The sequence below is a fragment of the Gordonia sp. CNJ-863 genome, assembly GCF_001942325.1.
Lineage (GTDB): Bacteria > Actinomycetota > Actinomycetes > Mycobacteriales > Mycobacteriaceae > Gordonia > Gordonia alkanivorans.
The window spans coordinates 115344-173014 of sequence record NZ_MKKG01000094.1; the positions used below are offsets into that span (position 1 = coordinate 115344).

Annotated in this window: 26 protein-coding genes and 1 pseudogene (2 of these 27 cut by a window edge); 20 read left to right on the forward strand and 7 right to left on the reverse strand. The window is 69.5% G+C overall.

Annotated features, from left to right (window positions below):
* The 3 genes and pseudogenes from BJF87_RS25185 to BJF87_RS25210 form a co-directional block, all read left to right on the forward strand.
* A pseudogene (locus tag BJF87_RS25185) lies at positions 1-6381 on the forward strand (amino acid adenylation domain-containing protein) (it extends 1670 nt beyond the left edge of the window).
* Positions 6378-18332 carry a non-ribosomal peptide synthetase gene (locus tag BJF87_RS25580; RefSeq protein WP_084813265.1) on the forward strand — a complete coding sequence of 3985 codons (11955 nt, stop codon included), beginning with the start codon at positions 6378-6380 and terminating at the stop codon, positions 18330-18332. Before BJF87_RS25185 ends, BJF87_RS25580 begins: the two are co-directional and overlap by 4 nt.
* Entirely contained in the window at positions 18263-29176 is a 10914-nt protein-coding gene (locus BJF87_RS25210; RefSeq protein ID WP_262339138.1) for a non-ribosomal peptide synthetase, read from the forward strand. Before BJF87_RS25580 ends, BJF87_RS25210 begins: the two co-directional genes overlap by 70 nt.
* On the opposite strand, the gene BJF87_RS25215 is transcribed toward BJF87_RS25210, so the two are convergent.
* From BJF87_RS25215 to BJF87_RS25230, 4 genes are all read right to left on the reverse strand, one after another.
* On the reverse strand, positions 29148-31523 hold the full coding sequence (locus BJF87_RS25215; protein ID WP_035752186.1) for an AAA family ATPase: 2376 nt from the start codon (positions 31521-31523) through the stop codon (positions 29148-29150). The genes BJF87_RS25210 and BJF87_RS25215 overlap by 29 nt on opposite strands.
* Positions 31520-32176: a hypothetical protein gene (locus tag BJF87_RS25220; protein WP_035752188.1), complete on the reverse strand. Its 657-nt coding sequence runs from the start codon at positions 32174-32176 to the stop codon at positions 31520-31522. The genes BJF87_RS25215 and BJF87_RS25220 overlap by 4 nt, the downstream gene beginning before the upstream one ends.
* A gap of 91 nt (positions 32177-32267) precedes the next feature.
* Positions 32268-33386, reverse strand: a complete 1119-nt coding sequence (locus tag BJF87_RS25225) for a DoxX family protein (RefSeq protein ID WP_035752189.1) — start codon at positions 33384-33386, stop codon at positions 32268-32270.
* Positions 33387-33671: 285 nt separating this feature from the next.
* Complete coding sequence (locus BJF87_RS25230; protein WP_035752191.1) at positions 33672-34352, reverse strand: MBL fold metallo-hydrolase; 681 nt, start codon at positions 34350-34352, stop codon at positions 33672-33674.
* 265 nt (positions 34353-34617) lie between these two features.
* Between BJF87_RS25230 and uvrA the strand changes: the two genes are divergently transcribed.
* Positions 34618-37500 carry an excinuclease ABC subunit UvrA gene (gene uvrA / locus BJF87_RS25235; RefSeq protein ID WP_035752194.1) on the forward strand — a complete coding sequence of 961 codons (2883 nt, stop codon included), beginning with the start codon at positions 34618-34620 and terminating at the stop codon, positions 37498-37500.
* A gap of 868 nt (positions 37501-38368) precedes the next feature.
* Positions 38369-39010, forward strand: a complete 642-nt coding sequence (locus tag BJF87_RS25245) for a TetR/AcrR family transcriptional regulator (RefSeq protein WP_075864095.1) — start codon at positions 38369-38371, stop codon at positions 39008-39010.
* Positions 39011-39103: 93 nt separating this feature from the next.
* Here the strand turns inward: BJF87_RS25245 and BJF87_RS25250 are convergent, their stop codons facing one another.
* Positions 39104-39418 carry a hypothetical protein gene (locus tag BJF87_RS25250; RefSeq protein WP_035752203.1) on the reverse strand — a complete coding sequence of 105 codons (315 nt, stop codon included), beginning with the start codon at positions 39416-39418 and terminating at the stop codon, positions 39104-39106.
* A 33-nt stretch (positions 39419-39451) separates the two neighbouring features.
* Positions 39452-39877: a DUF1844 domain-containing protein gene (locus tag BJF87_RS25255; protein ID WP_035752206.1), complete on the reverse strand. Its 426-nt coding sequence runs from the start codon at positions 39875-39877 to the stop codon at positions 39452-39454.
* Between the two features lie 262 nt (positions 39878-40139).
* Here BJF87_RS25255 and infC point away from each other — a divergent pair, with 262 nt between their 5' ends.
* The 5 genes from infC to BJF87_RS25280 all read left to right on the forward strand — a co-directional run bounded on the left by infC (position 40140) and on the right by BJF87_RS25280 (position 44928).
* Entirely contained in the window at positions 40140-40793 is a 654-nt protein-coding gene (gene infC / locus BJF87_RS25260) for a translation initiation factor IF-3 (RefSeq protein ID WP_075864103.1), read from the forward strand.
* 120 nt (positions 40794-40913) lie between these two features.
* Entirely contained in the window at positions 40914-41108 is a 195-nt protein-coding gene (rpmI, locus tag BJF87_RS25265; protein WP_006360758.1) for a 50S ribosomal protein L35, read from the forward strand.
* 43 nt (positions 41109-41151) lie between these two features.
* Positions 41152-41532, forward strand: a complete 381-nt coding sequence (gene rplT / locus BJF87_RS25270) for a 50S ribosomal protein L20 (RefSeq protein WP_005178731.1) — start codon at positions 41152-41154, stop codon at positions 41530-41532.
* A gap of 47 nt (positions 41533-41579) precedes the next feature.
* The gene (locus tag BJF87_RS25275; protein WP_006360757.1) at positions 41580-42389 is read left to right on the forward strand and encodes an RNA methyltransferase; all 810 of its coding nucleotides are present in this window, start codon (positions 41580-41582) and stop codon (positions 42387-42389) included.
* Between the two features lie 46 nt (positions 42390-42435).
* The gene (locus BJF87_RS25280) at positions 42436-44928 is read left to right on the forward strand and encodes a Tex family protein (protein ID WP_035752210.1); all 2493 of its coding nucleotides are present in this window, start codon (positions 42436-42438) and stop codon (positions 44926-44928) included.
* 48 nt (positions 44929-44976) lie between these two features.
* Here BJF87_RS25280 and BJF87_RS25285 read toward each other — a convergent pair whose 3' ends face one another.
* A complete protein-coding gene (locus tag BJF87_RS25285) occupies positions 44977-45843 on the reverse strand; it encodes an alpha/beta fold hydrolase (RefSeq protein WP_035752211.1) in 867 nt (288 codons plus the stop codon).
* Positions 45844-45991: 148 nt separating this feature from the next.
* Between BJF87_RS25285 and BJF87_RS25290 the strand changes: the two genes are divergently transcribed.
* The 10 genes from BJF87_RS25290 to BJF87_RS25335 form a co-directional block, all read left to right on the forward strand.
* Complete coding sequence (locus tag BJF87_RS25290; RefSeq protein WP_035752213.1) at positions 45992-47431, forward strand: acyltransferase; 1440 nt, start codon at positions 45992-45994, stop codon at positions 47429-47431.
* A 95-nt stretch (positions 47432-47526) separates the two neighbouring features.
* On the forward strand, positions 47527-48579 hold the full coding sequence (pheS, locus tag BJF87_RS25295; RefSeq protein WP_035752522.1) for a phenylalanine--tRNA ligase subunit alpha: 1053 nt from the start codon (positions 47527-47529) through the stop codon (positions 48577-48579).
* Between the two features lie 56 nt (positions 48580-48635).
* Entirely contained in the window at positions 48636-51107 is a 2472-nt protein-coding gene (pheT, locus tag BJF87_RS25300) for a phenylalanine--tRNA ligase subunit beta (RefSeq protein ID WP_075864096.1), read from the forward strand.
* A gap of 72 nt (positions 51108-51179) precedes the next feature.
* Positions 51180-52238 carry an N-acetyl-gamma-glutamyl-phosphate reductase gene (argC, locus tag BJF87_RS25305; RefSeq protein WP_075864097.1) on the forward strand — a complete coding sequence of 353 codons (1059 nt, stop codon included), beginning with the start codon at positions 51180-51182 and terminating at the stop codon, positions 52236-52238.
* Entirely contained in the window at positions 52235-53509 is a 1275-nt protein-coding gene (gene argJ / locus BJF87_RS25310) for a bifunctional glutamate N-acetyltransferase/amino-acid acetyltransferase ArgJ (protein ID WP_035752221.1), read from the forward strand. The genes argC and argJ overlap by 4 nt, the downstream gene beginning before the upstream one ends.
* Positions 53506-54432: an acetylglutamate kinase gene (gene argB, locus BJF87_RS25315; protein WP_006360749.1), complete on the forward strand. Its 927-nt coding sequence runs from the start codon at positions 53506-53508 to the stop codon at positions 54430-54432. Before argJ ends, argB begins: the two co-directional genes overlap by 4 nt.
* Complete coding sequence (locus BJF87_RS25320; RefSeq protein WP_075864098.1) at positions 54429-55622, forward strand: acetylornithine transaminase; 1194 nt, start codon at positions 54429-54431, stop codon at positions 55620-55622. The genes argB and BJF87_RS25320 overlap by 4 nt, the downstream gene beginning before the upstream one ends.
* A complete protein-coding gene (gene argF / locus BJF87_RS25325) occupies positions 55619-56542 on the forward strand; it encodes an ornithine carbamoyltransferase (RefSeq protein WP_075864099.1) in 924 nt (307 codons plus the stop codon). Before BJF87_RS25320 ends, argF begins: the two co-directional genes overlap by 4 nt.
* A gap of 27 nt (positions 56543-56569) precedes the next feature.
* Positions 56570-57076, forward strand: coding sequence for an arginine repressor (locus BJF87_RS25330; protein WP_006360746.1), 507 nt, complete (start codon positions 56570-56572; stop codon positions 57074-57076).
* 161 nt (positions 57077-57237) lie between these two features.
* A protein-coding gene (locus BJF87_RS25335) for an argininosuccinate synthase (RefSeq protein WP_006360745.1) crosses the window boundary here: on the forward strand, positions 57238-57671 show its start. The gene runs 766 nt beyond the window's last position; only the first 434 of its 1200 coding nucleotides appear in the window; its start codon is at positions 57238-57240; its stop codon lies beyond the right edge, outside the window.

Genomic DNA, 57671 nt, shown 5'->3' on the forward strand with positions numbered 1-57671 from the left:
GATCGACGCGATCAACGCCGGGGCGGGTCCCCGGGCCGAGGCGCCACCCCTCCACACGCGTCCGTTGCCGCATCAGCCCGCGTACGTGATCTTCACGTCCGGCTCGACCGGTGTACCCAAGGGTGTCGAGGTCGACCACGCGGCGATCGAGCACCGCCTCGCGTGGATGCAGCGAGATCACCCGATCGGCGCCGACGACGCGGTGCTCTACAAGACCCCCGCGACCTTCGACGTGTCGGTGTGGGAGCTGCTGTGGCCCTTGCAGACAGGTGCGCGGATGGTCATCGCCGCACCGGATGGCCACCGGGACCCCGCCTACCTGCGGAACCTCATCGACGAGGCCGAGGTCACCGTCCTGCACTTCGTCCCGTCCATGCTCGACGCCTATCTCGACGTAGTGGGTCAGACCGAGGACGAGTCGGGTGCGCCGAAGTCGCTGCCCGACCGGGTGCGCTGGGTCTTCACCTCCGGAGAGGCACTGTCGGCGCAGCTGGCCCGTCGCCTGCGCCAGACCTCGTCGGCCGGTGTGGTCAATCTCTACGGCCCCACCGAGGCGGCGATCGACGTCACGTCCCATCGGGTGACCGCCGACGACCCCGTCGTGCCCATCGGCCGACCCGTGGCCGGCACCGTCGTGCGGGTTCTGGATCGCCGCCTGCGGCCGGTCCCGGTCGGCGTGGCCGGCGAGCTGTGCCTCGTCGGCCCACAGCTGGCCAACGGCTATCTCGGCGCGACGGTGCAGACCGCCGCCCGCTTCGTGGCCGATCCGCTGGGTGAGCCCGGTGTCCGGATGTATCGGACCGGTGACCTGGTGCGGTGGACGCGGGACGGGGAACTCGAGTACCTGGGTCGCAGCGACCATCAGGTGAAGATCCGCGGGCAGCGAGTGGAACTCGGCGAGGTCGAGTCGGTGATCGCCTCGATGCCCGGCGTCGACGCCGTGGTCGTCGTGGCGCGGCGAGACCTCGGTCCGGCGCCCGTACTCGTGGCATACGTCCGCGGAACATCGGGTGTTCCCGATGCGGACGCCGTGCGCGCCTTCTGTCGCCGGCGGCTGCCCGGCCACATGGTGCCGCTCGCCGTGGTGTTCCTCGACACCTTCCCGACGAACCGCTCCGGAAAGCTCGACCAGTCGGCGCTGCCCGACCCGGATCTCTCGGCCAGGACCGCGGAGTTCCGTGAGGCGCGGACACCGGCGGAGAAGGCGATCGTCTCGCTGGTTGCCCAGGCACTGGGCCGGGAACGGGTCAGCCTGTCGGACAATCTCTTCGCCCTGGGCGCCGACTCCCTCCTCGCGGCCCGCATGGTCTCCCGAGCCCGGATCGGACACGGCCTGACGATCGCCCTCACCGACGTCTTCGACAGCGACGACCTCGCCGATCTGGCGTCCCGCGCCGTCGTCGCAGACTCCGTGCCGGCACCGCCGGAGCGTCGACGCCTGCCGCGTCCGGCGCGGATTCCGTTGTCCCAGGCGCAGACCCGGCTGTGGTTCATCAATCGCATGTCGCCGGCCGAGTCGACCTACAACATGTCCGGCGCGCTCCGACTCACCCACGCGGTGGATCCCGGGGTGCTGCATCGTGCGGCGCTCGACGTCCTCGACCGGCACGAAATCCTGCGTACCGTGTTCCCGGCGGTCGACGGTGAACCGGAACAGCGCATCCTCGACACCGCGACCGCCGGCGCCGTGCTCGACTCCGAGCCGATCGATGTCGGCGAGCGCGGTCTCGATGCGGCGATCGCCGCGGTCGCCGAGGTGGGATTCGACCTCGCCGAGGAGATCCCGTTCCGCTTCCGCCTGCTCACCGGGGACCCACGCGGCGATGTCGTGGTACTCGTCGTGCATCACATCGCCGCCGACGGGCATTCGTTGCGACCACTGCTCCGCGATCTGATGACGGCCTACGAGAGCAGACGGGCCGGGGAACTCCCGGAGTTCGCCCCGCTGCCGATGCAGTACGCCGATGTCGCCGTCGAACGCGCCGAGATCCTGGGAACCCCGGAACGCCCGTCACCCGTGCTGGTCGAGGGCCTCGAGTTCTGGCGCGCCGAACTGCAGGGCGCGCCCGACCTGCTCCAACTGCCCACCGACCGCCCGCGCCCCCGGGTGATGTCCAGTGCAGGAGACCATCTCGACGTCACGCTGGACGCCGATCTGTCCGCCGGACTCCGCAGCCTGGCCGCCACCCTCGCCGTCACCCCGTTCGCCGTCTTCCAGTCCGCCCTGGCCCTCACCCTCGGCAGGCTCGCCGCGGTGGACGACGTCAGCATCGGCACCGCGGTCGCCGGACGCGACGATCCGGCCGTCGCCGAACTGGTCGGCATGTTCGTCAACACCGTCGTCCTGCGCACCGCGTTGCGTCCGGACGACACCGTGCGGGATCTGGTGACCGCGGCACATCGTCGTTGCGCGCGGGCGATGAGTCACGCCGACGTGCCCTTCGAACGGGTCGTCGACGCCATCGCACCGCAACGGTCGCCGTCCCATTCGCCGCTGTTCCAGGTCGCGTTGAGCGTACAGACCGACCAGTTGACCGAACTGTCGCACTGGACCGGCTCGGCGGAACTGCTCGATGCGCGCGTGCCGGCGGCGAAGTACGACGTCACCGTCTCGGTGACCGAGCGTGCGGACGACTACGCGGTCGAATTCGCCTATGCCACCGACCTGTTCGACGAGACCACGGTCCGTGGCCTGGCAACCCGGCTGCGTCGGGTCCTCACCCAGATGGTGTCCGCGCCCGACCGCGCACTCGCTTCGATCGACCTGCTCGAACCCGACGCGCTGCGCGCGCTCGCCGCACCGCTTCGCGGTGCCCAGCCGGAGACGACCCTCGCCGAGCTCATCGCACGGGGATTCGCCTCCACCGATCCTTCCGCCGTCGCCCTGACGGGCGATGTCGGGGCCGGTACCGGACGACTGACCTGGGCGGAGGTGGCGACCGCGACCCATCAGCTGGCCCGCCTGCTCGCCGACCGCGGAATCGGTCCGGGAGGCGTTGTTGCCGTGAGCATTCCGCGATCCCCTCGGATGGTGCTCACCATGCTCGGGGTGGCGATGAGTGGCGCCGCCTTCGTCATCATCGACGCGCGGTTGCCGGTACGACGCCGAGCGGCGATGCTCGCCGACAGCGGCGCCGCGCTGGTGATCACCCTCGACTCGGTGGTGGTCGCCGACCGTGCCGCCGACCCGGATGCCGCACCGCAGCAGCGTGACCTGGGTGTCGAGGAGTGGCTGCTCGACGACCTCGAGGTCGAGCTGAACATCGCGGGCCGCCGCGACCATCCGGTCACCGACGCGGACCGGACCCGACGCGCCCACGTCGACGATCTCGCATACCTGCTCTTCACCTCCGGTTCCACCGGGCGGCCGAAGGCTGCGGCGGTCACCCACGCAGGGCTCGCGGAGATGGTAGCCGAGCAGCAAGCCCGACTCGGTGTGACCCGGGCGTCTCGCGTACTACAGCTCGCCGCACCGGGTTTCGATGTCGCGGTCTGGGAGATCATCCTCGCGATCTGTGCGGGTGCGGAACTGGTGATCAGCCCGTCCGATGTCTTCGCCGGTCCCGAACTCGCCGACGTCATCACCCGGCACCGGGTCACGCACGCCTGCGCCACACCGACGGCGCTCGCCACTGTCGACCCGGCGGACATCCCCGGCGTCGAGACGATGATGGTGGCGGGGGAGGACTGCCCGCCGGAACTCGTCGCGCGGTGGTACGCCGACGGCCGGCCCCTGCTCAACCTGTACGGCCCCACCGAGACCACGATCTGGGTGACCCTGTCCAAGCCGTTGTGCGCGACGGCGCCGGTGACCATCGGCCGGCCGATCTCCGGCGTCGGGGCGCGGGTTCTCGACGCGGTACTGCGTCCGGTGCCGCCCGGCGTCGTCGGCGAGCTCTATCTCGCGGGGCGTTCGCTCGGGCGCGGGTACCACGGACGTCCGGGATTGACCGCGGGCCGGTTCGTCGCCGACCCGTTCGGGAGCGGCACCCGGATGTATCGCACCGGCGATCTCGTCTCGTGGACAGCCGACGGTGAGCTGATCTACCACGGCCGCAACGACTTCCAGATCAAGATTCGCGGCATGCGGGTCGAGCCGGGGGAGGTCGACGCCGTTCTCGTCACCCATCCCGACGTCGAGCACTCGGTGAGTGTGGGTATGGCGACGCCGGCGGGCGACACGGTCCTGGTCTCCTATGTGACGGGCGTGCCGGGGCGTGGACCCGCCCCCGAGCAGATCGTCGATCACGCGGTCGCCCATCTGCCTGCGCATCTCGTCCCGCACACCGTCCAGGTGCTCGACGAGTTCCCGGTGACCCGCACCGGTAAGGTCGACCGGCGCGCGCTGCCTGCCGTCGAGATCTCTCCCGCCCGCGAATACGTCGCCCCCCGAAGCCGTCTCGAGGCGGCCGTGGCACAGGTCTTCGCCGACGTGCTCGGACTCCAGACGGTCAGCGTGCACGACGGCTTCTTCGAACTGGGTGGCAGTTCGCTGTCGGCGACCAAGGTGACCTACCGGGTGGAACAGCACATCGACCGGAGGGTGCCGTTGGCCCTGCTGTTCGAGAATCCGACGGTGGCGAGTTTCGTCGCCGCGCTGAGTACGGTCGAGTCCACCGGTGCGGGACGTGTTCTGACACCCCGCGAGCGGCCGCACATGGTCGACCTGACCGGTGTCCAGCGAGGCCTGTGGTCGCTCAACCAGATCGACCCGTCGTCGTCGGCGTACAACGTGGGACTCACCCTCGAACTCGACGGTCCTCTGGACATCCGGCCCTGACCGGGGCACTCGGCGACGTCATCGCCCGCCACGAGTCGCTCCGGACGCGCTACCCCCTGCACGAGGGGCGTCCGGTGCAGGTCATCATCCCGGCCGTCGACGCCCTGCGCGGCTTCCGGGTGGCCCTCGTCGACACCACCCCGGACCGCGTCGAGGAGGAGATCGCCGCCGTTGTCGAACCGGGCTTCGACCTGACCGGTCCCAACGCGGTCCGCGCCGCGATCCTGCGACTCGCCTCCGACCACCACCTCCTCGTGTTCGTGGTGCACCACATCAACGCCGACGGCGGTTCGTTGCGACCGTTGGCGCGCGACCTCACGACGGCCTACCGTGCCCGGATCGGTGGGCAGGCCGGCCCGTGGACGGCGGTGGTGAGCCCGACCCGGGTCCAGTACGCCGACTACGCGATCTGGCACGCCGAGCGACTGTCGGCCGAGGCATCCGGCGGGATCACCGAGGAGCAGGCTCAACTCGAGTACTGGGAACAACGCCTGGGGACGGTTCGCGAACCCGCCGTGATCCCGACGGACCGGCCACGACCCGTCGAACCCCGGCACCGCGGCGGCGTCGTCGACGTGACCGTCCCGCCCGAGACCGCGACGGTCCTCAAACACCTCGCACGAGTGAACAACACCACGCAGTTCGTCGTGATGCACGCGGCGCTCGCCGTGCTGATCGGTCGGCTTTCCGGCAGCGAGGACATCGTCATCGGTACGCCTTTTGCCGGTCGCGACGATCCCGCACTCGCCGACATGGTCGGCATGCTCGCGACCACGGTGCCGTTGCGCACCCGTCTGCGTCTCGACGAACCCTTCGACGAGCTGCTGCGTCGCGTCCGGACCGAGGACGTCACCGACCTCGCCCACGCCGACGTCGCCTTCGACCAGATCGTCGACCACCTCAACCGCGCCGAGAAGGGGCCGGCCCGCCGCGGCCGGCACAACCCGCTGTTCTCGGTCATGCTCTCGTACCAGAACCTCGACATCCCCGCGATGAGCCTCGACGGTCTGTCCGTTCGTCTGCGACCGTCGTCGTCTCTGGCGGCCAAGGTCGACCTCGAGATCATGGTGTACCCCGACGACCTCGACGGGGTGGACCGGGGTGGTGCGCTCGGTGGCCAGATCGCCTACGACACCGACCTCTTCGACCGTGCCGGAGCCGAACGGATCGCGGAGCGGTACCAGAACCTGCTCATCGACATCGCCGCCCGGCCGGGGACGCCGGTGGGCGACCTGTCGATCTGGGCCGACGGGCAGTCGGCCGAGATCGTCGACGCCGAGCAGCCGCTGCACGAACTCGTGTCCACGGTCGCGGCGACGGCGCCGGATGCGGTGATCGGCATCCCCGGGGCACCCTCGGTCACGTTCGCCGATCTCGAGGCCACCTCGGTGGCCATGGCGTTCTCCGTGCCGGACGAGGACCCGTCGGAGGCCTTGACGGTCGCGGTCACCACGCTCCTCGCCGACGCCGACCGGACCATCGACGAGGTGTTCGCGTGCGTCCGCACCGCGGCGACGACCGCCCTGTCCGGGCGCGTCGACGCAGTGCCCGGTGACGCAATCCCCGGTGAACCACGACGGAACCGGGTGGAGCCCGCGTGACGTCGGACACCTCGGTTTCGCGCAGCGTCGGGGCGCGCACGTCCGCGGGGTCAACACATCAGCCGGCGGCGCTGCGCAGGCTCACCTTCGCCGCGACCCACGCCGCCGACGCCGAGGCGATGGTCGGCGTCAACGGACCGGTGAGCTTCCGCGAGTTGCACAGGCGGGTCACGGTTGCGGCGACCACCCTGGCCGCTCGCGGCGTCGACCCGACCCCGGCGCTACGCGCAACGGTCACGGCTCTGCTGCCGCGGACGGGGACCACTCCGGCACAGTTGGCGGCGACAGCCGGTGAGGTCCTCGCCGACCTGGAACGGCGGATCGACGATGTCCTCGGCGCGGGCGATGTCGAATCGCTCCCGGGCCTGTTCCGGGTGTCGGCACACCGGCGCCCCGACGCCGTCGCCCTCACCGATCTCCACGGCGCAACGATCACCTACCGCGACCTCGACGACCGGACGGAGCGACTGGCCCGCGCGCTCGCCGTCGCCGGCGCCGGGCCGGAAACCCTGGTCGGCGTGGCGATGCCGAGGTCGGCGGACCTCATCGTCGCGCTGCTCGCGGTGCTCAAGACCGGTGCGGCATACCTGCCGCTCGACCGGACGCATCCCATCGCGAGATTGCGCACCATCGTCGACGACGCCGCGCCGGTGCTCGTCCTCGCCGACCCTGAGACAGCGGCCGCGTGGTCGGACATGCCCGCGCGCATCTCGACACCCGACGATCTGACGGCCTGGGCGGAACCTCTCCCGGTGACGGGACTTCCCGAACGCGTGGGGGCTCACTCGAGTGCCTACGTCATGTACACCTCCGGTTCGACGGGGGTGCCCAAGGGGGTCGTGGTCACCCACGACAACGTGATCTCGCTGGTCGTCGCGCTCGACGCGCTGGTCGAGAGCACACCCGACGACGTGTGGTCGATGTTCCACTCCTACGCCTTCGACGTATCGGTGGGGGAGCTCTGGGCCGCACTTCTCGCCGGGGGACGTCTCGTCGTGCTCGACCACGCCACCACCCGTGCCCCGGACGACGTGGTCGAGGTGTTCGACCGCGAAGGCGTCACGATCGTCAACTTCACCCCCTCGTCCTTCTACCAGTTCGCGGCGGCGGTACGCCCGCCCCACGGCTCTGCACTGCCGGAAACGGTTCGACGACTCCACTTCTCGGGCGAGCTCCTCGACTACGAGCATGTGCGCAAGTGGCAGGCCGACCGCATCGCCGACGGTTCGCCGACCAGACCGGGAGCCGACGTCCCCGGTCCGCAGCTCAACAACATGTACGGGCCCACCGAGACCACGGTGTACATGACGCGCCGTGATCTGACGCGCGAATTCGTCGAGACCGCAACGGCTTCCGACATCGGTGGGCCGCTACTGGGTTCCCGTGTGCATGTCCTCGACGGCCGGCTCGCGCCGCTGCCCGACGGCGTGCCCGGGGAACTGTACGTCTCGGGCCTCCAGGTCACCCGGGGCTTCCTGCGACGCCACGGTCTGACGGCGACACGCTACGTCGCCGACCCGTTCGGTCCGCCGGGCAGTCGGATGTACCGGACCGGTGACGTCGGTGTCGCCCGCAACGGATCGATCGAATTCGTCGGCCGCCGCGACGGACAGGTGAAGCTGCGCGGTTTCCGCATCGAACTCGGCGAGGTCGAGTCGGCGATGTCCGCGATCGACGGCATCGACGCGGCCGGCGCCGACATCCGGATGCGCGGCGACACCGAGCATCTCGTCGGCTACCTCGTTCCCACGGCCGGCAGAGCCCCGGACGAGGCGACCGTCCGGGACCGGCTCGCTGCCGCGCTGCCGGAGTACATGGTGCCGACCCTGTTCGTGTGGCTCGACGCGCTGCCGCTCACGGTCAACGGCAAGCTCGACCGCGCGGTCCTGCCCGAACCGGACACCACCGACGACACCGGAACCCACGAACCACCGGCCACACCCACCGAGGAACGGCTCGCCGCCCTCCTCGCGGAGATCCTCGGCGAGACCGAGATCAGTGTCACCGCATCACTGTTCGACCTCGGCGGCAACTCGCTCACCGCGACTCGCGTCGCCGCACGCGCCGCCGAGGACTTCGGGACCACGGTGGCGGCACGCGATCTGTTCACGACCCCCACGGTCCGCGCACTCGCCGCGGCGATCGACACGCGTCTCGCCGAGGGCGACCGGCAGGAGTCCACGCGACCGCCGTTGCGTCCGGTGGAACGGACCGGTCCGCTTCCGCTGTCGCCTGCCCAGCGACGGATCTGGTTCCTGGAGACCATGAACCCGGGCGGACCGGCCTATCTCATCCCGGCCGTCTTGCGCCTGCGCGGGCGAACCACCGCCGATCTGCCCGGCCCACGCCTGGAACCGGCTTCGGTGGCCGCGGCGCTCGATGACCTGATCGCCCGCCATGAAACGTTGCGCACGCGGTTCGTCGCCGTCGACGGCGTTCCGCAGCAGATCGTCGACGATCCCGACACCGCCCGGCACGACGCGCGGGTGGATCCGCCGATCGACATGCGCGGCTCCGGGTCTGCCGGGGTGACCGCGACCGTCGCCGACATCGTCACGCGCGGCTTCGACCTCGAGCGGGGAGCACCGGTGCGCGCGCGCCTCATCCGGGTCGCCGACGACGAGTGGGTGCTCGTCCTGGTCGTCCATCACATCATCGGCGACGGTGGGTCGATGGCGCCGCTGGTGGCCGATTTCGTCGAGGCCTACCAGGCGCGGCAGTCCGGTCATGCGCCCGAATGGTCCCCGCTGCCGGTGCATTACGCCGACTATGCGGTGTGGCATCACGAGATCCTCGGTGATCTCACCGACCCCGAGTCGCTTGCAGCACGCCAACTTGGTTACTGGAGAACGCAACTCGCCGACGCCCCGGAACTCACCGATCTGCCGCTGGATCGCCCGCGGGCGGCTCTGCGCGAGGAGAGCGGTGCGGAACTGTCGACGGTGATCGATGCGTCGACCTGGTCACGCCTGCGCGAACTCGCCGACCGGCACGACGCGACCATGTTCATGTGCGTGCACGCGCTTCTCGCGGTCACCCTCCTGCGGTCGGGAAGCAGCACCGATCTGGTGATCGGCACACCGGTGGAGGGGCGCGGCGACCGTCGGCTCGACGGCCTCATCGGGATGTTCGTGAACACCCTCGCGCTGCGCACGCCCCTGCGCCGCGATGCGGACTTCGCCACGGTCCTCGCGGCCTGCCGCGAGACCGACATCGCCGCACTCGATCACGCCGACCTGCCCTTCGAGACGGTCGTGGAGGAGGTGACGACCGCCCGCAGCACCGCACACCCGCCGCTGTTCCAGGTGGCGCTCGCCTTCCAGAACACCGACCGGCCGAGGGTCGAACTCCCCGGTCTGGTCGTCTCCGAACTCGAGGCCCCGGTCACCAGCGCCAAGGTCGACCTGCAGGTGACCGTTGTCGACCCGCCCGGTCGACCCCGCGACGAGGACACCCCGGTCGTGATCACCTATGCGACGGCGCTGTTCGACCCCGACACCGTCGCCGATCTGGCGCGTCGTCTGCTGTCCATCGCGCATGCGGTCGTCGAATCGCCGCAGACCCCGATCGGTGACCTCCCGACCGGGGAGCCCGACGACGCCCCGGCTCTCCTGAGCTCACCGGCCCTGGCCGAGAAGAAGGTCACGCTGCCCGGGCTGTTCGACGCCGCGGCGGCCCGCAACCCCGACGGTGTCGCGGTCACCGACGGTGACACCACGCTGACCTACGCCGAACTCGACATCGCCACACGACTGGTCGCCGCGGAACTGCGGTCGCGGGGCGCACGACCGGGCGCGGTGATCGCGCTGGCCGTGCCGCGATCGTTGTTAGGCACGGTGGCCTTCTGGGCCATCGTCCGCACCGGCGCCGCGGTCGGTCTCATCGACCCGTCGCAGCCCGCCGAACGCATCCGCTACATGACCGGCACGCTGGCCGCGACGCTCGGCGTCACGAGTTCGGCGCCCGGTGCGCCGGGCTCCTCGGACGCACGGGCCGAGGCCGACGACGGCACGACCTGGCTCCTCGTCGACGACCTCGTCGACCTGACCGATCCCACCCGGTGGGCATCGCAGCCGGTTGCCCTCGACAACCCGGTGCCCGACGATCGGATCGACGACACCGCCTACATCATCTTCACCTCGGGCTCGACCGGGCGACCCAAGGGCGTCGCGGTCTCGCACCGCGGGCTCGCGGATCTGGTCGCCGACGCCCGGTCCCGATTCGACCTGAGCCCGGAGTCACGGGTACTGCGTTTTGCCGCACCGGGATTCGACGCCTCGGTGTTCGAGACCCTCGTCGCGGTTGCCGGGGCCTCGACGATGGTCGTGGTGCCGCCGGGGGTCACCGGCGGCCGCGAACTGGCGTCGGTCATCGCCGACGAGTCCGTCTCGCACCTGACGATCACGCCGAGTGCGCTGGCCACGGTGCCCGCCGCCGAGATGTTCCCCGACCTCCGGGTGGTGTGCGTCGCCGGCGACGCCTGCTCACCCGAGCTCGTCCGCGCCTGGTCGGACGGGCGTGCGATGTACAACCTCTACGGGCCCACCGAGGCGACGATCTGGTCGACCGCCTCCGCCGCGATGCGTCCGGGACAACCCGTCACCATCGGCGGACCCATCGCGGGTGTGGGTGTACTCGTCCTCGACGCGCGACTCCATCCGGTCCCGCCCGGCGTCGCGGGCGAGCTGTATCTCGTCGGCCCGGCGCTGGCCGTCGGCTACCTGAACCAGACCGCGCTGACCGCCGAGCGGTTCGTCGCCGCACCGTTCGGGCGGCCGGGTGAGCGGATGTACCGGACCGGTGACCTCGTCCGCCGGCGCCGCCGGGACGGCCGATGGGAACTCGACTTCCTCGGCCGCAGCGACTTCCAGGTGAAGATCCGCGGATTCCGGATCGAGACGGGCGAGATCGACGCCGTCCTGGAAAGCTCTGCCGCGGTCGACTTCTCGACCACCGCCGGCATCGCGCACCCGACGTCGGGTGAGACCGTGCTGGTGTCCTGGGTCCACGGCAGCGACGGCGCGGCCGTCGACGTGCCGGCGCTGACCGCCCATGCGGCCCGGCATCTGCCTGCGCACATGGTGCCGACCGCGATCGTCCCGCTCGACGAGATCCCCCTCGCGGCGACCGGCAAACTCGACCGCGCCGCACTGCCGGCACCCGAGTTCTCGAGTGGCGTCCACCTCGAACCGCGCACCGACACCGAACGCGCGGTCGCGGCGGTCTTCGCCGAGGTCCTCGGCATGGAGGGCGCGGCCGGCGGCCCGGGCGTCTCGGCGCTCGACTCGTTCTTCGATCTCGGCGGTACGTCGCTGTCCGCGACCCGAGTGGTCGCCCGCCTCGGCGCGGAGTTCGGTGTCGAGATCGGGGTGCGGGTGATCTTCGAGGCCCCGACCGTCGAGGCCCTCGCGACGCTGCTCGACACCGGCGGGATCGATGGTCGCGCAACCGGTCCCGTGCCCGGCGTGATGGCGCGACCCGAACCGGTCCCGTTGTCCTACGCCCAGCGGCGGATGTGGTTCCTCAACCAGTTCGACCCGGGCTCTGCCGCATATGTGATCCCCATCGTCGTGCGACTGCACGGCGACCTCGACGTGGACGCGATGCACGAGGCGATCAACGACGTGGCCGAGCGGCACGAAGTGCTCCGCACGATCTATCCCACCGATCCGGAAGCAACAGACGCAGCCGAACCCATCCAGGTGGTGCGCAAGTCTCACCCCGGCCTGGTCCCGGTCGGACACACCGTCATCTCCGGGATCGCGCCGGACAGCCTGGTCGCCGAGGAGATCACCGCCACGATCTCACAACCGTTCGACGTGACCCGCGATCTCCCTCTGCGTGCGCGGATCCTCAGCTCCACGGACACCGACCACGTGCTCGTGATCGCGCTCCACCACATCGCCGCCGACGGCGAGTCGGCGCCGATCCTCGCCCGCGAGGTGGTCGAGGCCTACGACGCACGCCGCTCCGGCCGGGCACCACGCTGGACGCCGCTGACCCTCCAGTACGCGGATTACGCGGTGTGGCAACGGCATCGCCTGGGGGAGCCGGCCGACCCGGACTCGGAGATGTCACGCCAGCTGTCCTACTGGAGGCAGCAGCTCCGCGGGCTGCCGGACGTGCTGCCGCTGCCCCTGGACCGGCCGCGCACCCTCAGACCCGATGCCAGGGCGGCGACCGTGCGGTGGTCGTTGCCGGCGACCGTGGTGGCCGGTCTTCGACGCCGCGCCTCCGAACAGCGCGCGACGCTGTTCATGGTCCTGCACACCGCGGTGGCGGCCGTACTCGCGCGGTTGACGTCGACCGCCGAGATCGCGGTCGCGACACCGGTGGCGGGGCGCGGACACCGCGTTCTCGACGAGCTGATCGGTATGTTCGTCAACACCGTCGTGTTGCGCGTCGACGTGGACCCGCAGCTCACCGGCGGGGCCCTCCTCGACCGGGTCAAGCTGGCCGACGTGGCCGCCTTCGATCACGCAGAGGTGCCGTTCGAGCGCGTCGTCGACGCCGTCGATCCGCCGCGCACGGAGAACGTCGAGCCGTTGGCACAGGTGATGCTGGTGCACACCGCCGGTGCCGAACCGGTGATGGCCGGCGTGACCATGGGCGACCTGGCCGCCGAGTTCGTCGAGATCGATGACACCACCGCGAAATTCGACCTCACCATCGGTTCCCGGGAGGGTGTCGACGGGACGCTCGCCGGGTCGATCACGTACGCCACCGCTCTGTTCGACCAGGAGACCGCGGAGACGATCTCCGCCGCGCTGGAGTCCACCCTCACCGTTCTGGCCGACGACCTCGACGTGCCGGTCGCGGACATCCCGCTGCTCACCGAGGCTCAGCAACAAGCCCAGTACGAGCTCGGACTCGGCCGCATCGTGACCCTGCTGCCGGAGACACTGGCGGATGCCGTGGTCGCCGGGTCCCGGATCTCACCGGACGCGGTCGCGTTGCGCTGCGCCGGCCGGTCGATCACCCATCGGGAGTTCGCCGCCCGGGTGGCGGTGGTCGCGCGAGAGCTGATCGCCGCCGGCGTCGGCCCGGAAGACAGTGTCGCCGTGTGTATACCGCGATCGGTCGAACTGGTGGTCGCGATCCACGCGGTCCTCGCCGCGGGCGGCCAGTACGTCCCGGTGGCCACCGATGCGCCGGTGGACCGGGTGCGCTACATGATCGACACCGCGCGAGCGGACATCGGTCTCGTCGCACCCGGCGCGGCAGGCCCCGATGAAGCGGACGGTACGACGATCGGCGGCGTCGTGAACCGGGTGATCGTCGTCGATTCCACCAACCCGGTGGATCTCGACACCACCCCGGTCACCGACGCCGAACGGCGGGCGCCGCTCCTGGCCGACCACGCCGCCTACACCCTGTTCACCTCCGGGTCCACCGGCCGGCCCAAGGGCGTGACCGTGACCCACCGGGCCGTGATGAACCGATTGCTTTGGGGCATCCAGGAATTCGGCATCGGCCCTGACGACGCGGTCCTGTTGAAGACGCCGGCGACCTTCGACGTGTCGGTGCCCGAGCTCTTCACCCCGCCGATCACCGGCGCCCGGATGGTCATCGCACCCGACGATGCACACCTCGACCCACACGCCATCGCCCGGCTGATAGACGACGAGCAGGTCTCCACCGTGCACTTCGTCCCGTCGTTGCTGACGGTCTTCGTCGAGGTCCTCGACCACACGGGGGGCGGGGTGCCGCGGAGCCTGCGACACCTCTACTGCTCGGGCGAGGCGCTGGCGCCGGCCACCCTCGCCGCGGTGCGCGCCGTCCTGCCCCGGGTGCGGGTCCACAATCTCTTCGGTCCGACCGAGGCCGCGGTGGAGGTCACCGCCGCCACCCTCGGCGATCACCGCGAGGTGGTGCCGATGGGCCGGCCGATCTGGAACACGCAGAGCCTCGTCCTCGACGACCGTCTACGGCCGGTACCGACCGGCGTCGCCGGCGAACTGTATCTCGGCGGTGTCCAGCTGGCCCGGGGGTATGCCGGGCGCGCCGATCTGACCGCGGACCGTTTCGTCGCCGACCCGTTCGGGCGAGGGGACAGGCTCTACCGCACCGGGGACCTGGTCCGCCGCAACCGCTCCGGCGAGCTGGAGTACCTGGGCCGCAGCGACTTCCAGGTGAAGCTCCGCGGCCAGCGGATCGAGTTGGGCGAGATCGAGTCCGTGCTCGCGACCGTCTCCGGGGTACGGCAGGCCGCGGTGACCCTGGCGCGGTCCCCGGGCGGCGCGGAGCATCTCGTCGGGTACCTGATCGGACCCGAGAGCGCCGACAGCGTCCGCCGTGCGCGGGAGGCGGTGGCGGCTTCGCTGCCCGCCTACATGCGGCCCACGCTGTGGGTCACGCTGCCCGATGCGCCGCTCAGTAGCGCCGGAAAGCTCGACCGGAAGGCGCTTCCCGCGCCGCTTTTCGACATGCTGGTGCACACCGGGTCCGATGCGGAGCCGGTGACGGACACCGAACGCGTCGTCGCCGGGATCGTCGCCGCCGTCCTCGGTGTCGAACAGGTCCCGATGACCAGTTCGTTCTTCGCTCTCGGCGGCGATTCGATCGCGTCGATCCGCCTGACCTCGATGCTGCGGGCCGCCGGTTTCGGTCTCACCCCGCGTGACGTGTTCGGCGCCGCGACGATCCGCGACCTCGCGCAGCTGTCCCGGCATGAACCCGACGCGGTGCTCGACGAGCTGTCCGGCGGCGGCATCGGACCGGTCGCGTCGACGCCGGGCGTGGCGTGGATGCTCGACCTCGCCGATGGGCTCGACGACATCGCCGACTTCTCGCAGAGCACGGTGCTGACCCTGCCGGCCGACATCGACGAAGACGCCCTGCGCGCCGTGACCGCTGCGGTGGTGGCAGCGCACCCGATGCTCACCGCGTCGTTGCAGATCGGCGAGGACGGCGATCCCGTCGTGATCGCCGGAGCCGGAAGCGCCCACGACGTCCTGGTCGAGATCCTCGACCCGGTGCGGCCGGCCACCGGTTCTGCGGCAGCCACTCTCGGTGAGGCGGTGCGAGAGGCGCATCGACGTGCTCTCGGCGCCCTCTCACCCGAACGGGGACGACTCGTCGCGGCCGTGGGAGTGCGGGTCGCCGACGGCCGGGACACGGTCGGCCGGTTGGTGATCGCGATCCATCACCTCGGCGTCGACGCGGTGTCGTGGCCGACCATCGTGTCCGGCCTGGCCCGCGCCTGGTGGCAGTACCGCAGCGGCGACCAGCCGCAGGTCACCGCCCACGGGACGTCTTTCCGCCGGTGGGCGCAGGTGTTGTCCGAACTCGCCGACCGCGAGCACGAGATCGACTGGTGGACCGAACAGCTGCCACCGTCGTCCGACTCGGTGCTCGATCCCGTCCGAGATCGGTTGCGAACCACCGTCTCCACGACCCACGTCGTCGGACCCGATCGCACCGAGTCCGTGCTGGGTCGGGTCGCGGATGCGTTCGGCGCCCGCGCCGACACCGTGGTCGCCGCGGCCCTCGCCTACGCCCTCGCCACCGGGACGGCCGCCGGTCGACTCGGGTACGACGCCCGCACGGTGTCGGTGCTCCTGGAGAACCATGGGCGCGAGGAGTCCGTCGCCCCGGGCGCCGACCTGAGCGAGACCGTCGGCTGGTTCACCTCCTTCGTCCCGGTCGGCGTCGAGATCCCCGAGACCGGGACCTCACCCGGACGCGACCTGGCGACGATCCTCAAGTCCCTCAAGGACCGGCAGAAACGCATGCCCGACAACGGCATCGCGTTCGGTCCGCTGCGCTGGTCACGGCCTGGGTCGCCCCTCCGTGACCGCCCGTTACCGCCGGTGACCGTCAATTACCTGGGGAGTCTGGCCGGTTCGGAGGACGACGCCGACACGACGGCCACCGAGTTCCTTCCGGTCGGCGACGCGCCGGTGCTCCCGCCGTCGGTGACCGGCGACATGGCGGCTCTCGCCGCGCTCACCGCAACCATGGGGACGGTGCCGTCCCCGCGCGGGCGCTCGTTGCGACTGGATCTCTCGGCGCCCGAAGCGGTACTCGGTCGCGACGTCCTCGACGACATCGCCTCTCGATGGGATGCCGCACTGTCCTCGCTGACCGCATACGTGGAATCGGTGGGGGATCCGGGGCCCAGCGAGACCGACGTCATCGGCGGGGGAGTCTCGCAGACCGAGATCGACGATCTGGTCGAGAGGTACTCGGCGGGTCGTTCCCACACCGCGCCGGCGATCTGGCCGCCGACCCCGCTGCAACAGGGGTTGATCTACGAGGCCGAACGACTCGCCGGTACCCCTGAGTTCGACGGCCCTGGGTTCGACGGCGCAGGGCATCCGACCGACCCCTATGTCACACAATCGATCATCGAGTTCGCCGGTGAGCACGCGCCGACCGCGTTGCTTCCGGCGGTCCGCGAACTGCTGGCGCGCCAACGGGTCCTGCGGTCCGCGTTCACCCGGAGCGGGTCGGGCCGACCCGTCGTCGTGATCCCGCCGGCGGATCACGCGGTGGTGACGGACCCCGACTTCCGCGGCATCGACCTCACGGCAGCAGAGCTCGCGGATGCGGCGGATCGCATCGCCGAACTCGCCGAAGAGGATCGCACCAGGCCGTTCCACCTCGATTCGCCGCCGCTGATCAGGTTCACCGCCGTCGCGCACCACAGCATCGCCGGTCCCGCACACACCGTCGTGATCACCGCGCACCACATCATCCTCGACGGGTGGTCCGGGCCGATCCTCGTCGCCGATCTCCTCGCCGCACATCTCGGCCGTCCCGCGGTCACCCCGGCCATCGACATGGAGTCCTACCTCGAGTGGCTGGATCGCCGAGATCGTGCCGCTGCCCTCACTGCGTGGCAGAACACTCTCGCCGACGTCACGCCCACCGTGGTCGCGCCCCACCACGCCGCCCGCGCCCGCCAGGAGGAGCGCCGTCCGTACGAGATCGCCGCGCGCCTGGACGCCGCCGGCCGTGCCCGGCTGGAGGAACGGGTCCGGCAACTCGGCAGCACCACGAGCACCGCACTCCACGCGGCCTGGTCGATCCTGCTGTCGCGACTGACCGGAGAACAACGCGTCGTCTTCGGCGAGACGGTGTCGGGTCGGCCGGCCGACCTCGACGGGGCCGACGCCATGATCGGTCTCTTCATCAACACGGTGCCCGTCGTCGCGGACGTCGACCCGAACCGGACGGTCGCCGATCTGGTGACGACGCTCCACGCTTCCCGTACCGGGCTCGTCGACCACCAGTTCCTCGGTCTGGGCGAGATCACCCGCGCCTCCGGGCATCCCGCGCTCTTCGACACCCTGGTCGTCTACGAGTCCTATCCAGTCGACACGGGAACCGTGCTGGAGGGATCGCGCACGTCAGGGCTCGAGATCCGCGACGTGACCACCTCGGACGCGACCCACTATCCGCTGGCGCTCATCGCCGCCCCGGACGCCGACGAGCTGTCGCTCACTGTGAAGGCCAATCTGACCGCCGTCGACGCCGAGGTCGCCGAGGTGATCGCGGCATCGCTGGTCGATCTCCTGCAGTTGCTCGCCGACGACCCCGACACGCCCGTTGCGGCGCTCGACCCGATGCCCGCGGAGATGCGCGGCACGGTCGAGACGTGGTCGCGGGGTGCGGTGGTGGAGTTGGGGTGGGGTGGTCGTTCGGTGGGTTCGGTGGTGGCTGAGCGGGTGGGGTTGTCGGGGTCGCAGGTGGCGGTGTGGTGTGGGGATCGGGTGGTGTCGTATGGGGAGTTCGGTGGTTTGGTGGCGGGGGTTGCGCGGCGGTTGTTGGGTGTGGGTGTGGGGGTGGATTCTGCTGTTGGGGTGGTGATGTCGCGGTCGTGGAGTTGTTGGTGGCGGTGCATGCGGTGGTGGTTGTGGGTGGGCGGTATGTGCCGGTGGAGGTGGATGCGCCGGTGGAGCGGGTGGGTTACATGTTGTCGACGGCGGGTGTGGGTGTGGTGTTGACGCGGGGGTCTGAGGAGGTGGTGGTGCCTTCTGGTGTGGAGCGGTTGGTGGTGGATTGTGGTGTGGGGTCGGGTGTTTCGGGTGTTGATGGTGGTGTGGAGTTGGGTGCGGTGGTGGATGAGGTGGGGGTGTTGTCGCCGTTGGTGGGTGTGTACACGTTGTTCACGTCTGGGTCGACGGGTCGGCCGAAGGGTGTGACGGTGTCGCATGGGGCGGTGGTGAATCGGTTGGGGTGGATGCAGTCGTTGTTCGGGGTGACTGGTGATGATGTGGTGTTGTGGAAGACGCCGGTGTCGTTTGATGTGTCGGTGTGGGAGTTGTTCTGGCCGTTGATGGTTGGTGCTTCGGTGGTGGTGGCGGAGCCGGGTGGGCATCGGGATCCGTGGTATGTGGCTTCGGTGGTGGAGCGGTTTGGTGTGTCGGTGTGTCATTTTGTGCCGTCGATGTTGTCGGTGTTTGTTGATGCGCTGGGTGGTTCGGGTGGTGTGGGTTTGGGGTCGTTGCGGCAGGTGTTCTGTTCGGGTGAGGCGTTGGGTGTTGCGGGTGTGGAGGGGTTGCGGGGGTTGGTGCCTGGTGTGCGGGTGGTGAATTTGTATGGGCCGACTGAGGCTGCGGTGGATGTGACGTCGTATGTGGTCGGCGGTGGTGAGGTGGTGGTGCCGATTGGTCGTGCGGTGCCGAATGTGTCGGTGTGGGTGTTGGATTCGCGGTTGCGGCCGGTGCCGGTGGGTGTGGTTGGTGAGTTGTATCTGGGTGGGGTGCAGGTGGCTCGGGGGTATGCGTCGCGGTCGGGGTTGACTGCGGAGCGGTTTGTGGCGGATCCGTTTGGTGGGTCTGGGTTGCGGTTGTATCGGACGGGTGATCGGGTGCGGTGGTCTGGTGTTGGTGAGTTGGAGTATTTGGGGCGTAGTGATTTTCAGGTGAAGTTGCGTGGGCAGCGGATCGAGTTGGGGGAGATCGAGTCGGTCCTGCACACCGCACCCGGCGTTACCCAGGTCGTGGTGTCCGTGATGGAACTGCCCGCCGGAGAGCAGCTGGTGGCCCACCTGACCGGATCGGATGTCGACCTCGACGCCGTCCGGACCGTGGCCGAGAAGCTGCCCGGCTACATGCGTCCCACCTCCTGGGTGATCCTCGACGAGATGCCGTCGAACACCGCGGGCAAGATCGATCGCAAGGCGCTCCCACATCCGGCGTACGCTGCCGACGAGTATGTCGCCCCGTCGACACCCGTCGAGACCGCCGTCGCCGACATCTTCGCCGACGTGCTCGGCATCGACGAGATCTCGGCCGGCACGAGCTTTTTCGACGCCGGCGGGAACTCGCTGGCAGCAACGCGTCTCGCGTCGCAGTTGGGGCGGACACTCGGCGTGCCGGTGACCGTGCGCGACGTCTTCGACGAACCGACCGTGCGCGGTCTCGCCGCACTCGTCGGGCGATCCGGCGTCGACGCCGCGGCCCCCGGCGTCGAGGTGGGCGAGAGGTCCGCCGGATCGTCGTCACGCCCCGACGTCCTGCCGCTCTCGAGTGCGCAACGACGCATGTGGTTCCTCAACCAGTTCGAACCCGACGTCGCGTCGTACGTCATCCCGTTCGGATTCCGTATTCGCGGACAGTTCGACGTCGAGGACGTGCGGCGCGCGATCGGCGACGTGATCGCGCGGCACGAGATCCTCCGGACCACCTATCCGCTCGGCCCGGACGGCAGACCGCACCAGGCCGTCGCCGATGATGCCGGATTCGACTGGCAGGTGGTCGATTCCGACGCCGAGGCGATGGCAGTTCCCTCGATACCGTACGACCTCACCCGGGACCGGCCGCTGCGGGCACGCTTGCACGCCGACCCGGCCGACGGTGCGCTGCTCGTCATCGCGGTTCACCACATCGCCGCGGACGGTGCGTCGGGACCGGTTCTGGCCCGCGACCTGCTCACCGCCTACCTCGCACGACGAGACGGCGGGACACCGGACTGGACGCCGTTGCACCGCCAGTACGCCGACCACGTCCTGGAACTCCGTGACAGCGACGCCACCGCGGTCACCCGACGGCAGTGGTGGGCGGACCGCCTCGCCGGTGCGCCCGCGCTTCTCGATCTCCCGACCACCCACCCGCGACCGGCGAACCGCGAGACACGCGGTGCCACGGTCGACTTCACGATTCCCGGTCGGGCCGCGCTGGCTGCCGCCGACCTCGCCCGGGCCACCGGGACCACCACGTTCATGGTGCTGCACGCCGCTCTCGCGGCGCTTCTGAGCCGTCTCTCGGGTAGCGAAGACGTCGTCATCGGCACCGCCACCGCCGGACGGGACGGCGAGACCGACGACCTGATCGGTATGTTCGTCAACACCGTCGCCCTGCGCAGCCGGGTCGCGGCCGAAGACGGTTTCGCCGACCTCCTCGCCGAGATCCGCGACCGCGACCTCGACGCCCTCGCGCACGCCGACGTTCCCTTCGACGAGGTGATCGACACGCTCGGGGTCACCCGGGCCGCGTCGTACGCACCGCTCGTCCAGGTCCTGCTGACGACCTCCGAGGCCACAACACTGCCCGCGGACCTGTCGACAGAGCTGGCCGGTCTCGACATCGGTCCGGTGTCCGTGGTGGACGACTCCGCCAAGTTCGACCTCACGATGGCGGTCCGCACCGACGGGGCGGCGGGTGCTCCGTGGCGGGGCACCCTCACCTACGCCACCGACCTCTACGACGATGCCGACGCCCGGCGCCTGGCCGACCGATTCGTCGGCCTCCTCGTCGGGGCGGTCGCCGACACGACCACGCCGGTCGGGGATCTCGAGCTGCTCGCCGGCGACGAGGACATGGCGCCGCTGGTCTCCGGTGACCCGGACCCGGCCGTCGTGGTCCTTCCCGGTCTGTTCGCCGCCGCCGTCCGGTCGCGCGGCGGCCATCCTGCCGTCGTCGACGACCTCGGCACCTGGACGTACGAGGAGCTGGACAACGCCAGTTCCCATCTCGCCGCCGAACTGGTCGAGCAGGGCGTCGGCCCGGACGATGTCGTGGTCTGCTCGTTCGGACGGTCGGCACGGGCGCAGCTCGCACTGTGGGCGGTCGCCAAGACCGGCGCGGTGTACTGCCCCATCGATCCCCGCCATCCAGCGGATCGCATCGCCCGCGTGGTGGGTGCCGCGCGCGCGAGAGTGGGGCTCACCGACGGCTCGGTCCAGACGGCCGGCGAGGAACTGTGCTGGCTGCGGCTCGATCCGGACCGGGCCGCCGAACTCCGGTCCCGAGATCGTCGGCCCACCCCCGGGATTCGACGCCCCGTGCACCCCGACGACGGCGCGTACATGATCTTCACCTCCGGTTCGACCGGCGTGCCCAAGGGCGTCCTCGTGACCCACCGCGGCCTGGCGGGAGTGGTCACGGCGCTGCGCGAGCGCCACGGATCGGGACCGCAGGCCCGATGGCTGGGCATCAGCTCACCCGCCTTCGACGCCGCGATCCTCGAGATCCTCGGCGCCTACGGAAGCGCGGCCACCCTCGTCGTCGTCCCGCCGGAGATCTACGGCGGACATGAACTGGCGGACTTCATCACGACGCATCGCACCACGCACGCTTTCCTGGTCACCTCGGTGGCCGCCTCACTACCGAACCCTGCGTCGTTGCCGTTCACCGACGTGCTCGTCGGCGGCGAAGCCGTCCCCGACGCCGAGAAGGACCGTTGGGCTGCGCATACCGCCTTCCACAACGGCTACGGACCCACCGAGACGACGATCATCAGCGTCACCTCGCCGGCGATCGGCATCGACGAGCCGGTCCGGTTGGGACGTCCCGTTCCCGGCGCCACCGCGCACGTCCTCGACGGCCGACTCCATCCGGTGCCGCCCGGCGTCGTCGGCGAGCTGTATCTCGCCGGCGGCGAGCTCGCCCGGGGTTACCACGACCGTCCGGCCCTCACCGCCGAGCGTTTCGTGTCGGCTCCGTTCGGACCACCGGGCAGCCGCATGTACCGCACCGGCGACCTCGTCCGCCGTTCGCGCACCGGCGAACTCACCTATGTGGGGCGCAGCGACTTCCAGGTGAAGCTGCGCGGCCAGCGCCTGGAACTCGGCGAGATCGAGGCGGCGCTGACCGCACATCCGGCCGTCCGCAACGCGGTCGTCATCGGTGTGGGCGACCCCGCCACCGGGCTGGCGGGGTACGTCGAACCCCTCGACCCGAGTGCCGACCTCGACATCGCGGACCTCCGTGAACATCTCGCCGCACAGCTGCCGCCGTACATGGTTCCCGCGAGTCTCTGTGTCCTCGAACAACTCCCGCGCAACCCGGTCGGCAAGATCGACCGGCGGCAGCTGCCGGAGATCGACACCGCCGACGACGCGGCCGGCACCCACGCACCGCCGTCGGGTCACACAGAACGAATCCTCGCCGCGATCGTCGCAGACATCCTCGACCTCGAGAAAGTCTCGGCCACCGCGGATTTCTTCGCCATCGGCGGGAACTCACTGTCGGCGACCCGACTGAGCGCGCGTGCCGGGGACCAGTTCGGCGTCCGCCTGGGTGTCCGCGACATCTTCGAGTCGACCACCGTGCGTCGGCTCGCCCGCCGGATCGAGACCGCCTACGACTCGGAGCCTCCCCGGGCGCCACTGGTCCGGGTCGTCGAGCGCCCGCACCGTATTCCGTTGTCGTATGCGCAGCAACGCATCTGGTTCCTCAACCGCTTCGAGCCGGAGTCGGCCGCCTACACCATCCCGTTGGCCGTCCGGCTACGCGGTCCGCTCGATGGGTCGGCGCTGCGCGACTCCGTCGTCGATGTGCTCGCGCGGCACGAGATCCTGCGCACCGTCTTCCCGGCCGACGCGGGTGAACCCTTCCAACGGATCCTGGACGTCGACGATGCCCGTGCGGCACTGCGGTGGGAAACCGACACGCTGACCGCCGATTCACTCACCGCCGACGATCTGCCCCTGCTCCTCGGTGAGCCCGGTTTCGACATCACCACCGAGATCCCGCTGCGCGTGCGACTACTGGCAGTAGGAGGCGACGGCACAACCGGTGACGATCACCTCCTCGTCGTCCTCGTCCACCACATCGCGGCCGACGGCGAGTCGATGCGACCGCTGCTGTCCGACCTGTGGACGGCGTACCTCGCGCGTGCCGAGGGACGGCCACCGGCGTTCACCGAGCTCCCCGTCCAGTTCGCCGATCACGCACTGTGGCAACGGCAGACGCTCGGCGACGTCGGAGCCCCGGACTCGGTCCTCGGCAAGCAGGTCGGGTACTGGGTCAACCGGCTGTCGGGCTTGCCCGATCTCCTCCCGCTGCCGACGGATCGCCCGCGGCCACCGGTCGCCTCGCAGCGTGGCGGACGCGTCACCGCGGAGATCCCGACCGGCCTGGCCGCACGGATCTCAGCCTCGTCCCGGCAACGCGGGATCACCGACTTCATGACCATTCATGCGGCCCTCGCAATCCTCCTGGCCCGACTGTCGGCGAGCCGCGACATCGCGATCAGCACGCCGGTCGCCGGGCGTGGCCACGCTCATCTCGACGACCTGGTCGGCATGTTCGTCAACACTCTGGTCCTGCGGAGCGAGGTCGACCCGGCCATCGACGTCCGGGATTTCCTCGACCGCGTCCGCATCGACGACGTCAACGCGCTCGCCCGCGCGGATGTCCCGTTCGACTACCTCGTGGACCGGCTGTCCCCGGCGCGATCCGAGGCCTTCGCCCCGTTGAGTCAGGTGATGTTGTCGGTGCTGCACGGTTCCGGCACTGCCGAGACGGCCGGCGGTGCCGACGAACCGGGCGAACTCCGCCTCGAACCCATCGCGGTCTCCACCGGCACCACCCGGCTGGACATGACCGTGGCCGTCAGCGTCGACCCGGGCGGGTCGTGGCCGGTCGAGATCGTCTACGCCACCGACCTGTTCGACGCGTCGACGATCGAGGTGATGATCACGCGGCTGATCCGGGTGCTCGACGCGCTCGCCGACCCGGAGATCGACGGTCAACCGGTCGGTGAGATCGATCTGGCCGACGATGCCGAGCGCGCGCGGATCGACGAACTGGTCTCCGGCCCGGACCTGTCCGTGCCCTGGTCGACGGTCTCCGAAGCGGTCGACGCCGCGGCGCGACGCGAACCCGACGCGGTGGCGCTGGTGGCGGGGGACCGAACGCTGACGTACGCGGAGTTCACCACCCGGGTGTCCGACTTGGCCCAGCGGCTGGCCGACCACGGCGTGGGGCCGGATGTCGCGGTGGGCGTGTGCATCCCGCGTTCCGTCGAGCTCGTCCTGGCGATCCATGCCGTGGTCGCCGCCGGTGGTGGCTACGTGGTCATCGACCCGGCAACACCGGTGGAACGACTCGCGGCGATGATCGAGGCGGCATCGATCTCGGTGATCCTGACCGCCGACCCCCGGCCCGAGGTCCTCGTCGGCGTCGCGTCGGACCTGCTGGTGGTGGACGCGGCCACCCCGATCGCCGACGGTCACGTCGCTGCCGTGTCGCGCACTGCATTCCGTCGGGCGGTGAACCCGGACAACGCTCTGTACACGTTGTTCACGTCGGGCTCGACGGGAACTCCCAAGGGAGTCACGGTCAGTCACCGGGCAGTCCTCAACCGGCTCGCGTGGATGCACGTCCGGGAACCGCTCGGTGCCGACGACGTGGTGATGCTGAAGACCCCGGCCACCTTCGACGTGTCGGTGCCGGAGTTGTTCGCCCCGCTGATGGCCGGCGCCCGACTGGTGATCGCCGAGGACGGCCGGCACATCGATCCCGCCTATGTCCTCGACGAGGTCCGGCGTCAGCGGATCACGTCGATCCACTTCGTGCCGTCGATGATGGCGGCGTTCGCCGAGTACGTCGGCGACGACCCCGAGCGGCGCGCGGCCCTGGCGACGTTGCGGCGCGTCCACGCCTCTGGCGAGGCGCTGCCCGCCGCCACCGCGCATGCGATGGGTGCGCTCGTCCCGGATGCGGACATCGACAACCTGTACGGGCCCACGGAGGCCGCGGTCGAGGTCACCGCGTACCGCCTCGGCACCGACGAGGTGACGGTGCCGATCGGACGGCCGATCGCGAACACCACGACCTGGGTCCTCGACGACCGGCTGCAACCCGCACCGATCGGGGTGGTCGGCGAACTGTATGTCGGCGGCGGGCAGCTGGCCCGCGGGTACGCCTCCCGCCCGGATCTCACCGCCGAACGATTCGTCGCCGACCCCACCGGCCGCCGGGGTGCCCGGCTGTACCGGACCGGTGACCTGGTCCGATGGAATGCGGCGGGCGAGCTCGAGTACCTCGGCCGCGCGGACTTCCAGGTGAAACTCCGCGGCCAGCGCATCGAGTTGGCGGAGATCGAGTCGATCCTCGCGCAGGTCGACGGCATCACCCACGCCGCGGCGACCGTGCGCAGCGAACCGTCGGGCGAGGTCCTCGTCGGTTACCTCGCCGGCGACGTCGACCTTGATGCAGTACGGGCGCGCGTGGCCGAGACACTGCCGCAGTACATGCGACCGACGCAGTGGGTGATTCTCGACGAGGTCCCGCTGACCTCCACCGGCAAGCTCGATCGTCGTGCCCTGCCCGCGCCGACCGCGGTGTCGGACGAGTTCGTCCCGCCCGCCGATGGGATCGAGCGGGCCCTGGCAGCTGTCTTCGCCGACGTCCTGGCGCTCGACGAGGTATCGGTGACGGTGCCGTTCTTCGACCTGGGCGGGCACTCGCTGGCCGCGATGCGTGTCGTCGCCGGAGTCGCCGAACGGCTCGGGGTGGACATCGACATCCGCGACGTCTTCAGTGCGCCGACCGTACGAGAACTCGCCCGCACGCTGACCCAGCGGAGGCTGTCCGCGCAGCCGTTGAATCGCCGCCGACGCCCGGAGCGGATTCCGCTGTCGTTTGCGCAGCGACGGATCTGGTTCATCAACCAGTTCGACGTGGCGTCGCCGGTGTACAACATGCCCGTCGCCTTCGATGTCCTCGGCGACCCGGATCCCGCCGCGATGCGGGCGGCCTTGCTCGACGCCATCGCCCGACACGAACCGCTGCGCACCGTCTATCCGATGACGGCCGACGGGACACCGGTACAGCTCGTCCTCGACCCATCCGATGCCGCGACCCGTCTGCGGTGGGACGAGACGACCGACCCCGATGCCGTGATGGCCGTCTGCGCCGAGGGATTCGACGTCACCGTCGACCTTTCGGTGCGCGCGGCGATGTCACCCGTCGACGGCGGTTACCGCGTCGTCGTGGTGATCCACCACATCGCCGGTGATGCCGCCTCCCTGCAGATCCTGACCGAAGAACTGCTGGTTGCCTACCAGATGCGAAGGGCGGAAACGGATTTTCCCGCACCGGAGCCCCTCCCGGTGGGTTACGCCGACCACACGCTCTGGCAGCGCGAGGCACTCGGCGACCTCGACGACCCGACCTCGCTGATGGCTGCCCAGTACGACTACTGGTCGACGGTGCTCGACGGCATCCCCGCGGCACTCGACCTTCCGACGGACCGGCCGCGACCACCCGTGATCGACCACCGGGGCGGACGACTGCCGATCGAACTCGGACCCGAACGCAGTGCCGCGGTCGTCCGCACCGCACGGGCGTCCGGGCTGACGCCGTTCATGGTGTGCCACGCCGCATTCGCCGCCGCGCTGGCCAGACTCGCCGACGTCGACGACGTGAGTGTCGGTGCTGCCGTGTCGGGCCGTGGGCAGGCCGCGACAGCGCGCATGATCGGCATGTTCATCAACACCGTCGTCCTGCGCACGAAGATCGGTGCCGACGACACCGTCGCCGATCTGCTCGAACTGGTACGCGAGACCGACGCATCCGCATTCGCCCACGCGGACATCCCGTTCGAGACGCTCGTCGAACGCCTCGCGCCCGTCCGGTCCACCGCGCACGCCCCGCTCGTGCAGGTCATGATCAACTACCTGGCCGACGCCTCTGCAGGGCAGGTCGACCAGCCGTCGGCACCGTCGGAGATCGCGAACGGACTGCGGGTACAGCCGGTGGACCACGGGCCTCCGCCGGCCAAGGTCGACCTCACCCTCGGGCTCGTGGAGACGACCACCCCCGACGGGATCGTCATCACCGGTGAGATCGACTATGCGGCGGCACTCTTCGAACCGCAGACGGTTTCCGTGTTCCGCGATGTCTTCCACCGGATCATCGATGCGATCACCGCGGACGAACCGACCACCACCGTGCTGGGTGAGATCGAGCTGGTGACCGAGAACGATCGCCGCCGACTCGGTGCTGTGAACGCACCGGGCGCGGTCGTCGTCGACACCGCCGGGCGGGCGTTGCCGCCTCGAATCCCCGGTGAACTGCGCACCGACGATCCCTCGACCGGCGTGCTCGCACGGTGGCTGGATGGTGATGAGGAGCCGCGGATCGAGGTCCTCGGCCGCCTCGATCGTCAGGTCCGGGTCGGCGGGTTGCGCGTCGATCTCGACCTGGTCGAGACGACACTCGCCGAACTCGATGGTGTGCGAGTGAGTGGCGTCGTCGCTGTCCAGAACGGCGACGATGTCGAGATCCACGGGTGGGTGAGCGTCGACTCCGAGGGGATCACCACTGACGACCTTCGCCGAGCCGCCGTCGAAGTGATTGCACCGCATTGTGTTCCGTCGGTCCTGACCATCGTCGACGAGGTCCCGGTCGGGGACGACGGACGACCCGACCATGCGCGGATGTCGACGATGATCGGCGAAACCGCTCACGACGCACACGTCGCGGATCAGCCGGTGGCGCCGGCCGGGAAGTGGGAGGTGCTCGTCGCCGAGTGCATGACCGAGGTCACCGGCGTCGCGGTCACGAGCGCAGTGCAGGGATTCTTCGACGTCGGCGGGACGTCGCTGTCCGCGGTCCGTCTCGTCGCCGAACTACGCCGCCGCACGTGTATTTCGGTCGAGGTCGCCTGGGTGTTCGCCGGACCGACGCCTCGCGACCTCGGTGCGCGGCTGGCTGCACACCTCCAATCGGAAGCCGCCGGAGCGGATACGTCCGATCCGACGAACGGCGGCGTCGTCGTACCGCTGCGCCGGGAGGGCTCACGGAACCCGGTGTTCTGTGTGCATCCCGCCGACGGGTTGGCGTGGTTGTTCGCTGGTCTCGCACCCCATCTCGACGACCGGCCGGTGTACGGAATCCAGGACCCGTACGTGGTGGCCGGCGATCTCCCCGACGCCACGGTGCACGATCTCGCCGTGCGCTACGTCGACGAGATCCGACGCATCGCGCCCGCGGGGCCGTACCACCTGCTGGGGTGGTCGATCGGTGGCCTGATCGCACAGGAGATGGCCGTCGAACTGCGGTTGCGCGGCGAGGACGTCGGATTCCTGGGTCTGCTCGACAGTTATCCGGCCGACGACGTCGAGCCGGCGACGAGTTGGACGGACGAGGGGGAGATGTCGATGGACATCGACGCCCGGGAGTTGGCCTCGGAGTTGCTGGGCGGCTGGCGTGAGGTCGTCGACGTCGATGAGCTCGTCGACCCCGACGATCCGGGATCGGTTGCGCCGGAAGCGATCGCCGCCGCGGTCCGGGACAAGGTCACCGGACTCGGGTTGCTCGATGCGGAGTCGTTCGATCGGATGCTGAAGCGTATGACGAGTTCTGCCGAACGCACCATCTCGCACCGGCCGCGGCCGTACGACGGCGACACCATGCTCATCGTCGCCGCCGACAGCGTCACCGAGGAATCGGCGGATGCGGGCCCGCGCCGCTGGGCGCCCTACCTGGGCGGTGGCATCACCCGGATCGACATCGACACCGACCATCTCGGCATCGTCGGCAGCGATGCGCTGTCGGAGTTCGGGCCGCGGATCGACGCGGCGCTCAGCGACTTGGAGTCGCGGCGTCGGTGACGGCCGGAAGGTCCGCGAGCACCGCAGGCAGCGCCTCGTCGTGCACGATGACGAGTCGCTGGGTGGCACGGGTCAACGCGACGTACAGGTCGCTGAGACCGCGCGGTGACTGGGCGATGATCGCGGCCGGTTCGACCACGATCGTGGTGTCGAACTCCAGACCCTTGCAGGTGCGGACCGTGTAGACCTTCGGGGCATCGACGCCCTTCGCGTCGAATGCGTCCGGGTCCAGAGCGGCGTTCACCGCATCGACCAGCGTGTCCGGGACCACGACGGCCGTGAGTCCCTGGGGTTCGGCGAGGTCGACGGCGCGGAGGACGCCGGCCGAGATGCCCTCCGCGTCACCGGTGTCGCCCACCGCGATCGCCACCGGTTCGATACCGTTGCTGCGCAACGACGTCGGCGCGGTCTCCCCGTTGCCGATCTCGTCGAGAACACGAGCGGCGTACGTCATGATCTCGCTGGGCGTGCGGTAGTTCACCGACAGTTCCTTGAACTGCCAGCGCTTGGCGACGTACGTCTCGAGCACCTCACCCCACGACCGGGTGCCCGCCTCGTCTGAGGTCTGCGCGGTGTCGCCGATGATGGTCATCCACCGGTTCGGGATGCGGCGCATCACCATTCGCCACGCCATCGGCGAGAGTTCCTGGGCCTCGTCGACGATCACGTGCCCGAAGGTCCAGGTGCGGTCGCCGTAGGCGCGTTCGGCGGTGGTGGCGCGGCGGGTCTCGGTCTGACGCGACGCCAGCTGTTCGGCGTCGATCAGGTCGTAGGCCATCAGGATCTCGGGATCGAGCTCGTCCTCGAGATCCTGTGGGGCCGAACCCGTCAAGATGTCGAGCGCATCCTGCGCCTCGGCGAGCTGGCGACGCCAGCGTGCGCGTTCGGCACGTTCGGCGTCGTCGGTGCCGTAGCCGATGAGTTCGGCCAGCTCGTCGAGGAGCGGCACGTCGGCGGGGGAGAAGTCGTCCCCGGTGGTCGAGTAGGTGCGCGGTTCCCGCAGCAGCGCCGCACGGTCGGCGTCGGACCAACCGGGTGTGGTCTTACGGATCGCCCGTTCGTCGGTGAGCAACTCGCGCAGCATGTCCTGCGGCGTCAGCGTGGGCCAGAACTTCAGCAGCGCCGCACGGATGTCGGGATCGTGGCTCATCTCGTCGCGGATGTCGGCGATGTCGGCGGGGCTCAGGAGCTGCGAACCGTCGAGCAGGCTGGAACCGATGGTCGAGGCATGACGTCGGGCGAGCTCGGCGAGACCGGCCTTGAGGAAGGCGTTCTGGGACTGGTTGTGCGCGCGACGTGTCGAACGGGCCTTGGCCCGTGCTGCCTTGACCAGTTCGGAGTCGATCTCGACCCGGTAGCTGTCGAAATCCACCGGCTCCGGCCGGGACGGCAACGACTGCTTGGCCCGCACCGCACGTTTGAGGACGTCGACCATCCGGAGGCCGCCCTTGACGCCGGTGGTGACCCGCGCGTCCTCGCTACGGGCCCGGACACCGGGGAACAGGTCGCCGATCGTCGAGAGCAGGACACCGGACTCGCCGAGGGACGGCAAGACCTGACCGATGTAGCTGAGGAAGTCGTCGTTCGGTCCGATGATGAGAATGCCGCTGCGCGAGAGGATCTCACGATGCGTGTAGAGCAGGTACGCGGCGCGGTGCAGCGCCACGGCCGTCTTGCCGGTTCCCGGCCCGCCCTGGATGACCGTCACGCCTCGGTGCGTCGACCGGATGATGAGGTCCTGCTCCCGCTGGATGGTCTCGACGATGTCGGTCATCTCGCCGGTACGCGCCGCGTTGAGGGCGGCGACGAGAGCGGATTCGTTGACGACGTCGCCGTGACCGAAGTCGTCGAGCAGGGCGTCGCCTGCGGTCAGCGATTCGTCGCTGACCCCGCGGACCTTGCGGCTGCGGGTGCGGATGTGGCGACGGCGGGCGACATCCTCGGGGGCAGCCGGCGTGGCCAGGTAGAAGGGACGTGCGAGTGGTGCGCGCCAGTCGAGCAGCAGCGTCGCGTCGGTCGCGGTGTGGTCGTGAGTACCGTCGTCGCCCAGGCCGTCGTCGAGCACACCGATACGGCCGATCCGCCGGATCTCGCCGTCGTCGAGGTCGAGGCGCCCGAAGTACAGATTGTGTTCGGCGGCATCGAATTTCGCGAGGTCCTCGTTGTACATCCGCTCGTAGGACTCGCGCTCCGAGAGCGCCTGCGGGGTTTCGCCGCGCTCGCTGAGGGTCGAGGACAGGCGACGCTGCGTGGTCCGGCGCATCCGGTCGAGACGGCCGTAGACGCGGTCGAGATGTTCCTGTTCCTCGCTGATCCGAGGGTCGGTGTCGGGGGACAGTGCGGTCACGCCACAACTCCTCGCGCATTGACGGGCCACGCCGACCGTGACAGTCCGGCAGCTCTGATCAGTCCAGTGACCCGGGTCGCGTGATCCGCGATCGCCAGGCGAGCGCAGACCTCGGCCGCCGAGCCGTGTAGATCGGGGTCGCCGAGATGTCGCGCCAGCCACCCGAAGACACCCGCCTGGCTGCCGAACGGCAATGGCGTCCCGGCCGAGGGGTCGGCCAGGACTCCGTGACGCGACACGTAGATGTCGAACTCGTCCGGAGAGGCGGGACCGTCGGCGGGCAGCCGAGGTTCACCGAGAATGAGGGGATGGTCGTGCGTGTTCACTGTCCGTCGATCGTAGTTGGGTTCGGTGAGATCCAGCGCCTCGGTCTGCCGGGGTGAGAGCCAGGCGGCCACCGCCTCCAACGAGCCGTGACCTGTGTGAACGGGTGCCGCGGGCACGTATCCACGTGCCGCGACGTGTGCGGAATGGCCGACTGTGATGTTGGCGACCCGCACCGGCGTCAGATGCAGGACGCCGGCGGGGTCGAGGTGACCGAGCTTGCGGCGCAACACGCTCGGCGCCGCGTTCGAGCCGACCGCGACCACCAGACGCGTACCGGCTGGGGGAGCAGTCGGCGGGTCCCGCTCGACCACAACGGACGCGGACACCCAGGGATAGTTCTCTGGTGGGTGTGCCGCGTCCGTGTGGTGGTCGGTGGTGCTCAGCGTCGTACTCGCATCCGGCTACCGGGCAGGACGGTCAGCCGCGCGCCTTGCGCCAGCGCTTGCGGCCCTCGTCTGCGGTGTACGCCGCGGTCTCCTCGGCAGCGGCCGCGAGATGGCGGGCGGACTCGGCGAGCTCGGCCGACCGGGCGCGCGCGAGTTCGGCGAATTCGGCCGAGCGGTCCCGTGCAATGTCGGCGAACTCGGCCGAACGGTCGCGGGCCACGTCGGCGAACTTCGGAGCGTTCTTCGCCGCCTGCTTCTTGGCCTTCTTCGCGCGCTTCTGCGCCTGCTTGGCCAGCTTCGGTCCCCGCTTGCGGGCGGTCTCGGCCAGTTCCGACGATCGATCGAGTGCGGCGTCGGCCAGGGTCGACGAGCGGACCAGGGCAGCGTCGGCGAGCACAGGTGCACGATCGCGCAGACGGTCGGCGACCTCGGCCGCGGTGTCGGCGGCCCGCTCCGCGATCTCGAGCGACCGCTTCTGCGCGGACTCGGCCAGTTCAGGAGCGTGCTCGCGGAACTTGGCGGCGGCCTCGGCCGTCCACTCCGCGGAACGCTCCGACAGGACGTGTGCACCCTTGCTCAGAAGGTCACCGGCTTCAGCTGACCGCTCGCCGACGATCTCGGCGCCCTCATGGCCGCGCTCGACGAGGGTGTCCCAGGTGGAGTGGCCGGCGGCGGCGCCGATCGGGAGTGCCGCGGCGACGGCACTGGCCTTCTGCTTGCCACGCCACGCGAGCGACGGCTTGCCCTCGGTGTCCACCGCGGCCAGCAGAACGCCGCCGAGGAGACCGATGTTCCTGATGAACGCGTCGCGCTGGGCTTCCTTGCGGACCGGGTCGGCCTCGTTCCAGAAGTCCGTGCCGGCGGCCGTCGTCGGGATCAGGGTTCCGGCCAGCACGACCGAGGCGAGGCGCGGGAATTTGCCGGTCGCCAGCAGGATGCCGCCACCGATCTGTGCCGCGGCGTTGATCTGCACCAAGGTCTCGGTGTTCTCCGGGACCTTGTCTGCGACCTCCGGCGGCAGTGCGGTGCGCGCCTTGTCGACGAGCGGCGCCGCGGACTGCGCGATCGGTTTCGGGCTCCGAATGGCGTCGACGCCACTGGCGACGAACGCAGACGCAAGGAGCGGGCGGGCGATACGGCGGAGAATCATCGGTCACAACCTTCTTCGATCGAGTGCGGTTCGAGATCCGTCGGGATACAGCGCATTTGTGGCCTGATCAACGCTACCCGCCCTCCGGATACATGCAGGTGAATCGACTCTTCGTGATCCGTTCGGGAACTTCGGGACTGCCGAGGTCACGATCGGTAGAGCGTTTCGGATGTCAGGTATCCGCAGAGGCCCACGCCCAAACCTGAAGCAAACCCGCCACTCTTCCGTAAACCCGCCCTGTCGTCAGGTGGTGCGTCTACGGAAAAGAGGTGGGGTTGCGGGACGTCACCAGCCGCGTTCGCGCCACTCCTGCAGCGACGGACGCTCGGCGCCCAAGGTGGTGTCCTTGCCGTGTCCGGGATAGACGACCGTCGAGTCGCCGAAGCGGTCGAACACCTTGGTGGAGACGTCTTCGATGAGGGTCTCGAAGTCCTCGGACTTCCAGGTCTTGCCGATGCCACCGGGGAACAGGCAGTCGCCGGTGAACAGGTGAACGGTGTCGCCGTCGGTCAGGGCGAGGGCGATGGAACCCGGGGTGTGGCCGACGAGGTGGATCGCCTCGAACCGGAGGTCGCCCACCTCGATCACGTCACCGTCGTCGACGAGACGGTCGGGGGTGACCGGCAACTCGGGGGCGTCGAATCGGCCGGCCGCGGTGGGGACGCCGGTGTGTTCGCTCACCGCGGCCAGTGCCTGCACATGGTCGAAGTGCTGGTGCGTCGTGAAGATCAGTGCGGGCTTCCCGCCGATGGCGTCGAGAGTGGCGATGATCGTGTCCGCGTCGTTGGCGGCGTCGATGATCAGCTGGTCGCCGGTGGCCTTCGAGGTCACCACGTACACATTGTTGTCCATCGATCCGACGGACAGCTTGACGATGGTGGCCGAGTCGAGGGTGCGTCGCTGCGGGGTCTTCGACTCGGAGAGATCGCCGGTGTAGGAGTCGCTGATCGGTGTCGATGAGGTCATGCGACAAGGCTATGACACCGCTCGGCCGGTGTGTGACGCTCGCGACGGTCGGGCGTGGACGGGGCGCGGGTATCGTGGAACATCGGTCCGATGGTGTATGTGCGGATGGCGAGACCGATCGTCCGGCGCTCGGGCCTCGAATCCCATCCGGGCCGACGCTCACGGAACACAATTGTCGGTGCCTGTCGTTACGGTGCCCATGCGCCACCCGTGCGCCCCGGTGAGTTTGAGAAGACTCTGACTCGAGAAGAATGTTAGGACTGCAGTGGTTGATCGTCTGATCGTCCGAGGTGCCCGCGAACACAACCTGCGGGGCATCGATGTCGACCTCCCTCGGGACAGCCTCATCGTGTTCACCGGGTTGTCGGGATCGGGCAAGTCGTCCCTCGCCTTCGACACGATCTTCGCCGAGGGCCAGCGTCGCTACGTCGAGTCGCTCTCGGCGTACGCCCGGCAGTTCCTCGGTCAGATGGACAAGCCCGACGTCGACTTCATCGAAGGTCTTTCGCCGGCAGTGTCCATCGACCAGAAGTCGACCAACCGCAACCCGCGGTCGACGGTCGGCACCATCACCGAGGTCTACGACTACCTCCGTCTGCTCTACGCCCGCGCGGGTAAGGCGCACTGTCCGATCTGTGGCGAGGCGATCGCCAAGCAGACGCCGCAGCAGATCGTCGACCAGGTCCTCGCCATGGAGGAGGGCACCCGGTTCCAGGTCCTCGCCCCGGTGGTCCGCACCCGCAAGGGCGAGTTCGTCGACCTGTTCGCCGAACTCCAGACGCAGGGCTTCTCCCGTGCCCGGATCGACGGCGTCGTCCACCAGCTGACCGATCCGCCGAAGCTGAAGAAGCAGGAGAAGCACGACATCGAGGTCGTCGTCGACCGCCTCGTCGTGAAGGCCAGTGCCAAGCAGCGCCTCACCGATTCGGTCGAGACCGGTCTGCGTCTCGCCGACGGCATCATCGTGCTCGACTTCGTCGACCTCGAGGAGGACGACCCGAACCGCGAGCGCCGGTTCTCCGAGAAGATGGCGTGCCCCAACGCCCACCCGATCGCCATCGACGACCTCGAGCCGCGTTCGTTCTCGTTCAACTCGCCGTACGGTGCCTGCCCCGAATGCGACGGCCTCGGTGTGCGCAAGGAGGTCGACGAGGAACTCGTCGTGCCCGACCCCGAGATGACCCTCTCCGAGGGTGCGATCGCGCCGTGGTCGACCGGACACAACGCCGACTACTTCCTGCGCCTGATGTCCGGCCTGGCCGACCAGATGGGCTTCGACGTCGACACCCCGTGGAAGAAGCTGCCGGTCAAGGCGCGTCGCGCGTTGCTCAACGGCAGCGACCACCAGGTGCATGTGAAGTTCCGCAACCGCTACGGACGCACCCGCTCGTACTACACCGAGTTCGAGGGCGTCATGTCGTTCCTCGCCCGGCGGATGGACCAGACCGAGTCCGAGCAGATGAAGGAACGCTACGAGGGGTATATGCGTGACGTCCCGTGCCCCGCCTGCCAGGGCGCGCGCCTGCGTCCGGAGATCCTCGCGGTCACCCTCGACCATCCCGAGTACGGCCCGAAGTCGATCGCCGAGGTCTGTGCGCTCTCGGTGGCCGACTGCGCGGACTTCCTCGACAACCTCCACCTCGACGAGCGTCAGGCCGCGATCGCCGGCCGGGTGCTCAAAGAGGTCCAGGCACGTATCCGATTCCTGCTCGACGTCGGCCTGGAGTACCTGTCGCTGTCGCGTGCGGCCGGGTCGCTGTCGGGTGGTGAGGCCCAGCGCATCCGCCTCGCGACGCAGATCGGTTCCGGACTCGCAGGCGTCCTCTACGTCCTCGACGAGCCGTCGATCGGTCTGCACCAGCGCGACAACCGTCGACTGATCGAGACCCTCACCCGACTCCGCGACCTGGGCAACACGCTGATCGTCGTCGAGCACGACGAGGACACCATCCGGTCCGCCGACTGGATCGTCGACATCGGTCCACGGGCCGGTGAACACGGCGGTCACGTCGTGCACAGCGGCAGCTACAAGGATCTGCTGAAGAACCGGAAGTCGCTGACCGGTGCGTACCTGTCCGGCCGGGACTCGCTGCCGATCCCGGAGATCCGCCGGCCGATCGACCGCAAGCGTCAGCTGACCGTCGTCGGTGCGCGTGAGCACAACCTGCGCGGGATCGAGGTGTCGTTCCCGCTCGGCGTGATGACGGCAGTGACCGGTGTGTCAGGTTCCGGCAAGTCGACGCTGGTCAACGACATCCTCGCGACCGTGCTCGCCAACAAGCTCAACGGCGCGCGTCAGGTGCCCGGCCGCCACACGCGGATCAAGGGACTCGACAACCTCGACAAGCTCGTGCAGGTCGACCAGTCGCCGATCGGACGCACCCCGCGCTCCAACCCGGCGACCTACACCGGCGTCTTCGACAAGATCCGCACCCTCTTTGCGGCCACGACCGAGGCCAAGGTTCGCGGCTACCAGCCGGGCCGGTTCTCGTTCAACGTCAAGGGTGGCCGCTGTGAGGCCTGCGCCGGCGAGGGCACGATCAAGATCGAGATGAACTTCCTGCCGGACGTCTACGTACCGTGCGAGGTGTGCCACGGTGCCCGCTACAACCGCGAGACCCTCGAGGTCCACTACAAGGGCAAGACGATCGCCGAGGTCCTCGACATGCCCATCGAGGAGGCCGCGGACTTCTTCGAGCCGGTCACCTCGATCCACCGCTACCTCAAGACCCTCGACGATGTCGGCCTCGGATATGTCCGCCTCGGACAGCCGGCACCGACGCTGTCGGGAGGTGAGGCGCAGCGCGTGAAGCTGGCTGCCGAGCTGCAGAAGCGCTCGATGGGCCGCACCGTCTACATCCTCGACGAACCGACCACCGGCCTGCACTTCGAGGACATCAAGAAGCTCCTCGCGGTGATCAACGGTCTCGTCGACAAGGGCAACACGGTCATCACCATCGAGCACAACCTCGACGTCATCAAGACGGCCGACTGGGTCATCGACATGGGACCCGAGGGCGGCAGCGGCGGCGGCACGGTCGTCGCCGAGGGCACACCCGAGGACATCGCGGTCGCGCCCGGAAGCCACACCGGCAAGTTCCTGTCCGAGATCCTCGAGGTCGACGAGACGGTCGCCTCGGCGGGCTGATCGAATTCACGCAGAGTCGCCACTTCCGGTGCGGCAGCGCCATTTACAGTTGGCGAGGCTGCTCGGAGGTGGCGATTCTGCGTTCGGGTCAGGCAGGCGCGGGTACGGGCGGGCCGGTTGGGGGCGGGGAGATCCTCGGTCCGCGCGTCGTCGGGTTCGGGTGTGCTGAGCACCGCGCCCCTCGCCACGCCGATGCCCAGCAGGATGTAGAAGACCGCGACGCCCGCGACGCCGGGGAACAGGAGCGTCATCTGGACATCCCGGGTCACGAGGAGCAGGGGTACCGCGAGGCCGCCCGCGATCCCGCCGACGATGCCCGGGATAGCGACGAGCGCCCACAGCGACCGACGTCGGGTGGCGGTGATCGCGACCACGAGTGCCAGCAGTGCCGATCCGAATCCGAAGACGGGCCCCGAGTACACCGCCAGGACCTCGTGGGTGCGCGTGATGGGCGCCGCCTCGCCGGCTCTCAGGGCGTCCAGTTCGAGCTTCGCGGCGATGTGCGGGACGTACTCGATGGTCGCGAGCGCCGCCCCGACCGCCGCCACCACGAGATACGGGGTGACCTTCGCCGGTCGGACGCCCGAACGTGCCAGGGCAATCAGCGACGCCGCGATGATCGCGGTTCCGACCAGGGCGATCGTGTGGGTCGGCACCCAGGTCGGGTCTTCCAGCATTCCGATGACATGACTCTCGGGAGAGTCCATCGGGCCGTGCGGATGTGAGGCCCCGCCGACGCAGACGAGCAATCCGCCGAGTGCGAGCCCATATCCGGAGAGTTTGGAATTCTTCATCAGTGGTCCTAGATTGGGTGAGTCGTACACGGTTGATTGAGTCTGACTCACTGAATATAGGGGAGGTCGCACCGATGGGACAAGGGAAACGCACATACTCGTCGCCGCGTCGTGAGGCCCAGGCGCGTGAGACCCGTGCGCGACTCGCGGCCGAGGCTCGTCGACTGTTCGCCGAAAAGGGTTGGAGCAAGACCACTCTCAAGGAGGTCGCGAAAGCCGCGGGGGTCGCCGAGCCGACCGTCTATGCGGTCTTCGGCAACAAGGCCGGTCTCGCGACCGCGCTCGTCGATCTCGTCGACGAGGAGGCCGACGTGCCGCAGCTGGTGGCGGAGTTGCAGGCGCCCGGTGTGTCGCCGCGGCAGCAGATCGGGGCCATGGTCCGTCATCGGCGACGCATGTTCGACGGTCCGGGCGACATCGTCGCGCTGCTCTACGAGGGCAGTCTCACCAACGACGTGCTCGCCACCGCTTACCGCGACGGCGAGGGTCGCGGCGATGACGGGCGCCGTCGGAACTTCACGGGTTGGCCGGCCGGAACCCTCCGCGGGGGCATCGACGTCGACACGGCGTGCGACGTGTGTTCGCTCGCGTTCGGTCACGAGACCTGGACACACCTCGCGAACAGGGGGTGGAACTCGGAGCGGATCGAGCAATGGGTTGTCGACCTGCTGTGCCGGGAGCTGTTGAGCAACGAGGCCGGCGCTGCCACGTCCTGACGAGAATCGCCACTTCCGTTGCAGCGGAGCTACTTACAGGTAGCGCATCTGGGCGGAGGTGGCGATGTGCGATGTCGGGGAGTGGGTGTACTCCTACTTGCCCATCGATTTCCGGATCTCCTCGAGGCGCTTCTTCGCGGCCTCGTCGCGCTTGCGCATCATCTCGTCGACGCTCTGCCCCTCGGCACTCGCCTCGGCGAGCTCCTGGGAGCCGATCGCGGTGGTGATGCGGTTCTCGATCTTGTCGCGGACGAAGTCGAAGGTCGGGACACCGCTGTCGGTGTAGTCGGGATCGGGCAGGGTTCCCGGCACCGGCCCGGTGTACACGATCTCGGCGTCGATGGTGTCGTCCGACGAGGCGCTTTCCGACGCTGTGCTCGTCGGGTCGGATTCTCCGGGATTCGTCATGTGACCAGGGTAGAGCGGCGCGGGGCCGCGGTCCTACTTCTTCGGGGCGCGGACCGGACCGGTGTACTTCTCGCCGGGACCCTCGCCGGGCTCGTCGGGGTAGGCGCTGGCCTCGCGGAAGGCGAGCTGCAGGCCCTTGAGGCCGTCGCGGATGGGTGCGGCGTGGATGCCCAGGTCAGCCTTCGACGCGTCGACAAGACCGGCCAGCGCGGTGATGAGGGTCCGGGCCTCGGGCAGGTCGATCCGGTCTTCGGAGGTGCCCTCGGCCAGGCCGAGCTTCTCGGCGGCGGCACTCATGAGCATCACGACGGAACGGGTGATGACCTCGATGGCCGGAATATCTCCCAGGTCACGGACGTTGTCGCGGTCAGTGCGTGCCGCATCATCGATGTCGGCGCCACTACCCGTCGCACCCTCCTGGGGTGTCGGTGCTGGTGACGAATTGGGGTTCTCGGCCATGGCTGTTAGACTCCCATAGCACGACCGCCCTGGTATGCGCCGGGGTCGTAAGTGGAGTTCCGCTCCCACCGTTCGACGCAGTGCTCGCCCCGCGAGATCACCGCAGTTGTACGGTCCGGTTCACGCCGATCGTCGCAGATCGCATCCTCGTCGATGCGACCGGCGACATCGGCCGCGCTGTGCCCTTGGGCGCAGTAGGAGAATCGGTCGGTATCGGAGCCCCGCGGACAACTGTCCCGGGGCTCGTTTGCTGAGGTTTGCGCTGTTCTCCTGCACACGACCCTCGCCACGACGCGACGGTTACCACTGCAGGATTGAACTAGGAGGCCCCATCAGCACTGAGACCCGCATCAACGAGCGCATCCGCGTCCCTGAGGTCCGACTCGTCGGACCCAACTCGGAGCAGGTGGGCATCGTGCGTGTTGAAGATGCGCTTCGCTTGGCTTATGAAGCCGACCTCGACCTCGTCGAGGTGGCTCCCGACGCCCGTCCGCCGGTATGCAAGATCATGGACTACGGCAAGTTCAAGTACGAAGCGGCCCAGAAGCAGCGCGAATCGCGTCGCAATCAGCAGATGACCGTCATCAAGGAGCAGAAGCTCCGACCCAAGATCGACGACCACGACTACGAGACCAAGAAGGGTCACGTCGTCCGGTTCCTCGAGGCGGGGTCAAAGGTGAAGGTGACCATCATGTTCCGCGGCCGCGAGCAGTCCCGTCCTGAGCTCGGCTACCGCCTGTTGCAGCGCCTGGGCAACGATGTCGCCGACTACGGCTTCGTCGAGACCTCGGCCAAGCAGGACGGTCGCAATATGACGATGGTCCTCGCCCCGCACAAGGGCGCGAAGACCCGCCAGAAGGCGCAAGAGAGCCGCGAACGTTCCGGCGGCCCGAAGAACGCGCCGGACGAGAGCTGAGCCGTTCGGCCGGACGCAGGCGAAGGCCCCGTCCCGGCCGAGATCACGAGACGTGAACCCGGATGCCAGCCGGACCTGATCAGGTTCGGCTGCCGGAGTTCGCCCGACAGAAGGAAAGACATGCCTAAGAGCAAGACCCACAAGGGCACCGCGAAGCGATTCAAGGTGACCGGCAGCGGCAAGATCGTCCGTCAGAAGGCCAACCGCCGCCACCTGCTGGAGCACAAGCCCTCCAAGCGCACCCGTCGTCTCGACGGCACCACCGTCGTCAGCGAGAACGACGCCCCTCGCATCAAGCGCCTGCTGAACATCTGACGCGCGCGAACCCTGACCTCTGACAAGCAAAAGGATTTAACACATGGCACGCGTGAAAAGGGCAGTGAACGCCCAGAAGAAGCGTCGGTCCACCCTCGAGGCCTCGAAGGGCTACCGCGGCCAGCGGTCGCGCCTCTACCGCAAGGCCAAGGAGCAGCAGCTCCACTCGATGACCTATGCCTACCGGGACCGTCGCGCCCGCAAGGGTGAGTTCCGGAAGCTGTGGATCGCGCGTATCAACGCTGCGGCCCGCGCCAACGACATCACCTACAACCGCTTCATCCAGGGCCTCAAGGCCGCTGGTGTCGAGGTCGACCGCAAGGTGCTCGCCGACATCGCGGTGACCGATCCCGAGGCCTTCACCGGCCTGGTCGAGGTCGCCCGCAAGGCCCTGCCGGCCGACGTCAACGCCCCGGCTGCCTGATTGCGCCACACCACACACGACCCGCGAGTCGCCCGAGGGATGATCCGATGACGGAGATCCTGTCCGAGCGATCCTCGCGGGTCGTGTCGTATGCGAAGCTCCATCGCGCTGCCGAGCGGCGTGAGCAGGGGCGTTTCCTCGCCGAGGGGGCCAACTCGGTGTCCTCGGCTCTCGCGGTCGACCGCGCCGAGGTGGTGCTGGTCGCCGACGAGGACCAGCTCCGGCATCAGGGGATCACCGCCGCCGCCGAGGCGGCCGGCGTCCCGGTTCTCGTGATCTCCGCCCGTGCGGCGTCGAAGCTCGCGGAGACCTCGACCCCGCCCGGGATCTTCGCTGTCTGCCCGCTCCTCGACGTGCCGCTCGAGGCCGTCCTCGCCGACGAGCCGCGGCTCCTCGCGATCGCCGTCGAACCGCGGGAACCCGGCAACGCCGGAACCCTCATCCGATGCGCCGACGCGATGGGCGCCGATGCGGTCGTGCTGCTCGGTGACGCCGTCGATCCCCACAACGGCAAGTGCGTCCGCGCGAGCGCCGGGAGCGTGTTCACCGTGCCGGTGGTGCGTCAGCGCGCCCTGACCGAGGGTCTCGACGCCATCGCCGGCGCCGGCATCTCGCTGCTCGCGACGGCCGCCGACGGCGAGGTGAACCTCGATCACGCCGCCGAGGTGTTGTCCGGCCGGGTCGGCTGGCTCTTCGGTAACGAGGCCCACGGCCTGTCCGCCGACATCCAGGCGGCCGCCGACCACCGGGTGTCCATCCCCATCCGCGGTCGCGCGGAGAGTCTCAACGTCGCCGCCGCGGCAGCGATCTGTCTGTACGAGAGTGCGCGTGTCCACAATGCGGTGGGTCGCGGCTGACAGCTGTCCGAGGCGGCCGGTAGGGTCGGCGATCGTGTCAGAAACCGTGTCACCCGCGTCCGTGCCCCAGCCCGAGTCCGCTCCCGCAGTCCCCGCCCCATCGGATGCCGCGACCCCGCAGACGGTGCCCACCCCCGACCCCGCGGTCGTGAACGCCCGCATCGCGTCGGCGATCGCCACCGAACTCGGCGTCGGCGTCGGACAGGTCCGGGCCGCGATCGAACTACTCGACGGCGGGTCGACCGTCCCGTTCGTCGCCCGGTACCGCAAAGAGGTGACCGGCGGTCTCGACGACACCCAACTGCGCACCCTCGACGAGCGTCTCGGATACCTGCGCGACCTCGAGGCCCGGCGTCAGTCGGTCCGCGAGTCGATCGCCGCACAGGGCAAGCTCGACGCCGAACTCGACGCACGAATCCTCGCGGCCGACACCAAGGCCCGCCTCGAGGACATCTACCTGCCGTACAAGCCCAAGCGCCGCACCAAGGCCCAGATCGCCCGCGAGGCCGGGCACGAGCCGGTGGCCGACGCGCTGCTGTCGGATCCGACCACCGATCCGTCGACCTTCACCGCCGAACAGCTCGACGGCGCCCGCGCGATCGCCGTCGAGCGGTTCGCCGAGGATGCCGACCTGGTCGGTGAACTGCGTGAACTGATGTGGCAGACCGGCGTGCTGCGGACTGCCGTCCGCGAGGGCAAGGAGGCGGCCGGCGCCAAGTTCGCCGACTACTTCGACTTCTCCGAACCCTTCACCTCGATCCCGTCGCACCGGGTGCTCGCGGTGCTTCGCGGAGAACGCGAGGAGATCCTCTCGGTCACCCTCGACGCCGATCCCGAGGCGGCCGATCGTCCGGCCGGACCCGGTCCCTACGAGCAGCGCATCGCTGCCCGGTTCGGGATCTCCGATCAGGGCCGTCCCGCCGACCGCTGGCTCGCCGACACCGTCCGCTGGGCGTGGCGCACCAAGCTGTTCGTCGGACTCTCGCTCGACGTCCGGATGCGTCTGCGCCAGGCCGCCGAGGCCGACGCGGTGGCCGTCTTCGCCACCAACCTCAAGGACCTGCTCCTGGCCGCCCCGGCCGGCGCCCGCACCACGATGGGCCTCGACCCCGGCCTGCGGACCGGCGTGAAGGTGGCCGTGGTCAACGAGACCGGCAAGGTCGTCGACACGGCCACCATCTATCCGCACGAGCCGCGTCGCGACAAGGCCGGTGCGCTGGCGGTGCTGGGTGCGCTCGTCCAGAAGCACGGCGTCGATCTGATCGCGATCGGCAACGGCACCGCGTCGCGGGAGACCGACGCCCTGGCCGGCGAACTGATCGCCGCGATCAAGGACTCCGGTAAGAAGCCGCCGACGAGCGTCGTGGTCTCGGAGGCCGGGGCATCGGTGTACTCGGCGTCGGCGTACGCCTCGAAGGAACTGCCCGACCTCGACGTGTCGATCCGTGGCGCCGTGTCGATCGCCCGCCGCCTGCAGGACCCGCTCGCGGAACTGGTGAAGATCGATCCCAAGTCGATCGGCGTCGGCCAGTACCAGCACGACGTCTCCGAGACGCTGCTCGCCCGGTCGCTCGGCGCCGTGGTCGAGGATGCGGTGAACGCGGTGGGTGTGGACGTGAACACCGCATCGGTGCCGCTGCTTTCCCGCGTCTCCGGCATCACCGCCGGACTTGCGGAATCCATTGTCGCGCACCGTGACTCGAACGGGGCCTTCCGCAGCCGCAAGCAGATCACCGATGTGCCGCGCCTCGGGCCCAAGGCGTTCGAGCAGTGTGCCGGCTTCCTCCGGATCACCGACGGCGACAACCCGCTCGACGCGTCCAGCGTGCACCCGGAGGCCTACCCGGTCGTCACCCGCATTCTCGACAAGGTCGGCGCCGACGTCCGCTCGCTGATCGGTGACACCGCCACCCTCACCAAGCTGCGTCCCGACGACTTCGTCGACGAGACCTTCGGTCGTCCGACCGTCATCGACATCATCGCCGAGCTCGACAAGCCGGGTCGCGACCCGCGCCCCGAGTTCAAGACGGCGACCTTCGCCGCCGGGATCGAGAAAGTCTCCGACCTCACGCCCGGCATGGTGCTGGAAGGTCAGGTCACCAACGTGGCGGCCTTCGGCGCCTTCGTCGACGTGGGCGTCCACCAGGACGGCCTGGTCCATGTGTCGGCGATGGCCCACCGCTTCGTGTCCGACCCGCACGAGGTCGTGAAGTCCGGCGACATCGTGAAGGTGAAGGTCATGGACGTCGACGTCGAACGCAAGCGGATCGGACTGTCGCTTCGCCTCGACGACGAGCCGGGGACCGGCAACTCCGGCGGCAAGGGCGGCACTCGTGCGCCGCGCAGCGACAACGAGCGCGGCAACCGCGGTGGGGGCGGAGGCCAGGGACGCCGCAACGATCAGCGTGGCGGCCAGGGCGGCCAGGGCGGTCGCGGCAACCAGGGCAACCGCGGCGGCGGCAACAACCGCAACGACCGCCGGCCGGCGCCGAGCGGTGCGATGGCCGACGCGCTCAAGCGCGCCGGCTTCGGCAAGTAGTTCTCACGTCGACGGTCCCGGCGCTTCGCGTGCCGGGACCGTTGCGTTTCAGCGGGATTCGGTGCTCACGAGATCGTCGAGGAAATCGATCAGACCGCTACTCAGGACGTCGTTGTCATCACCGCTGACCATGTGGCCGGCGCCGGTGACGTCGATGTAGCGGGCACCGGGGATCAGTTCGAGGAGTTCCCGTGCGCCCTCGTCGCTGACAACGTCGGACTGTTTGCCCCGGATGAGCAGGGTCGGCACCCGCACCGCCCGAGCGGCCTCCCGTGCACGTTCCTCGCGTTCGGCGGCCGTCCGCTCCATGTGGTCGCGCGGCGCGAGCATTCGCGGGTCCCAATGCCAGTACCAGCGGCCGTCGCGCTCGCGGAGGTTCTTGCGGAGCCCCTCGATCCGGGGCGGGCGACTCCGGTGCGGGTTGTAGGCGACGACGGCGTCGAGGGCGTCCTGGAGACTGTCGAAGCCGGTGAGTCCGTCGCGCATGAAGCCGGTGATCTTGGCGATCCCCTCGGGTTCGGCGGTGGGCGTGATGTCGACGAGGACCAGCGCCCGTGCGATGGACGGGTCGTGACCCGCAGCGTGCAGGGACGCCAGCCCGCCCATCGAGGCACCGATCAGTACCGGCGGTTCACCCAGGTCGTCGACGATCTGCCGCAGGTCGCGGGCGTGCGCACCGTTGCTGTAGTCGGCGTCGTCGGGCCATTCGCTGTCGCCGTGGCCGCGGGCGTCGATGGTCAGAGCGCGCCAGCCGTGCTCGGCGAGGCGGGCACCGGTCCGCTGCCACGAGTGCCGGGTCTGTCCACCTCCGTGCAGCAGCAGTGCGGTGCCGGTCGGCGGGCCGGAGGGTTCCCAGATGTCGGCGGCGAGCCGGATACCGTCGCCGCGCAACTGGGTGATGCTGGAGGGCTTCATCTCTTCGTCTCTACCCGTGCGCGTGGGCAACCGGAGAGCTTTCCGGCGGCCCGTGACATGTGCCACACGCGAGTGCTGCGGGGATTGCCGCCCCCGACCGAGTAATTCTGCTCAGGCCCGGCGGGACGCTCCTGGCGAGACTCGATGAATGCTCACGACCTCCGCTCGACCGACCGCCGGAAAGCCGGCGGAAAGGCTGCCGACGCCACACGAACTGGCGGCGCTCACCGGCGACCGCGACCGGGTCGTCGACCTCATCCGCATCTGCTCGTTGCTCGTGGTGGTCGTCGGTCACTCGATCATGCTGACCGTCGACACCTCCGACGGTGCGATCCGCCTCGGCAACACCCTCGGCGAGGTACCGATCCTGCAGCCGGCCACCTGGCTGCTCCAGGTGCTGCCGCTGTTCTTCTTCGCAGGCGCCGCGGCGTCGACGCATGGCTGGATGTCGCGGGCATCCGACGACCCTCCCGCCGCGGGGCACTGGCTGTTCACCCGCACCCAGCGTCTTCTCCGACCGCTCGGCTGGTATCTGGGAGTGGTGCTGGTGGTGCTGGCCGGGCTGACGACCGCCGGCCTGGACGCCGCGGCCGACGTAGTCGCGCGACTCGGCGTTCAACTGCTGTGGTTCCTCGGTGCGTATCTCCTCGTGCTGGCCGTCGTCCCGCTGCTACAGCGGATCCGCACGCCTCTCCACGTGTTCTTGGCGCTCGGAACATGCTGGGGGAGTACGGCACTCATCGACGCCATCCGGCTCCACGCCGGCCCGTCGTGGCTGGGCTATCTGAACTTCCTCACCGTGTGGACGATCCCCGCCGTGCTCGGAGTCGCCTACGCCAAGCAGATCCTGCGTCCGGGGACCGCCGCGGCCGTGTCCATCGGTGCCCTGATCCTCGACACCGGGCTCGTGCACCGGGGTCCGTACGAGATCTCGCTCGTGACCGTGCCGGGGCAGCAGCTGTCCAACATGAGTCCGCCCAGCCTGCTCCTCGCCGGTCACGCGATCGTGCTCTGCGCAGGTGCCGTTGCCGTCCGCCGGGTACTGGCGACGATCGCCGGACGTCCGCGGGTCTGGTGGTGGGTCGTCCTCGGCAATCGCGGCGCGATGACGCTGTACCTCTGGCACCTGCCGGTGCTCGCCGCGGTCATCGTCCTGGGCGCGGTGACGGGCCTGGACCGTGCCGACGTGCAGTCCGCGTCGTTCCCGATCGTCGTCGGCGTCCAGACGATGCTGCTCCTCGCGCTCATGGTGCCCGTCGTCGTGATGCTGTCTCCGCTGGAGAACCGGCCGCTGCCGTGGTGGGACGGCCCCGTCGCCCGGCGAGCGGGACGCGCGCGGGACCTGACCCTGCTGGCCGCGCTGGTGTGCCTCGGCATCGCGGTCCTGATGGTGTCGCGGTACGGCCTGCTCGGCGACGGCATCGGGTGGCTGATTTCCGGGATCGGATGTGCGGTGACGGGTCGTGTCCTCGCTCTTCGACCCGCTGCGCGAGGCGGGGGAGACGCGGTTCCCGGAGACGACGCCTCCCTGCAGGTCAGTGCGTCGCGGCGGTCGACTACCCTCGATGAGAGTCATCGCCGCCGTTGACGGTCGTCCCGAGCCGGTTTTCCGCGCCCGAGCAGCCCTGGCGCGTGACGAGGACGCGTCCATCCACCGACCCACGCATGAGGAGCTCGCCGACCGTGGCCACTTCCGCCGACGAAACGGTATTCCCCGGACCCGACGACCTCGAGGCGGCCGCGGCGTCGGCCATCGAGGCCTTCGAGGCGGCGGCCGACCTCGAGCAGCTGTCCGCGGCGAAGTCCGCGCACCTCGGCGACCGCTCACCGATCGCGCTGGCCCGACGCGCACTCGGCAGCCTGCCGAAGGAAGAGCGCTCGGCGGCCGGCAAGCTCGTGAACCAGGTTCGCGGGCGGGTCACCGCGTCGCTCGAACTCCGGACCGCGGTCCTCGAAGCCGAACGCGATGCGGCGGTCCTCGTCGCCGAGTCGGTCGACGTCACCCTGCCCAGCGGCCGCCGCCCGGTCGGCGCGCGCCATCCCATCACCGTGATCGCCGAGCAGGTCGCCGACGTCTTCGTCGGCATGGGCTGGGAGATCGCCGAGGGCCCCGAGGTCGAGACCGAACACCACAACTTCGACGCTCTCAACTTCCTGCCGGATCACCCGGCACGGTCGATGCAGGACACCTTCTACATCGCGCCCGAGGGCTCGCGTCAGGTGCTGCGCACGCACACCTCGCCGGTCCAGGTGCGCTCCATGCTCAACCGCGACCTGCCGATCTACGTGGCCTGCCCCGGCCGCACGTTCCGCACCGACGAGCTCGACGCCACCCACACCCCGGTCTTCCACCAGATCGAGGGACTCGCCGTCGACAAGGGTCTGACCCTGGCGAACCTGCGCGGCACCCTCGAGACATTCGCCCGTGCGCTGTTCGGGCCGGAGACCACCACGCGGATGCGTGCGTCGTACTTCCCGTTCACCGAACCGTCGGCCGAGGTCGACGTCTGGTTCCCCGCCAAGAAGGGCGGACCCGGCTGGGTCGAGTGGGGCGGCTGCGGCATGGTCAACCCGAACGTGCTCCGCGCCAGCGGAATCGACCCGGACGTCTACTCCGGCTTCGCCTTCGGCATGGGCCTGGAACGCACCCTGCAGTTCCGCAACGACATCTCCGACATGCGCGACATGGTCGAGGGCGACATCCGGTTCACCCTCCCGTTCGGTCCGGCCGCCTGAGCGGCCCGGCACGCATCCTCAGACTTCCACGACGCGACGAAAGTAGTTGATACACAGTGCGTGCACCACAGTCCTGGTACACAGAGGTCCTGCGCTCGGGCGACCCGGAGTGGTCGGCGACCACCGAGGAGATCGACGCGGGATTCGTCCGCGTCGGTTTCGAGATCGAGGACATCGAGAAGTTCCCGGAGATCACCGGACCGCTGGTGATCGGTCGCGTGGAGACGATCGAGGAGCTCACCGAGTTCAAGAAGCCGATCCGCTTCTGCACCGTCGAGGTCGGTGAGGCCGAGCCGCGCGGCATCGTCTGCGGCGCCCGGAACTTCGCCGTGGGTGATCTGATCGTCGCCGCACTGCCCGGTGCCGTGCTGCCCGGCCCGTTCGAGATCGCCTCGCGCAAGACCTACGGCCGCGTCTCCGACGGCATGATCTGCTCGGTCTCGGAACTGGGCATCGGCAACGACCACAGCGGCATCCTGGTGCTGGCCCCCGGAACCGCCGAGCCCGGCGCCGACGCCCGCGAGGTCCTCGGACTCGACGACGCCGCCATCGACGTCAACGTCACCCCCGACCGCGGATATGCCTTCTCGATCCGCGGTCTCGGCCGCGAGCTGGCGAGCAGCTTCGAGGTGCCCTTCGTGGATCCGGGCGTCGTGGAAGCCGGCGTCACCGCGGAGGGCACGCCGTGGCCCGTCGCCATCGAGGACGGCTCCGGCGCCACCCGCTACACCGCGCGCGTGATCACCGGCGTCGACCCGAAGGCGATCTCGCCGTGGTGGATGCAGAAGCGACTCTTGGTCGCCGGAATCCGACCGATCTCGGCGATCGTCGACGTCACCAACTACGTGATGATCGAACTCGGTCAGCCGCTGCACGCTTTCGACGCCGACCGCATCACCGGCACCGTCACCGTCCGCTCGGCGAAGCCGGGCGAGAAGTTGCGCACCCTCGACGAGGTCGACCGTGTGCTCGACCCCGAAGATGTCGTCATCGCCGACGCGACCGGACCCATCGCCCTCGCGGGCGTGATGGGCGGCGGCGCGACCGAGGTGGGCGACTCGACCACCACCGTGCTGCTGGAGTCGGCGACCTTCGACCCCGTCCGCGTCTTCCGCACCGGCAAGCGCCACAAGCTGACCTCCGAGGCGAGCAAGCGCTTCGAGCGCATCGTCGACCCGGAGATCACCGCGGTCGCCTCCGATCGCGCCGCCCAGCTCATCGTCGAGATCGCCGGTGGCACCATCTCGTCGCCGCTGTCCGAGGCGCGCGTCGCGACGCCGCTCCCGTCGGCGATCAGCATCGCCGCCGACGAGCCCGATCGTGTCGCGGGTATCAGCTACCCGGCGGGCACCACCGCCGCGCGCCTCACCGAGGTCGGTTGCGTGGTCACCGGCACCGACACCCTCGACGTCGTCCCGCCGTCGTGGCGTCCCGACCTCAAGCAGCGTGCCGACCTCGTCGAAGAGGTGCTGCGGCTCGAAGGTCTCGAGGACATCCCGGCCGTCGTGCCGCGCGCTCCGGGTGGCACCGGCCTCACGCCGGTGCAGCGGCGCCGTCGCAGCGTCGGACGCACCCTCGCCCTCGACGGTTATGTCGAGGTTCTGCCGTACCCGTTCATGCCGGCCGGGGTCTTCGACCTCTGGGACCTGCCCGCCGATGACGAGCGCCGCCGCACCGTCAAGGTCCTCAACCCGCTCGAGTCGGACCGGCCCGAACTCAACTCGACGCTGTTGCCGGGCCTGCTCGAGATGGCCGCGCGCAACATCGCCCGTGGTCAGCGCGATCTGTCGCTGTTCACCATCGGTCAGGTCGTCATCGCCGGTGACCACGTTGCGCCCGTCCCCGCGCTCGACGTGACGCAGCGCCCCACCGATGAGGACATCGAGGCGCTCGACGCCTCGCTGCCGCATCAGCCGCTGCACGTCGGCGTCGTCCTGACCGGCCTGCGCGACCCCGCGGGGCCGTGGGGTCCGGGACGTGCCGCCGACTACCTCGACGCCTTCGAGGCGGCTCGCACCATCGCGCGTGCTGCGGGAGTGGAGGTCGAACTCTCCGCCGCCGATCACCGGCCGTGGCATCCCGGCCGCTGTGCCCGACTGACCGTCGACGGACGCACGGTCGGCTACGCAGGCGAGCTCCATCCGGCGGTGCTCGAACGCGCCCACCTGCCCAAGCGTGCCTGCGCGGTCGAGATCGACATCGACGCCCTGCCGCTCCGCGAGGTGCTGCCCGCTCCGGCGGTGTCGGTGTTCCCGGCCGTCCTGCAGGACGTCAACGTGGTGGTCGCGGCCGACGTGCCGGCCGCCGACGTCCGGTCGGCGCTGCGCGGCGGCGCGGGTGAGCTGCTCGAGGCCATTGCCCTGTTCGACGTCTTCACCGGCGAGCAGGTCGGCGACGGCAACAAGTCGCTGACGTTCTCGCTGCGCTTCCGCGCGAGTGATCGCACGCTCACGGAGGACGAGGCCAACGCCGCGAAGCTGGCCGCGGTCGACGCCGCCGCCGAACGAGTGGGCGCCCGCCTCCGCTGACACGAGGGCCGGACCGCCGACCCACTCCACCCCGTCTATGAATTGATTTGCAGGCTGCTGCATAATGATTGCATGGCTTCGACAAGCTCAACCAGCAAGGTGAAGGTCGCGGTGGCCGGCGCGAGCGGCTACGCGGGCGGTGAGATCCTCCGACTCCTGTGCGGGCATCCACGTCTGCGATCCGGCGAGCTCGAGATCGGTGCGCTGACTGCCGGCGGCAACGCCGGCACCACGCTCGGATCCCACCATCCGCACCTGTTGCCGCTGGCAGATCGGGTTCTCGAGGAGACCACTCCGGAGATCCTGAGCGGCCACGACGTGGTCTTCCTGGGGCTGCCGCACGGCGCATCGGCCGTCATCGCCGACGCCCTGCCGCCGACCACGCTGATCATCGACTGCGGCGCCGACTTCCGGCTGCGCGATGCCGGTGACTGGACCTCGTATTACGGCGGCGATCATGCAGGCACCTGGCCGTACGGCCTGCCCGAGCTACCCGGCAATCGGGAGGTCCTCAAGGACGCCAGCCGGATCGCCGTTCCGGGTTGCTACCCGACGGTGTCGATCCTGTCGTTGCTCCCGGCGATCGCCGCGGGGCTGGCCGAGCCGCACGTGACCGTGGTCGCGGTCAGCGGCGCGTCGGGTGCCGGTCGTTCGCCGAAGGTCGATCTGCTGGCCTCCGAGGTCATCGGGTCGGCCCGGGCCTACGGTGTCGGCGGAGTCCACCGGCACACCCCGGAGATCTCGCAGGCACTGTCGGAGGCGGCGCAGCAGCCCGTCACCGTCTCGTTCACCCCGATCCTCGCGCCGATGGCCCGGGGCATCCTCGGGACGTGCACCGCACGGACCACCGCAACCGGTGACGAAGTGCGCGCGGTCTACGAAAAGGCCTACGCCGACGAGGAATTCATCCACGTCCTACCGGAAGGCCGCCTGCCGGCGACCGGTTCGGTCATCGGTTCCAACGCCGTTCAGCTCGGGGTGACCGTCGACGAGCGCGCGCAGACCCTCGTGGTCGTCGGCGCCGTGGACAACCTGACCAAGGGGACCGGTGGCGCCGCGGTCCAGTCGATGAACCTGGCGCTGGGCTGGACAGAGAACGAGGGACTGAGCACCGTGGGAGTTGCACCATGACAGGCGTTGACGGAACCGGAATCCCGAACGCGCAACCGGATCCGGAGCGCATCGAGGGCGGGGCCCCCGGCGACACGCCGCGGCTCCTCCGCGAACAGGGTGTCACCGCGCCGCTGGGTTTCCGTGCTGCGGGAATCGCGGCCGGTATCAAGGAATCCGGTAACCCCGACCTCGCCCTCGTGTTCAACGAGGGTCCGGACCACTCGGCCGCCGGCGTCTTCACCAGCAACCAGGTCAAGGCGGCACCGGTGCTGTGGTCCCAGCAGGTCCTCACCACGGGCACGCTGCGCGCGGTGATCCTCAACTCGGGCGGCGCCAACGCATGCACCGGGCCCGGCGGATTCCAGGACACCCACAAGACGGCCGAAGCCGTCGCGGAGGCCCTGAGCAACTGGGGGACCAGCACCGGCGCCGTCGAGGTGGCAGTCTGCTCGACCGGCCTCATCGGCGACCGCCTCCCGATGGACAAGGTCCTCACCGGCGTCACCGAGATCGTCCAGGAGATGGGCGGCGGACTCACCGGCGGCACCGACGCGGCACACGCCATCATGACCACCGACACCGTGCCGAAACAGGCTGCGCTGCACCACCCACAGGGATGGAACGTCGGCGGCATGGGCAAGGGCGCCGGGATGATGGCGCCGTCGCTCGCGACGATGCTCGTGGTGCTCACCACCGACGCCGCAGCCACCACCGACCAGCTCGACACCGCACTGCGCCGCGCGACCGCGCGGACCTTCGACCGGCTCGACATCGACGGCTCCATGTCCACCAACGACACCGTGCTCCTGCTGAGTTCGGGTGCCAGCCAGATCCCGGTCGACCAGGCCGATCTCGACGAGGCCGTCTTCGCGGTCTGCGACGACCTGGCCGCCCAGATGCAGGCCGACGCGGAGGGTGTCACCAAGCGGGTCACCATCACCGTCACGGGCGCACCGACCGAGGACGATGCCCTGGTCGTCGCCCGGTTCGTGGCCCGCGACTCGCTGGTCAAGACCGCTCTGTTCGGCTCCGACCCCAACTGGGGCCGGGTGCTGGCCACGGTCGGCGCGTCACCGGTCCGGATCGATCCGGACGTGATCGCCGTGTCGTTCAACGGATTCCCCGTGTGCGAGAACGGTTGTGGCGTCGAAGGAGCGCGCGACGTCGACCTCTCCGGTGCCGACATCGACGTCCTCGTCGACCTGAAGCTCGGCGACGCCTCGGCGTCGGTCCGGACCACGGACCTCTCGCACGCGTACGTCGAAGAGAACTCGGCGTACTCGTCATGAGCGACACGACACCGGATTCCGGTGCCCACCAGATCGATCCGGCCGCCGGCCTCGTGAAGGCGAAGGTCCTCGCCGAAGCGCTTCCCGCGCTGCAGGAACTCGCCGGCGCCACGATCGTCGTCAAGTACGGCGGCAACGCCATGGTCGACGACGAGCTGAAGAAGGCGTTCGCCGCGGACATGGTGTTCCTCCGGGCCTGCGGGATGCACCCCGTCGTCGTGCACGGTGGCGGACCGCAGATCTCGGCGATGCTGAAAAAGCTCGGCCTGCAAGGAGAATTCAAGGGAGGATTCCGGGTCACCACACCCGAGGTGATGGACGTCGCCCGGATGGTTCTCTTCGGTCAGGTCGGTCGTGAACTGGTCGGTCTCATCAACGCCCACGGCCCTTACGCCGTCGGCATCACCGGTGAGGACGCCCATCTGTTCACCGCAACGCGGCGGACGGTTCTCGTCGACGGCGTCGCCACCGACATCGGACTCGTCGGCGACATCTCCTCGGTGAACACCTCCGCGGTGCTCGATCTCGTTGCGGCAGGGCGCATCCCGGTGGTCTCGACCATCGCCCCCGACCGCGACGGCGTCGTCCACAACATCAACGCCGACACCGCGGCCGGTGCGCTCGCCGAGGCGCTCGGCGCATCGCGGCTGGTCATGCTCACCGATGTCGAAGGGCTGTACACCGATTGGCCCGACCGCGGGTCGCTGGTGTCCCGGATCGACACCGATTCCCTGGCCGAACTGCTGCCCTCGCTGGATTCCGGCATGGTCCCGAAGATGGAGGCCTGCCTGCGTGCGGTGACCGGGGGAGTCGAACGCGCCCATGTGATCGACGGCCGCGTCGCCCATTCCGTGCTGGCCCAATTGCTGACCGAGAGCTCCACCGGCACCACCGTCGTCGACCCGCGTGAGGAGGACCAGTGACCGCACCGCTGCAACAGCGTTGGGGCCAGTCCCTGATGAAGAACTACGGCACCCCGCCGATCGCCCTGGTCGGCGGTTCGGGACCGTACGTCACCAATGCCGACGGCAAGCGATACCTCGACCTGCTCGGTGGGATCGCGGTGAACTCCCTCGGCCACGCGCATCCCGCGATCGTCGAGGCCGTCACCACCCAGTTGCAGACGCTCGGGCACGTGTCGAACCTGTACATCTCGCCGCCCGTCGTCGAACTCGCGGAGAAGCTGCTCGACCGCTTCGGCCACCCGGGTCGCGCGTTCTTCTGCAACTCCGGCACCGAGGCCAACGAGGCCGCCTTCAAGCTCGCGCGCCGGACCGGCCGGCCGGAGATCGTGGCCGCCGAGAAGGCCTTCCACGGCCGCACCATGGGTGCGCTCGCCATGACCGGGCAGCCGTCGAAGCGTGCGCCGTTCGAGCCGATGCCCCCGGGCGTGCGGTTCGTGCCCTACGGCGACACCGAGGCACTCGACGCCGCGGTCACCGACCAGACCGCCGCTGTCATCCTCGAACCGATCCTCGGTGAGGCCGGCGTGATCGTCCCGCCCGCCGACTATCTGGCCGCCGCCCGCCGCATCACCAGCGAGCGCGGCGCGCTGCTGATCCTCGACGAGGTGCAGACCGGCGTCGCACGGACCGGGACCTTCTTCGCCCACCAACAGGTGGGTGTGGTGCCCGACGTGATGACACTGGCCAAGGGCCTCGGCGGCGGACTGCCGATCGGTGCGTGCATCGCCACCGGCCCGGCCGCCGAGCTGTTCGAACCCGGCCAGCACGGCACGACCTTCGGTGGCAATCCCGTCGCCGCGGCGGCCGCGCTCGCCGTGCTCGGGGTCATCGAGTCCGAAGGCCTCACCGATCACGTTGCCGCCGTGGGAAAGACGATCGCCACCAGCATCGAGGACCTCCACCACCCGCTGATCGCCGGCGTGCGAGGCGCCGGTCTGCTCCTCGGCATCGAACTGACCGAGGCGCTGTCCGGACGCGCCGAGGCCGCGGCGCGCGACGCCGGATTCCTCATCAACGCACCGGCACCCGACGTGCTGCGGCTCGCACCGCCGCTGATCATCACCGAGGAACAGGCACAGTCCTTCGTCGGCGCGCTGCCGGCGATCCTCGACACCGCTGCCCAGAACGACAAGGGAGACAAGGCATGACGCGTCACTTCCTACGCGACGACGACCTCACCCCCGCCGAACAGGCCGAGGTGCTCGCCCTCGCCGCCCTGGTGAAGGCCCAGCCGTTCGCCTTCCGCCCGCTCGAGGGACCCCGCGGGGTCGGGGTGATCTTCGACAAGAACTCGACTCGTACGCGCTTCTCGTTCGAGGTGGGCATCGCCCAGCTCGGCGGTCACGCGGTGGTCGTCGACGGTCGCACCACCCAGCTCGGCCGCGAGGAGACCCTCGAGGACACCGGACGCGTGCTGTCGCGCTTCGTCGACGCCGTCGTGTGGCGCACCTTCGGGCAGGACCGCCTCGAGGCGTTGTCGTCGACGGCAACCGTGCCGGTCGTGAACGCGCTGTCGGACGAGTTCCACCCGTGCCAGGTGCTCGCGGACCTGCAGACGATCATCGAGCAGAAGGGCTCGCCCAGCGGTCTGAAGATGACCTATCTGGGCGACGGCGCCAACAACATGGCCCACTCGCTCGGCCTGGGCGGCGTCACCGCCGGGATGCACGTCACGATCAGCGCTCCCGAGGGTTTCCAGCCCGATCCGGCGATCATCGCCGACACCGAGCGTCGTGCCGCGGAGACCGGGGGATCGGTTCACCTCGTGACCGATCCCGTCGAAGCGGTCACCGGTGCCGACGTCCTGGTCACCGACACCTGGGTGTCGATGGGTCAGGAGGAGGACGGCAGGGACCGCACGGCACCTTTCCGGCCGTACCAGATCAACGACGAGTTGCTCGCCCACGCCGCCGACGATGCGATCGTGCTGCACTGCCTGCCGGCTCATCGTGGCGACGAGATCACGGCGTCGGTCATCGACGGTCCGCGCAGTGTCGTCTTCGACGAGGCCGAGAACCGTCTGCACGCGCAGAAGGCCCTGCTGATCTGGCTGCTGGAGCACCAGTGAGATGACACCAGAGAGTCAGGACGAGTTGTGACCGCCGGAGCCGAACCCACGGAGAACCGCCTCGCCGCGACCCGCGCGGGCCGGCATGCGCGGATCATCGACATCCTGTCGACCCACCAGGTGCGCAGCCAGTCGGAGCTGCAGCGGTTGCTGGCCCAGCACGGAATCGATGCCACGCAGGCCACGCTGTCGCGTGATCTCGACGAGCTCGGGGCCGTGAAGCTGCGGGCCGCCGACGGCGGCGCGGGTGTGTACGTGGTGCCGGAGGACGGTTCGCCAGTGCGCGGCGTGTCGGGCGGGACCGATCGCCTCTCGCGCCTCGTGTCGGAACTGCTGGTCTCCACCGACAGCAGCGGCAACCTCGCCGTGCTGCGCACGCCGCCGGGCGCCGCTCACTACCTGGCGGCCGCCCTCGACCGCGCCCGGCTCCCCGACGTGGTGGGCACGATCGCCGGTGACGACACGATCTTCGTCGTCGCCCGCGAGCCGCTCGACGGCGCCGAACTCGCCAAACGGATCGAGGGCCTCGTGTAAACCCCCCGTCCCGCTGCAGAACCACCGGCCGCGCCCGCCGACGGCCGGACAGCACAAGTACCGCAACCGAACACACCGCCAACCGAGACCCGGACGGTGTGGTCGGAACCCCGGGGCCGATGATGGACTCGGGTCATCGCTTAGAACAGGAGCTTCACCTCATGGCAGAACGTGTCGTACTCGCATACTCGGGCGGCCTGGACACCTCGGTCGCGATCAGCTGGATCCAGAAGGAGACCGGCAAGGAGGTCGTCGCCGTGGCTCTCGACCTCGGGCAGGGCGGCGAGGACATGGACGTCATCCGCCAGCGCGCCCTCGACTGCGGCGCGGTCGAAGCCGTCGTCGTCGACGCCCGTGACGAATTCGCCGACGAGTACTGCCTCCCGGCGATCACCTCGAACGCCCTCTACATGGACCGCTACCCGCTGGTCTCGGCGCTGTCGCGTCCGCTCATCGCCAAGCACCTCGTGACCGCCGCCCGCGATCACGGCGGCACCGTCGTCGCCCACGGCTGCACCGGCAAGGGCAACGACCAGGTCCGCTTCGAGGTCGGCTTCGCCACCCTCGCACCCGATCTGGAGGTCATCGCACCGGT

Coding starts and splice junctions, on each gene's coding strand:
- BJF87_RS25225 (WP_035752189.1), bottom strand. CDS start 33,386: ATGATTCTCCGCCGTATCGCCCGCCCGCTCCTTGCGTCTGCGTTCGTC.
- BJF87_RS25230 (WP_035752191.1), bottom strand. CDS start 34,352: ATGACCTCATCGACACCGATCAGCGACTCCTACACCGGCGATCTCTCC.
- BJF87_RS25245 (WP_075864095.1), top strand. CDS start 38,369: ATGGGACAAGGGAAACGCACATACTCGTCGCCGCGTCGTGAGGCCCAG.
- BJF87_RS25250 (WP_035752203.1), bottom strand. CDS start 39,418: ATGACGAATCCCGGAGAATCCGACCCGACGAGCACAGCGTCGGAAAGC.
- BJF87_RS25255 (WP_035752206.1), bottom strand. CDS start 39,877: ATGGCCGAGAACCCCAATTCGTCACCAGCACCGACACCCCAGGAGGGT.
- rpmI (WP_006360758.1), top strand. CDS start 40,914: ATGCCTAAGAGCAAGACCCACAAGGGCACCGCGAAGCGATTCAAGGTG.
- rplT (WP_005178731.1), top strand. CDS start 41,152: ATGGCACGCGTGAAAAGGGCAGTGAACGCCCAGAAGAAGCGTCGGTCC.
- BJF87_RS25275 (WP_006360757.1), top strand. CDS start 41,580: ATGACGGAGATCCTGTCCGAGCGATCCTCGCGGGTCGTGTCGTATGCG.
- BJF87_RS25285 (WP_035752211.1), bottom strand. CDS start 45,843: ATGAAGCCCTCCAGCATCACCCAGTTGCGCGGCGACGGTATCCGGCTC.
- BJF87_RS25290 (WP_035752213.1), top strand. CDS start 45,992: ATGCTCACGACCTCCGCTCGACCGACCGCCGGAAAGCCGGCGGAAAGG.
- argC (WP_075864097.1), top strand. CDS start 51,180: ATGGCTTCGACAAGCTCAACCAGCAAGGTGAAGGTCGCGGTGGCCGGC.
- argJ (WP_035752221.1), top strand. CDS start 52,235: ATGACAGGCGTTGACGGAACCGGAATCCCGAACGCGCAACCGGATCCG.
- argB (WP_006360749.1), top strand. CDS start 53,506: ATGAGCGACACGACACCGGATTCCGGTGCCCACCAGATCGATCCGGCC.
- argF (WP_075864099.1), top strand. CDS start 55,619: ATGACGCGTCACTTCCTACGCGACGACGACCTCACCCCCGCCGAACAG.